Here is a 57,671-nt window from a genome sequence, read left to right as displayed (position 1 = left end):
GCGGACAAAGGCTACAGCTATGCGGAACGCTTAAGGCTGGTACCAGACATATTTGTTGGTGATTTAGACTCTTTCTTTGACGAAAACAAAATTCAAAGCCGGGAAATTGTTCGCCTTCGGCCGGAAAAGGACATGACCGACACCCAGGAAGCCATTCAAATTGCAACCCGCCATGGCGCAGACAGCATTTTGGTTTTAGGTGCGCTGGGAGGGCGGATTGACCACACCCTTGCCAATATTCAACTGTTAAAGTTTGGGCTTGACCGCGGCGTAAAAGTCGCTCTTGCGGACAAGGACAATTACATAACGCTGATCAACACCCCAGTGCGGATTCCGCGGCAGGAAGGCCGGTGCCTTTCTTTAATTCCACTCACCAAATGCGAGCACGTGTTTGCCCGGGGAGTTTACTATCCCTTAAGCGACGCGGTAATGGATTTGGGTAACTCTTTGGGGGTCAGCAACGAATTTATTCAGGAATATGCAGAAATTGACCCGGGAAACGGGCTAATGTTACTGATGGTTTGCAGAAAAAAATAGAGGACGGTGGAACAATGATTGCATTAAATGAAACAGAAAAAAAGTGGGTTGACGAAATGTGGGAAAGGTTAGACAAAAAGCTTTCCAAAACCTGCATTTCCGCCCGGGGCAAGCTGCCCTACACCACGGTGAACGGCGTGTTTGACGACAAGCAGGGTGAGGACATATCCTGGTGGACAAACGGCTTTTGGGGCGGTCTGATGTGGCTAATGTATGTCGGCACAAAAAACGAGGAATACCGCAAAACGGCGGAGGTAACGGAAGAACTGTTAGACAAGGCGCTTGAAAACTTTTTCGGTCTGCATCACGACGTTGGGTTCATGTGGAACTTAACCGCCGGTGTGAACTTCCGGCTCACCGGAAACGAGCGCTCTCACGCGCGGTTTATGACAGCGGCGTCGATTTTAGCGTCCCGCTATAACACCAAAGGCGGCTTTATCCGCGCCTGGAACGGAGACGGCCATGAGGGCTGGGCCATCATCGACTGCATGATGAACATTCCCCTTTTATACCGCGCCGCAGTTGATGCCAAAGACGACCGGTTCCGCTATATTGCCGAGAGCCATGCGGAAAAAACACAAAAATTTCATGTGCGTCCCGACGGGTCGGTGAACCACATTAACGAATATGACCCGGAAACGGGAGAGCTGATAAAAACCTTTGGCGGGCAGGGTTATGGCGAGGGGTCGTCCTGGTCCCGGGGGCAGGCCTGGGCGCTTTATGGGTTTGTGCTGAGCTTTATCCATACAGGAAAGCAGGAATATTTAGACACGGCAAAACGGGTTGCCCACTACTTTATCGCAGCGGTGTGCGACGACTATCTTCCTAAATCCGATTTCAGAAGCCCGGAGGAGCCGGTGATTTACGACTCCACAGCAGGCATGATTGCTGCCTGCGGGCTCATTGAAATTGCCAAGGCTGTTCCGGAGTTTGAAAGCAGGCTTTACCAAAACGCCGCAATGAAGCTTTTACACGCGGCTGAGGAAGCGTTTGCCGACTGGACGGACAAAGAGGAATCTATCCTTCGGTGCGGCTCGGAAAGCTATCATGGGAACAACTTCCCGATTATTTATGCAGACTATTATTTTGCAGAAGCAATTTATAAACTGAAAGGTTTTGACATGCTTTTCTGGTAAAGAACGCAAAGCGAAAGGCGCGTGGAACATACATGAAATCAAAAATAAAAAAGACCTATGGAATTATCGGCTTAGGCCGGTTTGGCACAGCTTTGGCGGTGCATCTGGCGGAATCGGGCAGCGAAATTATGGTGATTGACGCCAGCGAAGACAGCATTCGGAAGCTGCGGGACTATACCCAATATGCCTTTGTAATTAAAAATGGACTGGACAAGGAAACATTAGAGGCCACCGGAATTCAGGACTGCGACGTCGTGGTGGTGGCAATTGGCGAGAACATCGACACCAGCATTTTGGTGACGCTTCATTTGGTGAGCATGGGCGTAAAACGCGTCATTGCCAAGGCAACCAATGCAGACCACGGCGAAATTTTAGAAAAAATCGGGGCCGAGGTGGTTTACCCCGAGCGGGACATGGCGGAACGGCTGGCAAGCCGCCTGCTGTCTGAGCGGATTCAAAACCTGTTTGAGCTGAAGGGTGACATTGATATTGCAGAAATTAGCTTGCCGGATTCTTTCGCGGGAAAAACGGTTTTAGAGTCGGAAATCCGGAAAAAGTATAAGCTGAACATCATCGCGATCAGCCGGGGAAAAGATGTGATTACTGAAATCAGGCCCGACGAAATTTTTGACCGGGAGGATAAACTCATCGTCATTGGCAAGTCTGAAAATATTCGCAAATTTGAGGCGGAAACATAATTTTACGTCGAAAATTCTGAGAAATGCTTGAAAAAAACCTTACAATATATTATAATAGTGAATAACTATGTGATATATTGTGAGGTTTTTTGATTGAACGGCGAGCGTGTCATAAATAAGGAAAAGCTGCTGAGCTACAGCGCCTTTTTAAGCATTCTGGTGATTTTAATCCATACGGAAAATCTCGGAAATTTTTCTGTTTCCCCCAATCAGTCCGTCTTTGAAAAGTTTGTTTACTATTTTGAACGGCTGATTTCCGGTGACATTGCTAAAATCGGCGTTCCATCGTTTTTCATGTTTTCGGGTATTCTGTTTTACCGGGATTTTAATTTCAGCAAATATCCGCAAAAAATGAAAAACCGTTTCTTTTCGCTGATCATTCCATACCTTTTGTGGAACCTGTTCCGCTTTTCGCTTTTTTATCTTTTGGGCAAGTTTCACGTTGTGGAGGACGTTCTACACATCAACCGTGTGGTTTTCACCCCTGAAAACTTTTTAGAGGGCGTGTTTTTATATAAATACAACCTGGGCTATTGGTTCATGTATCAGCTCATTTTATACACACTGCTTTGCCCAGTCATTTATGTGCTTCTAAAAAACAAGCCTGTGGCAATTGTCACTTTAAGCGCGGTGTTTCTGTTGTTTTGCACCGACGCAGCAGGAAACCTTTCCATGAATGTGTTCCACCAAAAATTTATCCAAATCGACGGCCTGTTTTACTATATGCTGGGCGGTTTTGTAGGAATGCACTATTTTGACGCAGTAAATAAAAAAGAGAAACAGATAAAACGCCTGGCGGTATTGGGCGTGGTTTTGGGACAGGCCTTTTTCGTGCTGTTTCAGGTAACCCAGGCCCTTGTGTTTCACATTTTGTTCTGCACCGTGTCAGCCGTTTCGTTCTGGTTTCTGTTCGACAGCGTCATTACAAAGCCGCTGCCCAAAAATATTACGACCATTACATTTTTCATATATTCCGCCCACGGAACGATTTTAGAGTTTTTCCAGGCGGCAAATCAGCTCATTTTTCCCGTCACACCGGTCACTGCGCTGTTTGAGTATCTTCTGCTCCCAGTAATTACGCTGGCGCTGTTAGTGGCCCTGTCGATGCTGCTGAAGCGGTATGCCGGGGGAATTTGGAAACTTATGAACGGCTCCAGATAAACACGGAGTAAAGGAGGGGTTCTGTATGAAAAAATTTATTTGCACCATGCTTTATGTTATCATGTCCTTTGGCATTTGTGCAGGTGTCAGCGCAGGCGCCATGACAAGGATATATTATCCCGACGGCTCGGACAGGCTTGTTGGGCAAAGCGCAGTTGAAGCCGAAACAAAACACGGCGGCAAGCTTGTTCCCATAAAAAAGCAGAACGAGGCGCCTCCGGCGACAGAAAAATCGCCGGTGCCTGAAAACACGAAAGCGCCGGAGCCGACTCCTACGCCTGAACCGGAGCCGGTAGAACTTGTTACCATGTATGCCCCTGACGGCCGCACCATCGACGTTTATGAAAGCGAAATGCAGGATTATAAAGAGGTTGGCTGGTATGAGGAGCCTGTAATGACAGTTTATGCCACCGACAGCCGCACATTGGATATAAAAAAGTCGGAGCTTGACTCGTACCTGGATGCCGGGTGGTATCAAAGTCCGGCCGATTTTCCGAAAAAAGCCCCAACCGGCACCAAAATGGTGGCCCTCACGTTTGACGACGGCCCCAGCAAGTTTACGCCAAAAATTTTAGACTGTTTAGAGGCCAACAACGCAAAAGCCACTTTTTTTGTGGTAGGCTATAACATAAAGCCCCATTCCTCCGTGCTGAAGCGGGTCTATGACCTGGGCATGGAAATTGGAAGCCACACCATGAACCACAAAAATTTAAAAACCCTGGGGGCAGACGGCGTGAAAGCGGAACTAAAAGACGTTTCCGACGCAATTGCTGCCGTCACCGGCGCTAAGCCAACGTTAATCCGTCCGCCATATGGAAATTATAACAGCACCGTTTCTTCTTTGGCTGACGCACCGCTCATCATGTGGTCTGTGGACACGCTGGACTGGAAAACCAGAAACGCAGACAGCACCGTTAACGCCATTTTAAAAAATGTGAAAGACGGTTCTGTAGTTTTAATGCACGACCTCTACAGCCAGTCTGCCGAGGCGGCGGTTCGGGCGATTCCCGAGCTTATCTCCCGGGGCTACAAACTGGTTACCATAAGCGAGCTGGCTGAGTCCAAGGGCGTTTCCTTAGAAAACGGAAAGGCATACAGTTCGTTTCATTGATAAAAACAGCGCCGAGCGCATTTGCTGCGTCCGGCGCTGTTTTTATTTTGTGAAATCGCTGTCAAAAGCAGGCGCGTAGGGCGTAATAAAATCTTCTGCGGAAAGAACAAAAAGTTTCACGCGGTTGCCTCTGTCGGGATAGGAAAAACTGCTTTCAATCAGCGCCACATTTTTATAGGTGACGGAGAGCAGCCTCCCGCCGGGACCATATTCTGCAAACACGCTCACCGTGTGAATTCCCTCCACATTATTCCGCACCCTGACGCGGTAGTTCCCGTTTTGCAGCGTAACCTCCTGTAAAACCCGGGGCACCTCCCCATGAAACGCGAACTGATAATACCGCCCTGAGAACGCGTCCAGCACCAAAATGTCGCATGTTAAAAATCCGTTCTGCGTTTTTGTGGGATAGGCAACGTCATATTGTTTGATTTCAACCTGACCGCCTATAGCCAGATTTTGTTTGATTAACTGCTCCACATATGCCCTGTTAACGCTTTCCGTCGGGTTATAAATCACGTTGGCAAGGGCGCTGAACACACCCCCGAAGGCCGATTTTGTAAATACAACCCGGCAGGTGTCCGTCTTCATTTCTAAGCCGTTTGAACCGGTGAACACAACTAAGAGGGAAACGCCGCCCCCGCCGCCGTCCAAAAAGGGCGTTAAAAACTCCCTGCTTAACCGAACCCTGCCGCCAGCATCTACGCTTAAAAACTGTTCTGCAACCTCCGCCTGCTCACCGGATACAGTTTCATAATAAAGTCTAAATCCTTCCGCCCTTCCCATATACAGGTTCAGCGTAACAAATTCCGCCGGTTCCACGGTTGCCCGGTAGGCAATTTCCTTTACCTTTACATAGGGCATGTCAGATTCAGGCTGCTCCACAAAATCTGTTTGGGATAGCTCAAGGTTTTGGGGCGTAAAACCGTCCGTCACGAACGTCCCCTCTGCAAGGCCCAAAGCCTGTTCCTCTGCAATGTAGCGGTATGTCCCGGCGGCGAGCGCATAGCTTCCGTCGGCTTTCGGGCGAATGAGGCGTCCTCCTTCGTCATAAACTGTGACATACGTTTTTCCCAGTTTTGAAAAACTTACCGCCGATTTCTCACCGCAGTCTTTCGTATAGCCGTAAATTCCCACCACACAGTCAGACAGCGCTGTGTCCTCCCAGGTTTCCCCATCGGGAGAAAGATAGGAACACCCCTGGGAGATTTCAGGGCAGAAAGGCGGAATTGACACCGGCACACTGTAAGAATAGCCCGGCGTGACATATTTGATCACAATTGCAAATTCCGTTCCCGTAAGCAAAACCGGCTCAGGAAGCGTCACTGTCGCAAATCCCATATGGTCCTGGGTGCCCTTTGCCGCCAGAGTAAGGTTTTCCGGCGTTAAATCCTGATTGTTTGCGTTCACATAAATCTCATATTCCGTATATCCGCGGAAACTTAATCCAACGTCTGTCAAAAGCTCCGGCACCGGCTGTTTCGCATAGATGTTTGCGGCATATGCCATATCGCCGTTGTTTTCATACCCCCTCCCATAGGCCCAGGTGCCAGAGGTTACGCTGTATACGTTGTCGTAAGGGATGCTGTCTGCCGCGTCTGTCACAGAAAAGCACATGTTATAGGTGTCAACACTTTCATAGGACAGATAAAAATATCCGCCGTCATGAGCGCTCTCCCCGGCAGAGTCCCGCACAATCCACGCGCCGTTTCCCTCCGGCTTGTCCGCCCCAAAGTTTTCACGTCTGAAATTGTCGTCCCAGCCGATGAGCGTTATGGCGTGGTTTGCCGTGCCCGTCCGTTCGGCGGAATGATACGCCGTGCCGTCTGCATTATATCCGCCGGCGTTGGTGTTCATCACCGCTGAAACGCCTCCGCCGCGGTAAATTTCCTCTTTAATTCCGGTAATCAGCTCATGGTAGTTATAGTCAAAAATATTGCTCGTAAATTTCGGAAAATAGCGCATGGCGCGCACCGCTGCCGCCGGCGCAATTTGAATGTCTGCCCGGCTTAACGTGTCCATTTTGTTTTCAAAGGGCATACCGCTTTCCGGCACCGGCCCCAGTCCGTTTTGAAAATATCCTGCGGCGGAAACCACGTTTCCCCCGGCGTTGGCGCTGCGGCAGGTTGGCGCATAGGGGTTCGTGCCGTCTTGCATAGCAGGATAGGTGGCGTGCTCTAAGTGGCGCTCCGAGAAGTCGTAACCAATAAGCTCACCGCTGCTTTCAAATGTCTTGCGCCTTAAAAACGTTTCCAGACAGGATAGCGAGGTAAACGCCCAACAGGAGTTGGTATTTCCCTGATTTTTCACACTGCTGACAAAAGAAACGCCGCCGGCATTTCGTAAATCAAACGTTTCCGGCAGGCCGGACGCGGCCTTTGCCCTTGATTTTGGGGCTGCCCCGTCGTAATTTTCCGTTACCCAAAATGAATCGGGCGAGCCGCTGTATTCACATAATTCACTTACCGGTTTTGCGGCGGCGCCTACGGGTAAAACCGTGAAGCAAACCAGCGCCGCGGCAAGAGCCAATGTAAACAACTTTTTCATGCTGACACCTCCTTGTCTTTATCTTACCACAAACCGTTTGGTTTTCCAAGTGGGGAATCAAAAAAAAGGTTGACAAAGCATGTCATTTATGATATGAAAAAGATAATATAATATGATTTTCAGGAGGACGATTTTATGAAACCAAAAATCCATCTTTTGTGCAACGCGCACTTAGACCCGGTTTGGCTATGGCAGTGGAAAGAGGGCGTAGCCGAAGCGGTTTCTACCTTTCGCGTGGCAGTGAACTTCTGCGAAAAATATGACGGGTTTGTGTTTAACCACAACGAGGCGGTTTTATATAAATGGGTGGAAGAATATGAGCCGGAGCTTTTCCAAAAAATTCAGGCTTTGGTGGCTGCCGGAAAGTGGAAAATTATGGGCGGCTGGTATTTGCAGCCGGACTGCACCATGCTTTCAGGCGAAAGCTTTTTAAACCAAATTGAGCTTGGCCAGGAATATTTTAAAGAAAAATTCGGCGTAAGTTTTAAAACCGCTATTAATTTCGACCCCTTTGGCCACACCCGGGGCTTGGTGCAAATTCTTGCGAAATGCGGCTATCAAAACTATATTTACATGCGTCCTAACGAGGAGGCCCTGTTTGATTTTAAGTGGGTTGGATTTGACGGCAGCGAAATCTGCGCACACAATATTTTCGGCGGCTATAACACGTTAAAAGGCACTGCGCGTCAAAAAATAGAAGATTATTTGAACAAATACCCCGAGCACGAAACCGGCTTAATTTTGTGGGGCATTGGAAACCACGGCGGCGGCCCGTCGGAAATCGATTTAAACGAAATTAACGCGCTCATAGACGAAAGGAAGGACAAAGCGGAAATCGTCCACTCCGACGCAGACAGCTATTTCAGCGGTTTAAACAAACAAAACCTGCCTGTTAAAAAAACCTCCCTGTGCCACACCATGGTGGGGTGCTATACCTCCCAGGTGCGCATAAAACAGGCCCACAGGTCTTTGGAAAACAAGCTGATGGTAACAGAAAAAATGATGGCCTGTGCCGCCCTGCAAAACGGCACGGAATTTGACGGCGCGCAAATGAAACGTGCAAAAGAAGACCTTGCGTTTTCCCAGTTCCACGACATTCTGCCCGGCTCGGCCATTAAGCAGGCGGAAGAAGACAGTTTAAGACTTATGTCCCATGCTGAGGAAACGTTAGACCGTTTGCAGGCAAAAGCCTTTTTTGCCCTTTGCAGCGGACAGAAAAAGCCAATGGATAAGCAAATTCCAATCATGGCCTTTAACCCCCACCCATATGCGGTGGAGGGCGACTTTGAAATTGAATTTATGCTGGAAAACCAGAACTGGAACGACGGTGAGCAAACCGTGGCCTGTGTGTATGACGAAAATGGGAACGCGTTGGTCTGCCAAAATGAAAAACCCTCCTGCACGTTCCATTTAGACTGGATTCAGAAGGTGTCGTTCCGCGGCACGCTCGCCCCCTCCGGCATCACCCGGTTTAACTGTTCCCTTTCGGTGGTAAAGGATTATAAAATGCTGTCCCAGCCGGAAGAAAACGATGCAATTGTGATAGACGCCGGCAGGCTGAGGGTAGAAATCAGCACCAAAACCGGGCTGATTCAAACATATCAGATAGACGGCAGCGATATGATTGCCGGCGAAACCGGCGTTTTGGAGGTTTTCTCTGACAACGAAGATCCCTGGGGCATGACAGTATCGTCTTTTCAGGATTTTGCCGGTGTCTTTTCCCTAATATCAAATGAGGAAGCGGCAGACTTCATTGGCCACAGGGAAGAAACGCTCCGCAATGTCAGGGTGATTGAAAACGGCAGTCTGCGGACGAAAATTCAGGCCATTTTCCGTTATGACAAAACCTACGCCGTGGTGGAATATACCATACCCAAACACGATATTTACTTAGACGTTGATATTACCCTGTTTTCTGCAAATGCCAATAAAATGATAAAATATAGAATTGACACGGGACACAAACTAGGCACGGCCTATGGGCAAACGGCATTCGGCACACAGGAGCTTGAAAACGGCGGCGCTGAGGTAACATTCCACAAATGGTGCGGAATCAAAGAGGGAAAAGGCGGCCTTTGCGCAATCAACCGCGGAATATATGGCGGCTCCTTTGAAAACGGCGCGATTAAGCTTTCTTTGCTCAGAACCCCGGTTTACTCCGCCCACCCCATTTTAGACCGTGAAATTGCACCGAAAAATCGTTTTCTTTCCCACATCGACATGGGAGAACGGCATTTTTCCCTGCGGCTTGCACCGTTTGAGAACATCGACGCCCAGGCCCAGTGCTTTAACGAACAGCCGCAGATTATGTCCCTTTTCCCTTCAGGCGAAGGAGCACCCTCTGCTTCTTCCATTCTGTGCTCCAGCAAAGACGTGCTTGTGTCCTCCTACAAACAGACGCCGGACGGCTTCGCCCTGCATCTGTTTAACACAACGGAACACGAACAGGACGCCGAAATTTCTATTCCAAGCCTTGGAATTCGCGAAACGCTGCATTTTGGCAAATTTGAGCTGAAATTGTTGAAAACGGACGGCAAAAAATTGTGTGAATAGGTTACAAAACCAAAAAATTTGCCGATTTTTCCATTGCAGAAACCAATTATTAATATTTTATTAATAGTTATTTAATAAACTTATAGTATAATAAAGTGTCTAAATATGCAGGTGTAATGGTATTATACGTGCGTATGAAAATCCTTTATTTGGCAAAACTATAATTTGGTTTCATCTTTTGCTGAAAAAATGCATATAATTTTTTGCCGTGCCTTATCTGCCCGCACGATAAAGGCGCTTGTTGTTTCATATTTGCGGGCAGAAAGGCTTTGGATTTTCACATATGAATATAAAAAAGTTTGTTGTGATATTTGTGACGGCGTTTTTAGCGTTTGCATCTATAAACTTAGGCATCTACTTCGGAAAAATGTCCCATATGACGGCGCTGGACGACGATATTGCAAATCTGCTTGACAAGCCTCCCATGGAAGGGAAGCTGAACATGCTCCTCTTAGGAGTGGACGAGGGCGGCCACCGTTCCGATACCATTATGCTGGTAAATGTAGACAACGTGCAAAAAGAGATTAAGCTCATGTCTATTCCCCGTGACACCAAAATCACGCTGAACAATGGGAAAGTGATGAAAATTAACGCCTGCATGGGCATGAAAAACCGCGAACAATTTATGATTGAAACCATTAAAACCATTACGAAAATGCCCATTCACTACTACTGTGAGATTAATTTTGACGGGTTTAAGGAAATTATTGATATTTTAGGCGGCGTGGATTATAACGTTCCCTTTGACATGGACTATGACGACCCGGCCCAGGATTTGCACATTCATCTAAAGGCCGGCCAACAGCATTTAGACGGGCAGGCGGCTCACGATTTTGTGCGGTTCCGCCATAACAACAAGGGAGCCGAGGTTTACGCCCCCGGTGATTACTACAAGGGCGACATTGGAAGAATTGGCGCACAGCAGGCCTTTTTGTCGGAGCTGTTCCGTCAGAAAATGCAGCCGCAGTATATTTTAAAAGCGCCGGAACTGATTAATGCGGCATATAAATATGTGCATACGAACTTTACGGTAAAAACAGCCCTTGAATTTATCAGTATGTTAAAGTCAGCAGACACAACAGAACTGAAAACATACCTGCTGCCCGGAACCGACCGGTATGAAAATAAAGTTTCTTACTATATCTACAGTCCCTCTGAAACAAAAAAACTGGTTTTAGAGGAGTTTGGCTATCCGGAAGACGAGGCAAAGGCGCTGGAGCAGCGCGCCAAGGCATCTTCTTCCCCGTCTTCAAGCGCACAGCCCAGCGCTGCCGCTGCGCCGAAAACCACAGACGGCTCTGGGTCTGCTTCAAAGGCGCCTGCACAATCAAGGAAGCCGGCTACGGAAATAGACTAAAGACGCCCGCTCTTGGAGGTTTAAAACATGAACAAAAGAAAATTTATTCTGTCGCTGGTCATCACCTTAGCGGTGCTGGCTATCATCTTTGTGGTGTTCCAGCTGTTTTCGTCCAACACCGGCTTTCAAGACGCATTAGACAGTTCCGGCTCCGGAAAAATCAACGTTTTGGTTGTGGGAGTGGACAAAGACGGCACCCGTTCCGACGTGAACATGCTGTTTTCTTTAGACCCCAAAGAAAAAACGGTGAACTTAATGTCTATCCCGCGGGATACCAGAGTTGAGTTTAAAAAAGGTTCCCACGGCAAAATTAACGCCTGCATCGGCAAACAAAACGGCGAGGAGCTTTTAATTGAAACCGTGAAAGACTTAACAGGAATGCCGATACATAACTTCTGCAAGGTAAATTTTGAAGGCCTGCGGAATATTATTGACATATTAGGCGGTGTGGAGTTTGACGTGCCCATGGACATGGATTACGACGACCCGGCCCAGGATTTACATATTCACTTAAAAAAGGGAAAACAAACGTTAAACGGTGCTGACGCAGAAGGACTTTTAAGGTTCCGGAAAGGATATGCCACCGGCGACCTTGGCCGGATTGATATGCAGCAGGCGTTTTTAAAAGAGCTGATTAACCAAAAGCTAAGCCCGAAATATATTTTTAAGGCGGTTCCTGTGGTTAAGGAAATCAGCAAAAATGTGGAAACAGACATGTCTGTTATGTATATGTTAAAATATGCCTGGAAGTTCCGCGACAGCGACAAGGTTGAGTTTAACTCCTACACACTGCCCGGAGCGCCGAAAATGATTGGCGGCGTGTCGTATTATCTTTGCGATGAGGCGGCCACAGAAAATTTGGTTCGCACTCAGTTTGGCTACTCAGACGGTGAAAGCACGTCTTCCGGCAACAACCCAATCAACGAAAAAGTGATTGACTAACGTTGTTTTAAAGATTTTTTAAATCTTAAATACTTTGCGGCCCGGCTTTCCTTGCCCGGCCCGATATCCTTTAAAAGGAGGTGTATTCATTCATGGCTTACATAATTACAGACGACTGCATCAGCTGCGGCGCATGCGCCGGGGAATGTCCCGTGTCTTGCATCAGCGCTGGGGACGACAAATACGTAATTGACGCTGATACCTGCATCGAATGCGGAAACTGCGCAAACGTATGTCCTGTTGACGCTCCGAAACCGGAATAATAAAACAGACGCAAAGGCCGCGGGAACTTCCCTGCGGCCTTTCTTTCTGCCTCTTTTTGGAGTTGTTATTGACTTTTTAAAACTGCTGTGCTAAGATTAAGTAAATAAAAAAAAGGAGCGGTGCCTCTTATGCCTAAACCAGATTTAAGAATCAGCGTCATCAGCGACGTGCATGTAACACAGTTCGGCGCAGGCGAAAATGAATTTAAAAACGCACTGGAGTTCCACACGAAGAAACTGCCTAAAAGCGATTTATTTCTCTTTACAGGCGACATTGCCTATCAGCTGGACAGCTGGGAGGACTCCGTGTGCCGAAACATTTACACGTCTAACTACGACTTTATTTTAAACACGATAGAAAGCACAATTCCAGCAGACACACCAAAAATTTTTGTGCTTGGAAATCACGAATACCCCCAGGGCAACACCGACCCCGCCTTAACCAATAAGGCGCTTAACACCTGGCTTGCAAAAACAGGCCAGCCGGCAATGGAGCACGTTATTTTAAACGGCTTTCATTTTATAAAATACCCCGTTCTGTCCTGGGCAATGGAATCTTCGCCGGAAACCGAAAAATGGGCCATGAACGAATTAAGCATCGCCCTTTCCACCGACCCGGAGAATCCCGTGTTTTTTGTTTCCCACATCCCACTGCACAACACAGTAGCAAATGCAGGGAAAGAACCTTCCTCCTTTTCAGAGGAGTTTCGGAGCTTTCTGACAAAACGTCCTAGAATTATTCACATCTCAGGTCACCGGCATACCCATGTATTAGACGAAAAGGCAATTTTCCAGGAGGGATTTACGTCTGTAAGCGCCCCAGTCTGCGCCGTAGGATACCTTACATTGGAAGGGTGCGACTATGAAACCAAACCCGTTTTTGGCTTCTCCCAAAGCCTGTTCATAGAAGTAACGGGCAAGGTGGTAAAGGTGTTTAAAGTGGATTTGGTTTCCCAAAAAGTAGTTGGACGCCCCTGGGTAATTGATTTAAACGAAGCCGAAAACGGCATTTTCCCCTATGGAAAGAAACGGCGGTTTGAGGCAAAACGTCCGGAATTTTCACCGGAAGCTTCTGTTTGCGTCCGCACGGACGGCGAATGTGTATTTGCCACAATCCGTCAACGGTTTTTAAGCTTTGACGTTTGTGTGGAATATTATAAGCTTATGGTGACGGACGAAAACGGCAACGAGGTGCTGGCCAAAACCGTTGCATCTGATTTTTATAACCTCACCCTCGGTAAAAATTATGCGCCTGAAATCACTTTTGAACTGCCCGGCTTAACGGCAGGTTCCTATCAGCTGCGGGTGTTCCCCATGAACTGCTTTTTTGCGCACGGCGAAACTTCGCTTTCCTGTGCTTTTCAAGTGGATTAAATTTGTTAATTTTGGAATATTTTAGTCCCGCACTGATTATACTGATAACAAGAGGAGGTTATGCACATGGAATCAGTTACGGGACAAGTACGCCGGATTAAAATAACGGAAAAATTAATGGAATATGTAAGAAAAACCAAGGAGGAAAAGGAACAGGAACGGGAAAGGGAAGCCTTTTTATCCGAGCTTTCTGCAGCAAAATCGGAGTTCGATTCCATTCGGCAGAATTTAAACCTGATTACCGACGCAGATGCAAAGGAATATTGCATTTACCGCCTAAAAGCGGCTGAACTGAATTTTAACCGCTATATCAAGCTTGCAAAATCCATTCATCTGACGTCACTGCCATTTTTGGAGGAAACAATATGAGCACGCCTGTTTTGATCGCCTGCATTGTCACCGCCGCGGTGGCCCTGTTTTTAGCGGTTGCATTCATCAAACCTGTTAAGGGGCTTTTTCTTCTGATTTTAAACTCCGCCGCCGGCTGGGCGGGGCTTTACATATTCAACAAACTCTTTGCATTTTGTTCATTTGCCATTGGCATTAACATTGCCAGCGCCTCCATTGCCGGTATTTTGGGCCTGCCCGGCGTGGCACTGATGGCAATTGTGAAACTCATTTATCAGGTTTAAACTTACATAAGAAGAAAGGAAAAGGGAACAAATGATGAAAGTATTGGCAATTGGAAACAGTTTTTCTCAAGACGCTACCAGATATTTAAGAAAAATCGTACAGGCGTCTGGCGAAGATATGAAAGTCGTGAATTTATACATAGGGGGTTGCCCGCTGTCACGGCATTTTAAAAACATGAACAACGACGAACGAGCCTATTCCCTTGAATTCGGCGGGGAAACAACGGGCTTTTCCGTTTCCATTAAAGACGCGCTGCAGAGCGACGAATGGGACTTTGTAACCCTGCAGCAGGTGAGCCACAAAAGTCCCGACTATAAAACCTACCAGCCCTATTTAGACGCGCTGTCTGCCTATGTGACCTTTCATGCGCCCTGCGCAAAACAGGTCATTCACCAAACCTGGGCCTATGAGGACGGAAGCGCAAGACTGACAGAAGAGATGGGCTATGAAACAAGCACCCAAATGTTCTCAGACATTAAAGCCGCCTATGGGAAAGCGGCAAAAGCAATTTCGGCTGACCGGATTATCCCGTCCGGCGAGAGCATGCATCTGGCGGTTAGGCACGGCTTTCACAACACCCACCGCGACACGTTTCACGCGTCTTTAGGGCCGGGCCGGTATCTGCTCGCCGCCACCTGGTTTGAAGCCCTCACAGAAAAAAGCGTGGTGGGAAACTCCTTCTGCGACTTAGACGTTCCAACTGACTTTGACACCATTTCCCTCATGCAGGAAATTGCCCACGAGGCAGTGGAAAGCTACAGATAAGGAGGGAAGCAGCTATGAAGTTTAACGAAATCCATATCCGCGATCCCTTTATCCTGCCCCATAAAGGAACCTATTACCTCTATGGCACCCGGGGTAAAAATGCCTGGGAAACGACAAGCCCACTGGGGTTTGACGTTTACATAAGCTCCGATTTAGAGAATTGGACTGAGCCGATTTCTTGTTTTGAGCCAGACTCTGATTTTTGGGGCACAAAAAACTTTTGGGCGCCGGAGGTTCATTTTTATCGGGGAAAATTTTATATGTTTGCTTCATTTAAAAGCGAAACAGACCACCGGGGCACACAAATTTTGGTGGCCGACAGCCCGAAAGGCCCCTTTCAAGAGCACAGCGACAAGGCCATTACCCCGCACGGCTGGGAGTGCCTTGACGGAACGCTTTATATCACGAAAGACAACACGCCCTACATTGTGTTTTGCCACGAATGGACCCAAGTGACAGACGGCGAGATGTGCGCCTTAAAGCTTACAGAGGATTTAAAACATACCATAGGCGAGCCAATGCTTTTGTTTCACGCCTCCGACCCCTCCTGGTCGAAAAATGTGGCTGAAACAGACGGATATGTTACCGACGGGCCGTTTTTCTACAGAAACAAAAGCGGCAGATTGTTTCTTTTGTGGTCCAGCTTTAATACCAAAGATGCTTATGTGCAGGCCGTCGCCACCTCAGACAATGACGAAATTGACGGAAACTGGACGCACAGCCACCCGCTGCTGCTTGACCGCGACGGCGGCCACGGCATGTTGTTTCAAACCTTTGAAGGCGGGCTGAAGCTCATCCTTCACAGGCCCAACAACAATCCTATGGAACGTCCGGTGCTTTTTGATGTAATAGATTCAGGCAGCGAATTAAAAATTTCTAACTAAAAAACCGCGGGGAAATCGATCAATTGATTTCCCCGCGGTTTTAAATTAAATTTAATTTATTTTGTTCCTGTAGAGCCAAATCCGCCCTGGCCCCTGTCTGTGTCAGACAGGCTGCCGGCTTCAATGAACTCCGCAGAAATGTAAGGGGCAATGACAAGCTGTGCAATCCGCTCGCCGCTTTCAATGGTCTGTGTTTCTGCTGAATGGTTGTGAAGCGCCACCATAATTTCACCGCGGTAGTCGCTGTCGATTACGCCGACACAGTTTGCCGGAGCAAGTCCGCGCTTCGAGGCAAGCCCGCTCCGTGCATATACCAGGCCCACCAGCCCTTCGGGTATTTCCATTGCAAGCCCTGTGTGCACCAGCACCGTTTCATTGGGCCGAATTGTAATGGGCTCGTCACTTACAGCGCGCAAGTCAGCGCCTGCCGCATAGGGCGTGCCGAATTCCGGAGCACTGGCCCGGCTGTCTAACTTCGTAAATTTCACTTGTCTGTGATCCATAAATATCGAATTACCTTTCTATTTTACATAAATTCTTTCGACAAAACTACCTTGCCGGCCTGAAGCGTTGCAGGCACGTCTATAATCCGCTGATTTGAGCTTCCGCGAAACCGCAGGTTTAAATCCTTTTTCTCCGCTACAAACTCGCCGTCTACCAATATGTCAATGTAAGACAGCATTTCATCTGTCGCCTCGCACCTGGCGCGGCTTTTACTTAAAAGCTCCGTGTCCAGCAAATATCCGCTGTAGCACCAGATTGTCTTGTCGGGATAGGCCTGTTTAATTTTTTTCAGCAGCGGTGCCAAAACGTGCTGATTTTGCGGCTCAAAGGGCTCACCGCCCAAGAGCGAAAACCCTTTGATATAGTCAGGCTTTAGAGCCTCTAAAATTTGCTGTACCTGCGCGTCGCCAAACGGGTTGCCAAAGGCAAAATCCCAGGTTTCGGCGTTAAAACAGTCCTTACAGTGGTGGGTGCAGCCGCTGACGAACAGCGAAACCCGAACGCCAATACCGTTTGCCACATCGTGAGTTTTAATGGCTGAATAATTCATTTATTTCAATCCTTTTTATTATTACAGGTGCAGCACCCTTGCTTTAATTTCCTTTGTTTTGCCTACATTCCAGAAATTTTCGCCCAGGTAACCGCAGGTTCTGCGGGTTACGTTCATTTTTGCATGGTCTTTGTTGTGGCAAGCAGGACATTCCCACTCGTTGTCTTCATTGATAATAATTTCCCCGTCAAATCCGCAAACCTGGCAATAGTCGCTCTTGGTGTTGAACTCAGCGTATTGAATGTTGTCGTAAATAAACCGAACTACGTCCTCAATGGCCTCGGTGTTATGGCGCATGTTGGGAATTTCCACATATGAAATTGCGCCGCCGGAGGAGATTTTTTGGAACTGGCTTTCAAACTTGAACTTGGAGAATGCGTCAATATCCTCGCGCACGTCCACATGATAGGAGTTGGTGTAATAGCCCTTGTCGGTAACGTCTGTCACGCTGCCGAATTTCAGCTTGTCTATTCTTGCAAACCGATAGCACAAAGACTCTGCCGGTGTGCCGTAAAGGGCAAATCCAATGCCGGTTTCTTTCTTCCAGGTATCTGTTGCCTTTCTTAATCGGTTCATCACCCTGAGAGCAAATTCCTGTCCCTCCGGCGTTGTATGAGACACGCCTTTCATCAGCTTCGTCACCTCGTACAGGCCGATGTAGCCCAACGAAATGGAGGAGTAGCCGTCTTTTAGATATTTGTCAATCACTTCACCCTTTTTCAGACGGGCAATGGCGCCATACTGCCAATGCACCGGACTCACATCAGACTTTGTGCCCAAAAGCGCACGGTGACGGCACATAAGTGCCTCAAAGCAAAGCTGAAGCCTTTCGTCAAACAGTTTCCAGAACAAATCCTCATCGCCCTTTGCAATTAAGCCCATCTGGGGCAGGTTAATGCTCACAACGCCCTGGTTAAAGCGGCCCTCAAATTTATAGTTGCCGTTTTCGTCTTTCCACGGCGCCAAAAAGCTTCTGCAGCCCATGGGGCCAAACACGTTGCCCTCATAGTTTTCGCGCATCTGTTTTGCAGAAATGTAATCGGGATACATTCTTTTTACCGAACATTGCACCGCCAGCCTGGTTATGTAGTCATACTCGCCGCCCTTTAAGCAATTGTGCTCGTCTAAAACATAAACCAGTTTCGGGAACGCAGGCGTAACATAAACGCCAGCTTCGTTTTTAATGCCCTCGAGCCTCTGGCGGAGAATTTCCTCCACAATCATGGCATTTTCTTTTAAATATTCGTCATCTTTATCTAAATTCAAGAACAGCGTCACAAACGGAGACTGGCCGTTTGTGGTCATGAGCGTGTTAATCTGATACTGAATGGTCTGAACGCCCGAACGAAGCTCGTCCTTTGTGCGGTTCATAGCCAGTTTTTCCAGCATCTCCTCAGAAAGCTCGCCACCGCTGGCTTTTGCAATGCTCTTTTTAAATTTGTCGTGGCTCTTTCTTAAATATTTGCCCAAATGGCGAATGTCCACCGACTGGCCGCCATACTGGCTGCTGGCCACGGCGGCAATAATCTGCGTCACAATGGTGCAGGCCACCTGAAAGCTTTTCGGCGTTTCAATCAGCTTGCCGTTCATTACCGTGCCGTTGTCTAACATGTTTCCAATGTCAATCAAACAGCAGTTAAAAATCGGCTGAATAAAATAGTCCGCGTCGTGGAAATGCAAAATTCCTTCTTCATGCGCCTTGGAAATTTTCTCCGGCAGCAAAATGCGCTTTGTTAAATCCTTCGACACCTCGCCTGCAATCAAATCCCGCTGTGTAGATGCAGCAACTGCGTTTTTGTTGGAGTTTTCCTCCATAACATCTTTATTGGCGTTTTTAATCAGGCTCAGAATCGACTCGTCCGTAGTGTTTGCCTTACGAACCAGCGCACGGGAATACCGATATATAATATAGGTTTTGGAAAGGACAAAATGACCCATTTCCATGAGTTTCTGTTCAATAATATCCTGAATATCCTCAACCAGCATACGTTTACATTTTTTGGATTCAATGTAAGATAAAATCGATTCAATTTCCTGGTCCGTTGCACGCTCGCTTTCCTCCACCTCGGCGTTCGCCTTGCGGATTGCGACCTCAATCTTCACTCTGTCATAATCAACGGTCCTTCCGTCTCTTTTTATTACTAACATTTTACACAGCTCCTCTTAACCAAATTACTTCTCTTGCGTAGCAGTTACAATTATACAATAAAACAACCAAAAAAAAAGTTGCAAATGCAACTTATATCTGCTATAATACAAAATATAGGTGTTGTGCATAGATATGCACACTATATAGGGAGGTTCAAAAGTGTGTTAAAATCGGCTGTTTTCAGTGGTTTGAGCGATTCTGAGGCCCAAAAAATGATGACTTGCCTGGGCGCAAAAGAAGAAAAATTTAATATAACTGAAACAATAATGTCATATAACGGAAATTCCGAAGATATTGGCGTTGTCCTTTCCGGCACGGCGGAACTGGTAACTTACGACTACGACGGCAACAGAATGATTTTGGAACGGTATGACAAGAATTCTGTTTTCGGCCAGCTGTTTGCGCCCTTTTCCGGCATTGACGAACCGGCGGTAATTGCCGCAGAAAACTGCGAGGTAATGTTTTTTAAATATCGGAAAGTCATTTCCCAATGCGTAAACGCCTGCGAAAGCCATACCATTTTTTTAGACAACATGCTTTGCCTGCTCACAGAAAAGCTCCGCGCCCAGGCAAACCACATTGAGGTGCTGAGCAAGCGCAGCCTACGGGGCAAACTCATGGCCTTTTTCGAAATCCAGGCCAGGGAAAAACAATTAAGCAGCTTCACCCTGCCCTTTTCCCTCTACACGCTGGCGGACTATTTGAGTATTGACAGAAGCGCCATGCAGCGGGAAATGAAAAAAATGCGGGAGGAAGGGCTCATAAAATCCAAAGGAAAAAAAATTGAGCTTTGCAAAAAAATCTAACAAAAATGGAAATCTATGCAGAACTATACATTTTTGAAATAGAGCCCGCTGTTAATTTGTTCAGCAACATATTCTCCCACACCTTCTCCAAGCGACAGTATCGTTCTGGTCAGCCGTGCGCTTGCCGCCGCAATATGACTGAACGAGGCGCCTCTTGATGCCACAAAAAGATTGTCAACCTCCCTCGGCATCGTGCATTCAAGAGGGATTTCGTAAGGATATTCCAGTTCCCTGCACATGCCGCTGGTTCCATGAACGTCCAGTGCATGGTCGGCAATTGCAACGGTTCGTCCCCTTTTGGGCTGGCTGAACAGTCCTGCCCTGACGTCATTTTCATTTAACACATATTTTCCAATCAACCGGTAGCTTTCGCGAACCCCGGCAGAAAAAATCTTCGTCAGCGAATAGCCGTTCATGTTTTTTTCCGTTTGGAGATACTTCCAGTACGAATAAACCCTTGCTTTTCCAACTTCATCTGCTGCTTCGCCGAAGTCTATATATTCTGCCCCCTCCATGGTAGGTAGCATATTGACATTAATATCGTGATTTGGGTAAAGGCAAAAGCAGGAAACAGTGCGTTTCATTTTATACGCTTTCCACGCTGAAATATCGACTTTCTGATATCGTACCGGCATTTCATCAATGTGGTTTGGGTTCGCTGCCGGCGATACCCTGAACACATAGGTAACGGCATTCATCTGCCTGCTGTCTTTTTCCCCTGCCGACGGTTCCTGGTAACGATATTTAGACTCACTCCCCATTGCCACCGCACAGCCTGCTTCTCTCGAAAGAATGATGTCGCCGGTTGCATCAATATAGAAATCCGCCACAATCCGAATGCTTTCCCCACCGTTTTTCACTGTCACAGATCGAATGTTTCGCCCAGATTTTTCGCACGCATAAAATTCATATCCAAAAAGGGCCGAAAGCTTATTCTGATACGGAGCAAGAACTTGATGCATGGCCTTGGTCATTGCGGCTCCTTCAAATTGAAACCGTTTCATGCTGCCGTCTTTTCTCAGGCTTCTGCACCTTTTTAACGTATCGGAATAATGAAAGTTCGACGGCATAGACAATCCCCAGGGATATTGCTCAAACGAATGATTTTCCCAGTTCATTCCGTTCTCGGGAAAGAACAAATTACAGTTCGGAACTGCTTCCAGTACAGCCGCGCCCTGGTTCATTTTTTGCAGTTTCTCTTTTAAAAGAAGATGCGCACCGTCTAAACTGACACCCGGCTCCCAGCCGTCGACCCCGCAAAAAACTGCGGTACCGCCAAAGTCCTTGTTTTTTTCAACAACAACGGTGTTGATGCCGTTTTTCAATAATCTGTAAACGCATCCGAACCCGCCTGCACCTGCCCCCACCACGCACACATCTGTTTTAATCGTTTTCATACTCTTTCACCTTGTCCTCCAGCTTCACCGGAATTCTAATCTCCCATTTAAAATTATCTTCCTCCATATTTACGGGAAAAATTTCAAGATTGGGAACTTTCTCATCTCTCTTATAACGGCTAGATTTAAAAAATTCAAAAAGGATATTGTGATAAAAAGCATTGATTTTAGCGTCTTCAGAGCCGAAAACATCAAAGCACAGCCACAACCCTGCCGGAATTTGCACAAAATTAAACTGCCCGCCAATTGCTGATCTGGCGCCGATATGGCAGGTTACAGATTTCTTTCCATTTTGATACACAGCATACAGTTTTTCGCCGCTTTGTTTTAAAATGCTGTCTGCATGCTCGCTCTCATAAAACTTATTCCATACATGTTCACAGCATTCGCTGTCTGAAAGATCTGATTCCCCCACCACGCCGCAAACACAAAATTCGTCATCATGAACGGCGCGGTAAGATAGGTTCGTTCCGCCCGTCATACATAAACTCAGTTCCAGCCTGGTAAACATTTTCAAATTGTTTTCGTTTCTTTTTATATTTTCAGGAGCAAAACCATGAAATTCTTTAAATGCCCTTGTAAAAGAGGACGGCGAATGATAACCATATTTTAATGCAGCATCGGTTATGCTAACCCCTTCTGCCTGCAATTCCTCGGCAGCCTGGGAAAGTCGCCTTTTTCTGATATATTCCCCAATTGGAACTCCTGCAAGAAAGGAAAAAACTCTCCTGAATTCATAAACCGATAAATTTGCCATCCGTGCAAGCGCAGCGGCATTGATGTCCGATAACAGATGTTGTTCAATATATTCTATTATTTCGTGAAACTTATGCAGATTTTGATTCATCATAATTCCTTAAAGCGGCTCAACGCGCTGGGATGTTCCCCACACGGTCATTTCTTCCACAACGGCGCCTTCCGGCTGGTTTGCAGCATAAAATACAGCGTTTGCAATATCCTCTGCGGATAACGATTCCTCTACCGCATCAATTCCCGCACCTTTTTGAAAGCCTGTGCTTGCGGCGGCCGGAATAATACAGGTCGCCCTTACATGATAAGGCTGAAGCTCAACATACAAGCCTTTGGTAAAGTTAAGCACGCCTGCCTTTGCCGCGGCATAAACACTCCATCCGCCCCAGCAATGCCTGGCGCAGACCGAAGAAATATTGATGATCATGCCGCTTCGTTGATGCTTCATTACTGTGCCGAACAATTTAGAGCCATATATAACGCTGTTGAGGTTAAGCTTCAAAATGTGGTCAATTTCTGCCGGTTCAAGCTCCGTTGTTTCCTTAATGGCAACACCGCCGCCAGCGTTGTTTACAAGAAGGTCTATCTTCCCAAATTTGTCAATTACATAATCCTTTAATTCAAGCCACTGGCTGTAGCTCGTAACATCAACGGAAAACCCGCAGTCAAACGAATACTGGTCAACAGTTTGTTTTACTTTTTCCGCATTTCTCGAAGCAACAATAACCGTATCGCCGTTTTCCTTAAACTTTTTTGCCGCGGCCAAACCATAACCGCTTGTGGCGCCTGTTATAACAACAATCCTGCCCATTACAATCACTCCTTTTATTAATGATGTCATTATATAATCTTTTTTAAGACTTAGCAATACATTTCTTGCATTTTTTAGTTACTCTCTTAAGGTCATTTGCCAAACAAACGCCTCCGGTTTTGCCGTAAGCTCCACCCACGCCGGGCGGAAACCGCATTTTATGGCATTGTTCACCGATTTAATATTCGACCACGCGGCGCAGTAAAACGGCACCTTTCCCAATGCAAGAATTTCTAAGGCCAGCTTCGACGTCAGCGCACTGGCCACCCCCTGCCGTCTGTACTTTGGCAGAACGTCAATGCCGATTTGATACATCTCCTCACAGTCTGCCGAACAGCCCGCAAGACCAATCAGTTCCCCATGATAAAATGCGCCTGCCGCCAGCACGTCTAACTGTTTGCGCTTTTCGCACAGCGCGTTGCTCCACTGGGGCAGATAAAGCCCTTCAAAATCCTTCGGCTTTAACATCCGAACCTCATAGGGGCAGGGAAGCTCGCGCAATACATTTACATCCGGCAGAAAATATTCCGCCATGAAGCAAATTTTCATGCCAAAGGGCGCAAGGCTTTTCTCTAAAACGTGCAGACATGGCGTCTCAAAGCACTGTTCAATGGAATATTTGTTGATATAATCGCCTGCAAGCTCTGCGGCACGCTCATCTACCGCGGCCACAATATTATTCCCGTAGGAAACCAGGCTGCAAAAAAACGGCAGCTCTAAATATTTTCTGGCCCGGGGATTTTTCTTTGAAATTACCACTTTGTTTTCCTGTTTTAAAAAATCTTCCGCGCTGCAGCCAATGTCAATGGCCGACTGTTTTCTGGCAATATCATAAATCTCTTTGTTTGTCATGTTGCCCTCCTTTTTAGATAGCAAAAAAGCGGAAGCCATTTGCTTCCGCTTTATCGTTACATTAGTTTGAAACGTCTTCAACATAAAGAATCCTAGCTCCGGTTTCATCCACCTTTGCCGCCTGCTTTGCGTCGGCCGCTTTCGGCTCTGTTTTGCCTTCCGCCTTCGGCTTGCCGCGTTCAGCAAAAAACTTCTGGGCAACCTGCGGGAACAGGGCGTAACTTAACACATCCTCCTCGCACTTTGCAATGCCCTTTGTTTCTTCTTTATATTTTTCAAGCTCCGGCGCAATTAAATCCGCCGGGCGAACTGTAATTACCTCGTCATCGCCAATGGCTTTCTTTCTCACTTCCTCGTTCACAGGAGCAGGAAGCCTGCCATATTCGCCGCGAAGTAAGCCTTTAGACTCTTTCGTAACCATCTTATACCGTTCCCCTGCAAGCACGTTTAAAACGGCCTGAGAGCCAACAATCTGGCTAGTAGGAGTAACCAGCGGGGGATAGCCAAAGTCTTTTCTAACACGAGGAACTTCTTCTAAAACGTCGTAATATTTATCCTCAGCGTTGGCCTGCTTGAGCTGTGAAATCAGATTGGAAAGCATACCGCCGGGCACCTGATACAGCAGCGTGTTGGTGTCTACCCGCAAAACCTTGGGATCTAAAATCCCTTCTGCCTGAAGCCTTGCCGCAACGCCTCTGAAGTGCGCCGCAGCTTTGCTTAACTTGGTTAAGTCAAGGCCTGTATCGCGGTCTGTTCCCTGCAAGGTTGCAACCAGGCTTTCCGTAGCCGGGTTTGAAGTGCCGTTGCCCAAAGGCGACAGGGCGCAGTCCACAATATCAACGCCGGCCTGTGATGCCATGAGATAGGTCATATCTCCCGTGCCGGTGGTGTTATGCGTGTGCAGATGAATGGGAACGCCCACATTTTCCTTGAGCTTTTTCACCAGGCTGTATGCGTTAAAGGGCAGTAAAAGGTTTGCCATGTCTTTAATGCAGATTACGTCTGCGCCCATTTTTTCAAGCTCAATTGCCAGCTTCACAAAATAGTCCTCATTGTGTACCGGACTAACGGTGTAGCTAAGCGCCGCCTCAACCATGCCGCCGTTTGCCTTTACAAACTTTATGGCGGCCTGCATGTTTCTGGTGTCGTTCAGCGCGTCGAAAATTCGAACTACATCAATGCCGTTTTCAATGGATTTTCTGCAAAACGCCTCCACAACATCGTCCGCATAGTGTTTATATCCTAAAATATTCTGTCCGCGGAACAGCATTTGAAGCTTTGTTTTCGGCATTGCTTTTTTTAACGTTCTCAGCCGCTCCCATGGGTCTTCGTTCAAAAACCGCATGCACGCGTCAAACGTTGCGCCGCCCCAGCACTCTAAAGACCAATATCCAATATCGTCTAAAATTGAGCAAGCCGGCAGCATATCTTCAATTCTCATTCTGGTTGCCGCCTGGGACTGATGGGCGTCACGAAGAATGGTGTCAGTGATATATAACTTGTTTTTTGTGTTTGCCATAACGAAATCATGCCTTTCTCCCACAAAATTTACCGTTCCTTACCAGTGGGGCGATAAGGTGCGCCTAAGGCTTCGCTTTATCTCATGAACAGTGTTAAAAATGCACCGGCCGCAATTGCAGAGCCGATAACACCGGCAACATTGGGGCCCATGGCATGCATGAGAAGGAAGTTCCTCGGGTTTTCTTTCTGTCCCACAACCTGCGACACACGGGCCGCCATGGGAACAGCCGAAACACCGGCAGAGCCAATGAGCGGATTGATTTTATTCTTTAAGAACAGGTTCATAATCTTCGCGAGCAGCACACCGCCGGCAGTTCCAAATCCAAATGCGACAACTCCCATGATAATAATCTGAATGGTCTTCATTGTCAGGAAAATGTCAGCCGTAGCAGTTGCGCCAACAGAAATACCCAAGAAAACAGTAACAATGTTCATCAGCTCGTTCTGAACGGTTTTACTCAAACGCTCGGCCACGCCGCATTCCCGCAGAAGGTTGCCAAGCATTAAGCTTCCGATTAATGCTGCGGCAGAGGGAAGAAGCAGCGAAACAAACGCTGTAACCACAATGGGGAATATAATTTTCTCCGTTTTGGAAACCTCGCGAAGCTGTTTCATTTCAATCATACGTTCCTTTTTCGTCGTTAACAGCTTCATAATCGGCGGCTGAATAACCGGAACCAGCGCCATGTAAGAATATGCTGCAACGGCTATCGGACCAAGCAGTTCCGGCGCCAGCTTCGACGTAACAAAAATTGCCGTCGGGCCGTCTGCACCGCCGATGATGCCGGTTGACGCCGCTTCAAAAGGTGTAAATCCAAACAATATTCTTGTGCCAAAAAAGGTTAAGAAAATACCCAGCTGTGCAGCTGCGCCCAAAAGCAGGCTCTTGGGGTTTGCAATTAAAGGACCAAAATCCGTCATTGCGCCGACACCAATGAATATCAGACAGGGATAAATTCCCAGCTTTACGCCTAAGTATAAATAATCCAAAAGCCCCGGCGTAATGTTGCCCTTTCCGCCGAACATCTCCCAATGAACATGCCCGTCTGCAAATAATTCCGCATTATACATTCCTGCGCCGGGCAGGTTGGTAAGCAGCATACCAAATGCAATGGGTAGGAGCAGCAAGGGTTCAAACTTTTTCACGATTGCAAGATACATTAAAACAAAGGAAATTAAAATCATAATCAAAACTTTCCAGTTGTTTGCAATCAGTGCAAAGCCCGTGTCGCCTAAAAATCCCCCAATGGCCTTCATCAGCGACACTCCGCCGGCAGACTCCGTGTCTGCAAAAATGTTCTGCACTGTAACCATTTTAACGCTGGAAGCTGACTCCTGCGACAAATCAATGGTGCCGCCAGTTGCCGTTATGTACTGAAATACAAATCCCATCTGCGGCAAATTGCCGGTAAAATTTGTAACTTCTGCAGAAAGAATAATATCAACAGCGGCGCCTGCGGCAATTTCGCCGGTCATAATGCCGCCCTGATAGTTGTTAATTTTAATTTCAGACTCGTTGTAATCAAACTGCAAAACAGAGTCTGCAATGTCTTCTTTGCCTGTATTTTCGATTGTTAAAGTAATTTTCTTATCCAAATCATTATAGTCTGCGGATTTCACAGCGATAATAGAAGACTCCGAATTATCTGCGCAAAATGCAGTGAGTGAACAGGAAAGAACAACTAAAACCAAAAGACAAGCAGAAAATATTTTTTTGCTCATGTTTTTAGCCCCTTCCCAATTATTCGATTGTGCAAAGCAGTGCGCCGCTTTCAACGGTCGCGCCTTTTGTAACGCCAACAGATGTAATTTTTCCGCTGCACGGTGCCATAATTTCATTTTCCATTTTCATTGCTTCTAAAACCATAAGAACCTGGCCCTCTTTTACGCTGTCGCCCACGTTCACGTTCACAGCTAAAATGTTGCCCGGCATCGGACATGTAACCTTTTCACCAGCGCCGGCTGCAGCAGGTGCCTTTGGCGCTTCAGGTGCTGCTTTGGGAGCAGATTTTAATTCCTCTGCTTTAGCATTGCCGTCCATCAGTTCAATTGCAATTTCATAATCGGTTCCGTTTACATTTACTTTATACTTTTTCATCGTTTCAGTCATTTCCTTTCATTCCATAAATTGTTATTATGATAATTTTTTAATAGAAAGTACCCGAATTCCGGTTACGTCTGTGCCAAGTTCCTCCGCAATCACTGCAGAAACCGCCGCCACAAATTCGCCTTTATCCTGATAGCCGCCGCTTACAGCTGCAGGCGCCAAATTTCCTGCATCTTGCACTACAGCAGTATCTGCGCCGTTGCCCTTGTCTTTAATCAGGCTTTTACACAGAGCGCCAACAATGCTGCAAATTAAAATGATGCATATAAGACCTACAAAAACAAGACCAAAACCGAAACCAAACACTGTAAAATCTCCAATTTGTTCCGCTGCCTTCAATGAAATTGTCATTACATGCCAACCTCCCTTCATAGATTTCGCCTTTACCGTCTGCATAAAACAAGCAGTTTCCACAACCTCTCCAGAAAAAGCCAATCCTATGCGCTTATATATCATTTTATCAAAATGACAAGAAAATATCAATATGAATTTACAAATTTTTATATTTTTGAATAAAAAAGCAAAAAAGTAAAAAAAAATAGGCCGTTCCTATTGTAATTTTACTAAAAAACCGATATGATATTATATGAAAATGGATAAAGAAAGGCAAACGGCATGGATATTCTTACACAAATTGACAAGGACTTTTCATCAATGAGCAAACGGCACAAGCTAATCGCCGAATACATACGAAAAAATTACGATAAGGCTGCGTTTATGAACGTTGAACAGCTCTCTTTGGCGGCTGGAGTCAGCGAGGCCACGGTGGTGCGGTTTTCTTCAGAGCTTGGCTACGGAAAATATCAGCACTTTCAGCAGGCCCTGAAGGACTATGCAAAGTCCCGGCTGACCAGTGTTCAGCGCATGGACCGGGCCTATGACTTATACCGTGACACAGACATTTTAACGTCTGTTCTAAACGCCGATATTGATAAAATTAAAACCACCCTTGCACAAATCGACCGCCAGGCGTTTCTCGGTGCCATCGACAAAATTTTAAACGCCGAAAACATTTATATTATCGGTCTGCGCAGCGCCTCCTCCCTGGCCGGGTTTTTAGGATACTATTTAAATCATATGTTTTCAAACATTCACCTGGTGAACACTGCCAGCGCAGGGGAAATTTTTGAGCAAATGTTCCGCGTGCAAAGCGGCGATGTAGTTATCGGCATCAGCTTCCCGCGGTATTCCCTTAGAACCGTGCGGGCACTGCGCTACGCAAAAAAAATGGGCGCGGCGGTAGTTGGCGTTACCGACGGGGAAAACTCCCCTATTTTAGAGCTTTCCGACCATACATTGCTTGCCAAAAGCGACATGGAGTCCTTTGTGGACTCTCTGGTTGCGCCGCTTTCTGTTTTAAATGCGCTGGTTGTGGCAATCGGCATGAAACGAAAGGACGAAGCCAGCAAAACATTAAAAAAACTGGAAAGCATTTGGCAGGATAACGAGGTGTATGACAATGGAGAAAAATGAGATGTTGGTAACAGATTTTGATTATAACCTGCCGGAGGAACTGATTGCGCAAACCCCGCTTGCAGACCGGCCTGCCTCGCGTCTTTTGGTTTTGGACAAGGTCACAGGAAAAACTGAGCACAAGCATTTTCGCGATATTCTTTCCTATTTAAATCCAGGCGACTGCCTGGTGCTTAACGACACAAAGGTTATTCCGGCCCGCCTGTTTGGTCAGCGGGAGGATACAAAGGCCCCGGTTGAGTTCCTTCTGCTGGCGCAAAAGGATAATGATGTGTGGGATGTAATTTTAAAACCCGGAAAAAAATGCAGACCGGGCCATATTATTTCTTTTGGAGACGGACGGCTGAAAGCTGAAATTTTAGAAATTACCGAAGGCGGAAACCGGCTGGTAAAGTTTTATTATAACGGTATTTTTAACGAAATCCTATCAGAACTGGGCGAAACGCCCCTGCCGCCTTATATTCATGAAAAACTTGCCGACCGCAACCGTTACCAAACGGTTTATGCCAAGCATGACGGTTCCGCCGCAGCCCCAACCGCCGGCCTGCACTTTAACGAAGAAATGCTGGAGGCGGTTAAGGCAAAGGGCATAAAGCTGGCGTTTGTTACGCTTCATGTTGGGCTGGGCACCTTTCGGCCTGTAAAGGCAGACAAAGTGACCGACCATTTAATGCATTCTGAATACTACCATGTAACAAATGAAACCGCGGAAATCATTAACAGCACCAAACGCAGCGGAGGGAAAGTGATTTGCGTCGGCACAACGTCAACCCGTGTGGTCGAGTCCATAGCGGATGAAAACGGTTTTCTCGCGCCCGCCTCAGGATATACAAACATTTTTATTTATCCCGGTTATCGGTTTAAATGCCTAGACGGATTGATTACAAATTTTCATCTACCGAAGTCCACGTTAATCATGCTTGTGTCCGCCCTGGCAGGCAAAGAGCATGTTTTGGCCGCTTACCGCGAAGCAGTTCAGGAACAATACCGCTTCTTTAGCTTTGGCGACGCAATGCTTATTTTATAAATATTCAGAAAAAACGCACCGCGGAATTCGCGGTGCGTTTTGCTTTTTATTTTGAAATATAACCAAGCTCCAACAGCTTCTGATAAACCTGTTTTGCCAAAAGCGTATAGCCAACATCGCTTAAATGCGTTGTGTCCTCTGGTGAGCAGTTGAGTGACAAAGGTATTTTTCCTTCCCCTAAAAACTGCAAATCTGTTTCAGTGGGCACAATGCCTGCGTCATTTAGCGCCTGCATCGAAGCCAAATAAGCTTTTGCGTCTAAAAATCGGTTCCCAAACGCCTGGGCCAGCGCGGCGTTCAGACTGTCCCATGCATAAGTTCCACCGTTGGTCAGGCCAATAACTACATACTTATCAGACTTTGTATTGGCAATTTGCTTCTGAATCAGCGCAACCAAAGCCGCAACATCTTCAGTCGAATTGTCGTTTGCGTTGGTGTTCGCAGGCGTCCAGCCGCCGTTTGTGCCGGTAAAAAAGATATTGATGTCGCCATTGACAGACTGCGCCTGGGGCACCAGTTTTGTACCAGCAGAAACAGATACTGCCGTACCGGGCGTTGTTCTTGTGAACTTGGCCCAGTTTAACACACGGGGCCACACCTCCGTATTAATACTGATTGACAATATTCCCTCCACACCGTTAATGGTGCAGGGATTCCAGCCGCCAGCGCTTGTATTTCTAGGAGTTACTACGCCGCCGTCGGAGGACTTAAATGTAATTTCAACCGGGGTTTTGTCTGCCGGAATCGTAAAGGCCTTGTCAATGACAATGTCCAAAGCACCCTGCCTTGCGGCAATTGTTGTGGCCGTTTCACCGCCCACGCCCATGTTATAAACCTCAAGGCCCGTTAGCTCTGCAAGCACTTTCGGATAGGAACAGTCGGTGCCCTGGTTCCGTCCATAAGTCAGGCTATCGCCCCAGCACGCAATTGTTTTCACTTCATCAAGGTCTGATTTTGCCGGAGCCGCAAGGGGAATCATTGTTTCCGTTGAATCCCAGACAAACACCTTTAAATACTTTGCTCCATCTGGATATTGCGTTGTAATGCGGTCTGACGATTGAAATGTATTCGATAGATCCTTCACCGGAGTAGACTCCACCAAAAGCAATTTATTGCTTTCATCATAATAGGAAGCAATAACTACATATGTAGAGTTTTCAACTTGTAAATCGTTTGTAAAATTCACTAAAATGTCCGCTGCCGTAACACCGCGCGTTATATCGACCTGCGCAGATATCAGCTTGTTGTTTGTGGTAGCAGAAATTACACTCTTTGTAATGTTTTCACCGGCAAGATACATCACCAGCTTATACCGCTCAATTGCCTTGTTGAGTGTAAACGAAAACTGATAGCCGCCGTCCTCACTCACAATTATTTGGTCAAGAAATCCGACATCATCTGACTGATAATTCTGCGGGTCTGCTTCTTTATCCAACAGTATAACCGTCACCGGCTCTCCTGCTTTTGCACTGTCAACAGCTCCTTTAATTACTACCCGCGCTGTCGGCTCCCAAATGATAACTTCTGGTTCCGCTGTAACCGCTTGAATTCCAAAAATCATGTAAATGCACATAAAAATACATATCGTACCTTTTAAACTCCTTGCCATTTTACTCCTCCTGCAATTTTAATACAAAAGAATTATATCACATAAATGATGTAAAGTTCAACTGGAATATACAGATTTTCTTTTGAAATTGCGTAAAAAAAAGAGGATACCGAAGTATCCTCTTTCTCAGATTATAAAATCTAATTAAACTTATTTGTGCAAAATCTGTACACAGTCTTCATATCGTGTTGTTTCACCAATAAGTGCTACAACAAAGTATTCATTGCTTCCATAAGAAGATTTGATATTTGCAGAGCTACCCAAAGCTTTAACAGCTGCAGATTTGTTTGTGCTGGTCAATCTGCTTTCGTCAACTAAAGCATAGGTGTTACCATCTGTTTCATTCAACGTAAGTTTCAGGCCGCCTTCAACGTCTACACCTACAGCATCAACAGTCATCTTATTGCTTCTGATGTCTGTTACTTCACCGTAAACAATTGCAACATCATTTTCATCATACTTAGCATAAGTGAAATCGCCAGCATCAAAGCTTCTTGTTGATGCATCATAGATGAAGTTTGTCTTCTTGATTTCACCATCACCATTCTTGGTGTAACGGAAAACGTCACCTGTATCCATTGTTTTAACTGCGTCCATCTCGTCATAATCAACGCCCATTGTAATGGTTTCGCCGCTCTGAACGAATGTGTATTTATCAATGTCTGAACCGTCAGCATCAAGACCTGTAGATCTTGTCTTAACAACAGCTAAGTGAGACTTCTTCAGTGTACCATCAATTTCTTCACTAACAAGTGCCGCACCAAGGTACTCGTCTCTATCAAAGGTGTATAAGAATGCAGAATATCCACCATTCTTATCTTCGTCTAAAGAAGAGAATGAAGCAATTTCAAGATCATCTTCATCTACATTGTAAGCATTGGTAGCAATATCTGATACCGGAGCAACAAAGAGTTTGGAATCATCATTTAAATCCCAGCTACCAAATACCTGTGTGTCCTCATTATATTTATAGCTGTCAGAAGATGCTACATTAAAATTAGCACCTTGCTTTGCAAATCTAAGCTCTGTAATTTCATTACTGTCATTGGTCCTAAATGTAACAATTCTCTCACCAAGCTTAGCTATTGCAGCTTCTTTCGTTGTTTCATCAGCAACTAAATCTTCAATCGTTTCGAAGAACGCATCCTGAGTTTTGTCATTTCTCTTATAGGTTTTAAATTCATCCCCATCATAAACCTTTAAAGTGGGAGCTACTGTGTAGGTCTCAAGAGCACCGTCAGCAGTAAACAGCTTGAGCATATGTGTTTTAACACTGAAAACTATATCATTACCATATGTAACGATAAAGGAATAATTCTTGTTTACTACAGAAGCAGCGTCAGAATCAAATACAAGGCCGTCAATTGTGATATAGAAGATACCTTCATCACCAACCTTGAGGGTTGCGTTTCTATCAATGATATATTCTTCGCCTGCAATCATGTATTTGTAATCTTTCTCTACTTCTTCATCAACTGTTCCTGTTACAGTTTCATTTGTTACATAGATATCCATATAAGGAACATTGTCATCTAACGGCTTTCTCTCACCACCAACTAACGGAGCGACAATATTAAAGATATCATCTTCCTGAACATCTTCTAATGTAATTGTATTGCCATCAGCGTCATAGAGGTTATAAACAAATGTATCATTGCCTCTGTCATCGGGGTCTAAAGATAAACCGCCTGAAGTAAACTTAACAAAGCTTTCATCAACTCTTACTGTATCAACCTGCGCATAAGAATAGTCTGTAACAAAGATTTTGTCATAGTCATCATTCTTCGGACCCATGAACGTAATAGAATTTGCTTCATCGACTAATAATTTTTCTAAAGAACCAAATTCTTTCTCAATCTCTTTCATACTAATTTTAGAACCATTATAGTATACAGAGAGATCATCGCCTGTCTTCGTATCAATCTTAACGGTTTTTGAATCGTTAAGATCTTCATAGTACTCGAATGTACCCTCTTGTTCATCATATGCTTCAAAGTTAGCAGAAACAGTTTCTGAGTCTGTCGACTTAGAGTCAACAACAACTGCTAAGAGTTCCCATTCTTCATTGTCATTCTCAGCGATATAGGCTTCAACTGTGTAACCCAGGTAGTCGCCAACTTCGGTTTCGCCTGCATACGGTTTAATTGTTGAATTTTTAGAAGAGAACTGATTGTCTAAAATTTCGTCCCAATAATAATCATATGTACCGATTATATCAAGCTCTGCTTTCGGGTTGTCAACATCTTTACGGAGATTTTCGTCCGTTTTAGCAGTGTTTTCTACAACAGCTTTTACCTTATAAATTTCATTTGTGTAGGTAAGAAGTGTTCTTAAGTCTGTGCCGTTTTTACCGTCGTAAACAACATATTCGTCATCTTTCGGGTTCGGCGCATAGTAAGAAACGTCTACCAATGGTGTGGTTAATGCATTGTAGATAACCTGAGCAACTACTTCTCTTGTAGCAGCTGTAGCACCGTCAAAGTTTGTGCTTGCAAGAACGCCTCTCTGAGAAGCAACTTTCAGATAACCTGTGGGATAACCGCCGTTTTCGCTTCTCTGAGCAATTCTTTCATAACCTAACGCTCTGAGAACCATAACAACTGCATCCTGGAATTTAACATTTGCATCGGGGTCAAATTTGTTGTCGCCAACACCATAAATGATGTCGCCTGCAACGCCCCATGCAATGTAGCCTGCTGCCCAATGATCTGCAGCTACATCGTCAAATGAGCTTCCGCCAGATGCTTTTGCAACATCTTCTTGGCCCATTGCTCTACAAACCATAGCGACCATTTCTGATCTTTTGATATTGCTTGTGGGGTTGAAGTTGCCTTCATCATCACCCTCTACAATACCAAGACCGGAAAGAACTTTAATAGCTTTGTAGTAGCTATTTGATTCTTGTACGTCTCCATACTGTCCTGTTGCAGCGCCAACGCTTAATGCAGCCAATGAGCTGATAAGCATAGCAACCGTAACAATTACGGAGACTAACTTTTTGAGATTTTTCATAACGTCTCAAATCCTCCCTTATAATAAATTTAATTTAAAATCGAAAGAGATGTGGTTTTCGCCAAAGCTGTTCCTCTTTCAAAAACAGCAAAGGCGATGCGACAAGCTATACGCCCATCATTACTATACACTGATTATACCACTAGTTTTCGGCATAGTCAATGCAAAATTTACAGTTGTAATAAAAATGTAAAAAATCTTACAAATATTACATATTTATTGCAACTTTTTTATGCAAACGCACAATGTGCGGTATTGCTAAACCTAACATTCCCGGTCTTTTTCCTTATTTAACAGGCTGAATTTAATAAAGTCACGAAACAACGGATGAGGCCTGTTCGGTCTGGATTTAAATTCCGGATGGAACTGAACGCCCACAAACCAGCTGTTGGCCGGAACCTCTGTAATTTCACAGAGCAAACCGTCAGGCGATTTCCCTGAAAACGTCATGCCTTTGGACTCAAGCCTGTCGCGGTATGCATTGTTGACTTCATACCTGTGTCTGTGGCGCTCTGAAATTTCAGTTTCGCCGTAAGCCCTATACGCAGCCGATTCCCCGTCTAAAACACACGGATATTTTCCCAGTCGCATGGTGCCCCCGAGCTTATCAATGTCTTTCTGTCCAGGCATAATGTCAATCACCGGCGAGGTCGTTCCCGGGTCAAACTCCGTTGAGTTCGCCGTTTTTAAGCCTAACACATTTCTGGCATATTCAATGACAGCGACCTGCATTCCGAGACAAATTCCAAAGTACGGAATGTCGTTTTCCCGCGCGTAGCGGCAGGACAGTACCATTCCTTCAATTCCCCTGTCACCGAAACCGCCGGGAATGATAATCCCGTCCACATTTCCAAGACATTCTTCTATATTCTCCTCGGTGATAAACTCCGAGTTCACCCACTTGATATGCACATCGGCGTTATTTGCCACGCCGCCGTGTTTTAAGGATTCAACAACGCTGATATAAGCATCCCTCAAAACAACATATTTTCCAACCAGTGCGATTGTGACATTTTTTTTCAGGTTTTTTGACCGTTCCACGAACTTTTCCCAGTCGTATAGGTTTGGTTTTGGATCCCTTAGCCCCAATTTCTTTAACGCAACCCTTGCCAGGCCTTCCCGTTCCAGCATAAGCGGAACTTCATAGAGCACGTCGGCGTCCATATTCGGAATCACTGCTTCCGGCGAAATGTTGCAAAACAAAGATAATTTATTAATAATTTCGTCGTCTAGCGTACGCTCTGCACGGCAGACCACAATGTCTGGCTGAATTCCAATTCCCAACAGCTCTTTTACGCTGTGCTGGGCCGGTTTTGACTTTAATTCACCATTTTTACCCAGGAACGGAATGAGCGCAACGTGTATGTAAAGCACGTTTTCTCTGCCGACCTCTGTTGCCACCTGCCGGATAGACTCTAAAAACGGAAGGCTTTCAATGTCGCCGACGGTGCCGCCGATTTCAGTAATCACCACATCGGTGCCGCCGTGGGCACCTGCGCGGTAAATCCGCTCTTTAATCTCGTTTGTGATATGGGGGATAACCTGAACCGTTCCGCCCAGATAATCGCCGGTTCTTTCTTTATTAATAACGCTCCAATAAACCTTTCCGGTTGTAACGTTGCTGTTTTCGTTTAAATTCTCATCAATAAACCGTTCGTAATGTCCCAGATCAAGGTCTGTTTCTGCACCATCGTCTGTTACGAAAACTTCGCCGTGCTGGATAGGGCTCATGGTTCCGGGATCAATATTAATATAGGGGTCGAACTTCTGAATGGTAACCCGGTATCCGCGCGCCTTAAGAAGTCTTCCCAGCGACGCAGCCGTAATTCCCTTGCCCAAACCTGACACAACACCGCCGGTAACAAATATGTACTTCAGCATAAACACACCTCCATCTAAAAATATATTTACCTTATCTATTTTAAACTGTTCCGCCCCCAATGTCAAGAATTTTTTTCGCTTTCTCGCCAAAATAATTGTTTTTTTATTGATTTCGCGGGTTCCCTGTGTTATGCTAATGACAGAGAATTTAACGTTTCAGAATAGGGGCGATAAAATGTATTACAAATTAAAACTGATTCATGGTCCGAATTTGAATATGCTGGGCGTCCGCCAGCCTGAAATATATGGGCATGACACGCTGTCGGACATTGAACAGCTGGTTGTTTCCGAGGCAAAGAAAAAGGGCTTTGCGGCAGACTGTTTCCAGTCCAACTCGGAAGGGGCGATTATCGACGCAATCCAGTCCTGTTATCAGGCCTGCGACGGCATTATTTTAAACGCCGGTGCCTACACCCATTACAGCTACGCCATCCGCGACGCGATTTCTTCCGTTATGGTGCCCTGTGTGGAGGTACACCTTTCAGACATTCATGCCAGGGAGCCGTTCCGCAGCGTATCGGTGCTGGAGCCCGTTTGCGTGAAACAAATCTGCGGATTGGGCAAACAGGGATATGTGCTGGCTGTTGAGGAACTGATAAAAAACCATGTTCGATAAAATTCTTTCCTTTTTATTTCCAAGTCCCTGTGTAGTGTGCCAAAAACCTGCCGGAAGAAACCGGTTTGTCTGCAATTCCTGCAAAGAACATTTAACTCTTTTAAAACCGGGCGCTTTTTGCAAGACCTGTTTTGCACCCCTGCCTTCCGGCGCTGAACTTTGCGGAAAGTGCCTAAGCAACAGTCCCGCTTACGGCCAGTTAGTTGCCTGTGTCTCCTATCAGGGAATCCTGCGCAACTCGCTGCACCGCTATAAATTCGGCGGCCGTTCTGACCTGCACACTTCTTTTGCAATGATGATGTGCGCTCAACTTCTTTCCTTCGGCTGCACGGATTTTGATGTTGTGGTTCCTACTCCGCTGTCGAATGAGCGCCTTCGGGAAAGAGGCTTCAATCAAGCGGAATTAATTGCAAAGGACATTGCCAAACAATTTCACGCCCCTTGCGTTTCCAACGCGCTTAAAAAGTGCCGGGATACCGAACGGCAGTCGGAGCTTGACATGCACCAAAGGGATCGCAATGTTCGCGGGGCGTTTGCTTTAAGCAGCCCCGATGCTGTCCGCGAGAAAAAAGTGCTTCTTGTAGACGACATTTTCACCACCGGCGCAACCATGCGGGAAGCCGCCAAAACCCTCTCGGCTGTTTCAAAGAGCGTTACTGCCTGCGTTTTAGCGAAAACGGATATCAGGCAGCGTTCTTAAATAAAAGTATACTTACGAAAAATGAAAGGAACATTAAAACTTTTTGGCTTTTGCTGTTTTGTTGCTAAAATCTTTTATTGTTTCATGTTCCTCCAAGTTAATTTTTTTATATTTTTTGTCTTTTTATTAGGGTTTACAGCAGTTCCCTTACTTGCCTTTCTGTTTAATTAGACGCGAAATGTTGCTAAAAAGTTCCCTCGCTTTGTACGTTTTGTATATAAATTTTAAAAAAATTTTCAAACTCCCACATTTACGGCTGTTTTTTTCGCGGAACAGAAAAATTTTTTGTTTGAAATTTATCATTGTTTGTGCTATAATAAATAAGGTATATATTCATATGTTTATCACTATGAATGATAAATAAATAATTTATTCTTTTAAGGAGGATAAAAATGGCTAAAAAAATGAAAACCATGGACGGTAACTGCGCCGCTGCACATTGCGCCTATGCATTTACAGAAGTCGCAGCTATCTATCCCATCACACCATCGTCTACAATGGCAGAATATGTAGACCAGTGGAGTGCGAACGGACTCAAGAACATCTTCGGCGAAACGGTTGAAGTTGTTGAAATGCAGTCTGAAGCAGGCGCTGCAGGCGCTGTTCACGGCTCCCTTCAGGGTGGTGCTCTGACAACTACGTTCACTGCATCACAGGGACTTTTATTGATGATTCCGAATATGTATAAGATTGCGGGCGAATTGCTCCCCACCGTGTTCCACGTAAGCGCCCGCGCACTTGCCGCTCACGCGCTGAACATTTTCGGCGACCATCAGGACGTTATGGCCTGCCGCCAGACCGGCTTTGCAATGCTGGCTTCCGGCAGCGTTCAGGAAACAATGGATTTAGGCGGCGTTGCTCACTTAGCTTCCATTAAGGGCAGAGTTCCGTTCCTCCACTTCTTCGACGGATTCAGAACATCTCACGAAATCCAGAAAATTGAAGTGATGGACTATGAAGACTTAAAAAGCTTAGTTGACTGGGATGCTTTAAAGGCATTTAAAGACAACGCACTGAACCCGGAACACCCGGTTCTCCGCGGTACCGCACAGAACTCAGATATTTACTTCCAGGGCAGAGAAGCCTCCAACACCTTCTACGAGAAAATTCCGGACATTGTTGCCGACTACATGAAGGAAATTACAAAGATTACAGGAAGAGAATATAAGCCGTTTAACTACTACGGTGCACCGGACGCAACAAAGGTGATTGTCGCAATGGGTTCTGTTTGTGAAGCAATTGAAGAAACCGTTGACTACTTAAACGCAAGAGGCGAAAAGGTGGGCGTTGTGAAGGTTCATCTTTACAGACCGTTCTCTTCCAAATATTTCTTCGACGTTCTGCCGAAAACCGTTCAGAAAATTGCAGTTCTGGACAGAACAAAAGAGCCCGGCTCTTTGGGCGAACCGCTCTACTTAGACATCTGCAACCTGTTCACAGGCAAAAAAGACGCACCTGAAATTTTAGGCGGACGTTACGGTTTGGGTTCAAAAGACACCACACCCACACAGATTGCCGCAGTGTTTGCAAACTTAGATGCTGCAAAGCCGATTAACGGCTTCACCATCGGCATTGTGGATGACGTTACAAACCTTTCACTGCCCCTGGGAGAAAAAATCAACGCTGCTCCCGAAGGCGCAACACGCTGCAAATTCTGGGGCTTCGGTTCCGACGGTACGGTTGGTGCGAACAAAGACGCCATCAAAATCATCGGCGACCATACAGACCTTTACGCACAGGCATATTTCGATTACGACTCGAAAAAATCCGGCGGCGTAACCATGTCCCACCTGCGGTTTGGTAAAAAGCCCATCAAATCTACATACCTGCTGGACGAAGCAGACTATATCGCCTGCCACAAACCGGCTTATATTTATCAGTATGACGTGCTGGAGGGCCTGAAAAAGGGCGGCACCTTCCTCTTAAACTGCGTTTGGTCCCCTGAGGAATTGGATGAAAAGCTTCCGGGCCACATGAAGAGATATATTGCTGAAAACGACATTCACTTCTATATTATAAACGCTGTAGACATTGCTTCCTCCATTGGTCTGGGCGGAAGAATTAACATGGTAACACAGTCTGCGTTCTTTAAGCTTGCAAACGTTATTCCGATTGAGGAAGCCGTTCCGCTGTTAAAAGACGCAATTAAAAAGACCTATGGCAAAAAGGGCGACAAGATTGTTGCCATGAACTGCGAAGCAGTTGACAAGGCGTTAACCGCCATTGTAAAAATTGACGTTCCCGCTTCCTGGAAAGACGCAAAAGACGAAGCGAAAGAAGCCGACGCAAACGTTCCCGATTTCATTAAGAACATTGTTGAGCCGGTGAACGCACAGCAGGGCAACAAGCTTCCTGTCAGCACATTTGTGGGTATGGAAGACGGTACGTTTATGCAGGGTACGTCAAAATATGAAAAACGTACGGTTGCTGTCAGCGTTCCGGAATGGAACATTGATAAATGTATCCAGTGTAACATGTGCTCTCTAGTTTGTCCCCACGCGGCAATCCGCCCGACGCTGATGACGGAGGAAGAGGCTGCGAACGCTCCTGAATCCTTCCACGCAAAAGATGCAACCGGTCCGCAGCTGAAAGGTCTTAAGTTCCGCGTTCAGGTTTCCCCGAGAGACTGCCTGGGATGCGGCGTTTGCCCGAACACCTGCCCGGTAGGCGCACTCACCATGGTTCCTGTTGATAAGGCTGTTGAAGACGAAGCACACAACTGGGAATTTGCCATGACAGTTCCTGTAAAGGACGATTTAATGAACAAGGGCACCGTGAAAGGTTCGCAGTTCTGCCAGCCCATGCTGGAGTTCTCCGGCGCTTGCGCTGGCTGCGGCGAAACACCTTACATCAAGCTCATCACCCAGCTTTTCGGCGACAGAATGATGATTGCAAACGCAACCGGATGTACGTCAATCTGGGGTGGTTCCGCACCTTCTATGCCGTATGCAACAAATGCAGAGGGCAAAGGCCCGGCTTGGGCAAACTCGCTGTTTGAAGACAACGCAGAGTATGGCTTGGGTATGGCAATTGCCGTTAGAAAAATCAGAGCTACATTAAAGGCTAAAATGGAAGAAGCCATTGAAGCAGGCGTTGACGGCAAGCTTGCCGATGCATTTAAGACATGGATTGAAGGTATGAACGATGCAGACGCATCGAAAGCCGCTGCAAAAGAAATTGAAGCGCTGATAAAAGACGCAGACATGTCTGTTCCCGGCGTGAAAGACATTGCCGACAGAACTGATTTCTTAGTAAAACGTTCCAACTGGGCCTTCGGCGGCGACGGCTGGGCATATGACATTGGTTACGGCGGTTTAGACCACGTAATTGCTTCCGGTGAAGATATCAACATCTTTGTTGTAGACACCGAAGTTTACTCCAACACAGGCGGCCAGTCTTCCAAAGCCACACCGACGGCAGCAGTTGCAAAATTTGCGGCTTCCGGTAAGAAAGTGAAAAAGAAAGACTTGGGCATGATTGCCACAACCTATGGCTATGTATATGTTGCACAGATTGCCCTGGGCGCAAACCCGGCACAGACCATTAAGGCTATTAAAGAAGCGGAAGCTTATCCGGGCCCATCTTTGGTTATTGCATATGCACCGTGTATCAACCACGGAATTAAGTCTAAGGGTAACATGGCAAACTCCATCGCCGAAGAGAAAAAGGCGGTTGAAACCGGTTACTGGCACTTGTGGAGATTTAATCCTGAGCTGAAAGAAGAGGGCAAAAATCCGTTTGTTCTTGACTCGAAAGAGCCCAAGGGCACCGTTCGTGAATTCATGGAGGGTGAAAACAGATACCTCATGCTCAAGCAGGCATATCCTGATGTTGCAGAGGAACTCTTCACAAAAGCTGAAAAAGACTTGCTGGAAAGATACGAAACCTACAAAAAAATGGCTGAATAAACAGACATATGGAAAGCCCCGCGTAAATTACGCGGGGCTTTTTTGTTTTTCTACTGCATGGAAAACATCATTCTGTCGTTGGTAAGCTGCTTTTTCCGCTCAGCCGAGAATAGCTCAACCAATCCCTCCGGCGTCATGCTGGCGCGTTCCTCGCCTTTGATGTCTAAAATAATCTGCCCTTCGTCCATCATAATGGTGCGGTTGCCGCAGGAAAGGGCATAATTCATGTCGTGAGTAATCATCATGGTGGTTATTTTATTTTTCGTAACAATCTCCGTTGTAATTTTTAAAACCTTTTTGGCGGTTGCAGGATCTAAGGCCGCCGTGTGCTCATCCAACAGCAAAAGCTTTGGCCCGGCAATGGTAGACATCAAAAGCGATACCGCCTGGCGCTGCCCGCCGGAAAGCAGGCCAATCTGGGTTTTCATACGGTTCTCCAACCCTAAATCCAGCGTTGCCAGCAATTCTTTGAAATAGGCGCTGTCGTGCTTATTCACCGCAAAGAACGAGCGTTTCGCTTTTCTGGTGTAAGCCAGGGACAAGTTTTCTTCAATGGTCATGTGGGGACTGGTGCCGCGCATGGGATCCTGATAAATACAGCCAATGTCTAACGCGCGCTTATAATCCTTTTTAAACGTAATGTCCTCGCCGTCTAAAAAAATGTTTCCCTCCTCCACCGGATATGCTCCCAAAATAGCGTTGAACATGGTGGACTTTCCTGCGCCGTTGGAGCCCAAAATGGTGACAAAGTCGCCGGGGGCAACGTTTAGGTTTAAATTTTCAAGGGCTACTTTTTCGTTAACCGTCCCTTTAAAAAATATTTTCTTGATATTGTTTAACACCAGCATGTCGTTCATTGCACGTTCCTCCTCTGGGATTTCATCCTTGCGTTGCCAATTGCCTTTTTCGCTGTGGGAATTGCAATGGAAAGCGCAACAATCACTGCAGAAATGAGCTTTAAGGCATAGGATGGGAAAATTTCAAACCGCAGGGCAAGAGCAATGATAATACGGTAAACCGCTGAACCCACACACGCCGAGAGAATTCCAACGCCTACGCCGCGCCGGCCGCAGATAGACTCGCCGATGATGATGGACGCCAGGCCGATTACGACCATGCCGGTGCCATATCCCACATCGGAAAACATTTGATACTGGCAGATTAAGGACCCGGAAAGCCCAACGCAGGCATTTGCAATTACAATTCCCAAACATTTTGAAACGTCTGCATTAATTGAAGACGAGCGCACCATTTCCTCATTGTCTCCGGTGGCGCGGATTGCCATGCCCGGGCGGGTTTTAAAAAACACCGCCAAAATCGCTGCCACCGCGGCAATGATAAGGGCCGATAAAATCAGCTTATCAATCTCATCATTTAAGGGCGAAGCTTTGCAAACCCAGGTAAAAACAGTTTCTTGCCCCACTAAGGAAAGGTTCGACTTTTCACCCATAATAAACATGTTAATGCTGTAAAGTCCCGTCATAGTAATAATGCCTGCCAAAATCGGCGGCACCTTCACCTTAGTTAAAAGCAAGCCGGTAATCAGCCCCGCCAGTCCGCCGGCCGCGGTGCCTGCCAAAATTCCTAAAACCGGATTGTTTGCCGCAATGGTCACCACCGCCGCCGTTGCCATGCCTGTGACAAAGCTTCCGTCAACAGTCAGGTCGGCAATGTCTAAAATGCGGAACGTAACAAACACCCCCATTGCCATGGCGGCGTATAAAAGCCCCAGCTGAAGGGATCCAATGATTTGAATGAACATAATTTTTCCTCCAAAACAACAAAAGTCTGCCACAGGCAGACTTTAAACAACACTGATATAAATTATTTCTAGGCTATCAAATCTCATCTCATCTGCGCTATGCTCAATCTTTATCATAGCACGAAGCGGCAGAATTGTCAAGATGAAATTATTCTCCCTTAACCTTCAGCAGTAAGCTTGTCGAGCACCAGAGAATATCCGCCAGAACCATAGTGGAGGCACCGGTTAATCCGCGCAATGGTCGCGCTGGAAGCTCCCGTTTCCTCTTCAATTTCCGTAAACGTTTTCCCCTGCTTTAGCAGCCTAGCCACAGAAAGCCGCTGGGCCATGGCCGACAGCTCCCGCACTGTGCACAAATCGCTGAACAGCTGCTTGCATTCTTCCCTGTTTTTCAGCGACAGCATCACATCATACAAAAAATTTAATTCCTCTTCGCTTAAATGCTCCATTACAACACCGAGCCCCTCTGGGAAGCAAAGCTTGCAATAAACTCCCGGGTACGCGCGTTTCTCGGCTCCTCAAAAATCTGTTTCGGCGTTCCCTCTTCTGCAATTACGCCGTTATCCATAAAAATAATCCGGTCTGAAATATTTTTTGCAAAATACATTTCGTGGGTCACAATAATCATGGTCATGCCATCGTCTGCCAACGATTTGATTACCTTTAACACCTCATTGGTAATTTCAGGGTCTAAGGCAGACGTAGGCTCGTCAAACAGCATAATTTCAGGGTTTAACGCCAGCGCCCGGCAGATGGCTACCCGCTGCTGCTGTCCGCCGGACAGCTCACATGGATAGTTGTCATATTTTGCCGACAGGCCTGCCCTGTCCATTAACGACTTTGCCTTTTGCTCAATTTCTTCATAAATGGCCTTTTTGTTTTCTTTAAAATCAGGACGCTCCTTTGCCAAAAGCTTCGGCGCAAGCACCACGTTTTCTAAGGCGCTGTATTGCGGAAACAGGTGAAAGGACTGAAAGACAAACCCAAACTTAAGCTGCTTTTTCCGGATTTCATCATTTGACATGCGCTTTTTTTCCGCCCCGTCAAAAATAACCTCGCCGTTTAAAACAATCTGGCCTTTATCTGCCTTTTCCAAAAAGTTGATGCACCGCAAAAGTGTGGTTTTTCCGCTTCCCGACGAGCCAATCACCGACACAACCTCGCCCGGCTCCATGGAAAAGGAAACGTCCTTTAAAACTTCGGTTTTGTCAAAGCTTTTCATTAAATTTTTAATTTCTAAAATTGCCATAGCCAAACATTCCTCCGACTTTTAACCCTTGTAATAATCCAGTTTCTTTTCCAGCTTGCCAAACAAAATGGTGAGCAGGCCGCAGAACAGCAAATAAAATGCGCCTGTGTAAAACAGGGGCCACAAAAGGCCTGCCGACTTTATGTAAACCTGTGCCGACCAGATAATTTCATACACCGCAATAATTCTTGCTAAAGAGGTGTCCTTCACTAGGGTAATAATTTCGTTGCTCATGGGCGGTACAATCCGCTTGATTACCTGAAACAGCACCACGCGGAAAAAAATCTGCGGTTTTGTCATGCCCAAAACCTGGCCCGCTTCATACTGGCCCTTCGCAATCGACTCAATTCCGCCCCGGTAAATCTCAGAAAAATAACAGGCATAGTTGATAACGAACGCAATCATAACCGCCACGAATCGGTCGAAAACCTTCCATGAGGCAATGAACTCCACCAAAAAATTGGAGTAGTCCAAACCCTGAGCCCAGTTTCCAATCATGCCCGGGCCGTAATAAATCACAATAAGCTGAAGCATCAGCGGCGTGCCGCGAATGATCCAAACAAAGGTTTTAACAAGCCATTTAATGGGCCTGATTTTGCTCATGGAACCAAAGCTGATAATGAGTCCCAGCGGCAGCGCAAAAACAAGCGTTAAAAAAAAGATTTTAAACGTCGTGGAAAATCCCTCTAAAAGGGACATGGTAACCGTTAAAAACATAAGTTTATTCCCTCATTTTAAAAAATGATAAAAGCAGAGCAGACAAAACACTGTCTGCTCTGCAAATTCTGTAACTGCTTATTTTGCAAGCGTCAGCTCATATTTTGAAGCCAAAGCTTCCAATGTACCGTCTGCCTTCATTTCAGCCATCAGCTCGTTTACTTTCTTCGCAGCATCTGAGCCTTTTCTAAAGCCGATAACATATTCTTCTGTTGTCAGGGCAATGCCGCCTTTTAAGTTTGCATAGCTTGTGCCTTCTCCTGTCATTGCATTTGCCATAGTAATGTCGATTACGCAGGCATCGGAGGAACCGGAAGCAACTTCCATTAAAGCGTCGGTCTGTGTTCCAACAGCTGTATAAGCCGCGTCAAGCCCAGCTTCTTTAATTGCCTTCTCGCCGGCAGAGCCAGCTTCTGCAACAAATTTCAGTTCTTTCATGCTGTCAGCATCTTGAAACGAATCAACCTTGTCCTTTGCCATTACAACAACCTGTGAATTTTCAACATATGCGTCTGTGCATTCCATTGCTTTCTCAACTTCTTCTGTCAGTGTCATGCCGTTCCATACGCAGTCGATTGACTTCGCGTCCAGCTCCAGGGCTTTGTTATCCCAGTCAATTTCAATAAATTCCGGCTCAACGCCAAGCTTTTCACAAACAGCCTTTGCAAATTCAGCGTCAAACCCGGTCCACTCGCCGTTAGCGTCTCTATAGTCCATAGGCTCATAATCGGTAATACCAATAATCATTTTGCCCTTATCTGTGATATAGCTAAGGTCAGATTCTCCAGAGGGAGCAGAAGACGCTGGCGCGTTTGCCGGTTTTGACCCACAGCCGGCAAATAAGGCACCTGCCATAAGTACTGATAACGTAAGTGCTGCTAATTTTTTTAATTTCATTTTACATTCTCCTTGCATAAATTTAATCTCAACACCTATTACTTTACCACTTTAGCGCAATAAAGTCAAGAGTAATTTAAAAAAAGACATCAATTTTGACTTATTGCACAAATTTAACATATATTTAGCCCATCATTTTATTCAATTTCTATAACACTTGACGAATGAAATAAAATTTGATATAGTTATAATATAGGAAAGGGGCGCGAATTGTGGGAGAGAGCAAACGCTTTGCAAAAAATATGGCCGCCAAAGCTTTCAGTCTGGGATTAAACCTGCTGATAAGCTTTTTTCTTACGCCCTACATCATTCAGCATGTGGGCAGCGAGGCATATGGCTTCGTAGGCCTGGCCAACGATTTTGTAGACTGCGCAAGAATTGCCACGGTGGCCCTGAACTCCATGGCCCTGCGGTTTATTGCCATCAGTCTGCACAAGGGGGACGAAGAAAAAGCGAACCAATACTTTTCCTCTGTTATGATTGTCAATTTTCTCATGTGCCTGATTTTGCTCCTGCCCTTTGGCGGTGTTGTTATTTTTCTGGACAAGCTATTGCACATCTCGAAAGAGATTTTAACAGACGTGCGGCTGCTGTGGTCTTTTGTGTTCATCAACTTTTTAATCAGCGTTCAAAGCTCCTCTTTTTCTGTTGCCCTGTTTGCGAAAAACAGAATTGACAAAGAATCCTTTCGCAGTGCGGAATCTGTTGGGTTAAGGGCGCTGTTTTTGGTGGCGTGCTACGCACTCTTTCCGCCAAAAGTCTATTATGTCGGCGTTTCTTATTGTATTTTAACGCTATATGTGTTCATCACCAATTTTTATTATACAAAAAAATATCTTCCAAATCTTACGGTTTCAAAAAAATATTTTGACAAAGGCGCAGTAAAAACCCTGTTTGCCTCGGGAAGCTGGAACTGCCTGACAAAAATTGCAACTATTTTATCCACCGGATTAGACCTGGTGCTGGTGAATCTGTTTGTAGGAAAGTCGGAAATGGGCGTGGTGTCTGTTTCCAAAGCCATGCCCAACACATGTTTTTCTGTTTTTGTTATTCTATCCAGCGTATTTTTACCGCGAATTACGGAAGAATATGCAAAGGGCGATATGAAAAAAATTGCAGAAAACGGTGTTTTCTCCATTAAACTGCTTGGAATTCTCGCCGCAATTCCCATTGTCATTCTGGGGGTTTTCGGCGACGCATTTTACAGGCTCTGGACGCCCACGGAAGACGCAAACCTGTTGTGGCTTCTTTCCGCTGTCGCCGGCGCGGCGTTTGTATTTTCCCTTTCCACGCAAAATCTTTGGAATGTCTTCACCGTAACCAACCGCGTAAAAACTTCTGCTCTGGGGCTTTTCATTACTGCTGCCCTTTCCATTATCACCGTTTTCATCTCTATGGCTGTGGTGCAGGATAGGACCACCCGCATGTTCATCATTGTGGGAACGAGCGTGCTGTATAATGTGTTAATGTCTGTGTTCTTCCTGCCCCAAGCTGCGGCAAAGTGTTTAAAGCTTGCAAAGAGCACATTTTATAAACCAATTTTTAAAACTGTGTTGCTGATTGTTACCATGACGGTTTTGTTTTTCGCCATAAAACAACTGTTTTACATAACCGGCTGGATGAATTTTATTATCATGTTCCTCGCTGTATCCATTGTATCGGTGTTTTTGGGAATATTTCTTGTGCTAAACAAAGGGGAACGCCGGTGGCTGATAAATATTTTAACCAGACACAGATAAAGTGGTGAAAAAATGAAACTGTTAAAGGATTTTTATTTGCAGACGGCGCTGACTGCCGCACCTGCGCTGTTGGGAAAGGTGCTATATCATCAAACAGAAGAGGGCCGCGTGACGTTCGGGCGCATTACAGAAACTGAAGCCTATTTCGGAGAATCTGATACGGCTTGCCACGCCAGGAGCGGCAGAACCAAACGGACAAACGTCCTGTATGAAGAAGGCGGCATCGCCTATATTTACTTGTGCTACGGCATCCATAATCTTTTAAACGTGGTTACAGGACCGCGTGATTTCCCCCAGGCGGTTTTAATTCGCGCCGTTGAAGGCTTTAACGGGCCGGGCAGGCTTACAAGGGCAATGAAAATCGACCATTCGCTGAATGGTGTAAGCTTCTTAAGCTCAAACCGCATTTGGATTGAAGACGACGGCGCAAAGCCGAAGTTCAAAGCAACAAAACGCATTGGAATAGATTATGCCACGGCGGAATACCGAAACAAGCTGTGGCGGTTTGTTATAAAATAAACGCTTTGGAGGGAGCAATGAACATTTTAAACCCAAAAGTTCCATTGGCTTTACAAGAGCTTGCAGATTTTGCGTCTGCCGCAGCAAGCTGCATGACAGAGGAATCCCCGATCACCGGAATTTATGTGGCGGATCAAACAGAGAATGAACAAGACTTTTTTAAATTAGAGGTTAGCGGCGCCGTTTTTGAACGTTGTACCTTTGAACGCTGCATCTTTGAGAAGACAAGCTTTTACGACTGCAAATTTCAAAACTGTAATTTTTCAAACAGCAATTTGCAAGACGCCTATTTCGAACGCTGCCAGTTTCAGTTCTGCAAATGCATTGGCACCAACTTTCACGGTTCTGTTTTAAAGCATGTTGCAGCTTTACAGTCTAACATTCAGTTTGCAGATTTTGGCGGCACGAAGCTGACCAACGTTTTGTTTCGCGAAACAGACCTAACGGAAAGCTCTTTTGCCGAATCCAGTTTAAAACAGACGGAATTTCAAAATTCCAGGCTGATTAAAATAAATTTTTTTAAAACGCCCCTTGCAGGAGTTGACTTTGCAAAAAATGAGTTTGCCGGGCCGGTTTTATCAAGCCCTCCTTTTGAGCTGCAAGGCGCAAAGGTAAACGCGGCGCAGGCGGTAGATTTGGCGCGGCTGTTAGGCGTCATTGTGGAAGATTTATAAAAAGGAGAGAGTTAACATGCGAAAAAGCCAACGGGAAATTCAATCATTTGAAGAAATTACAGACGTTTTAAACCGGTGCGACACCATTCGATTAGGGCTTTTCGGGCAGGAATACCCCTATGTTGTTCCGCTGTCCTTCGGGTATGAAACGGCGAACGGAAAAATTGTCATTTACATACACGGCGCACAGGAGGGGAAAAAGCATGACCTGATTGCACAAAGCAATAAGGTCTGTGTGGAAGCAGACATTTGCCACGGCTTTGCTGAAACAGAGCGAAGCGTTACCACCGTCTACGAGAGCATCATTGGCTATGGCACGGCGGAAAAGGTTTATGGAGACGAAATGATGCACGGGCTCAGGCTTCTTCTTGCTCACTGTGGCTATGAAGGATTTCCTTTTGACCAGTCTGTCACAAACATTTTAACGGTGTATAAAATCACGTTGGATTCCGTAACAGGCAAACGAAGAACGGTTTAAAAATTTTATAATGAACAAAGGCGAACCGTATTATCGGAATTAATTCCGATAATACGGTTCGCCTTTTCATATATTTAATAGTCTGGCAAAATAATAAAATAAATTTATTGTCAAAATAATAATCGTATAATAATGAAAACATTTTTTATATTTCCCATAACATGTATTCCATATCTGTCCTACAAACGCAATGGCAATCGGAAGCGCCATTACATTATACGTGGCATATGCACGGATATCACCCTTTAATAAAGATAATAACGCGCGTGTCATCTTGCAGGTTGGGCAGGGAATTGCAGTAATTTTATAAAAAATACATGGAAACTGAAACCATATGCATAAGCCCATTAATAACAAGATTAATAAACATTGTTTTAATGCTGGCAGGACAACGGTAATATTCTTTTTATTAAATAAGTGACATAACATTATTAAAATTTAAATCTTTTACTTTTTTTGAAATAGAAAACCAGTCTACAATTGTCAAAATTCCACAAACACCAAGCGTTAATAATTTTAAAATTCCCATGCCGGTATCCCCAATCATAAATCTGTCAATCCCAAGGCTCCCTAAAAATATGGATACAAGAAGGATGGTGGTAGGGTCTTTAAAATCAATGGTGGAAATCAATGAAAATTTTTCTTCATCCATTGTTCTTAATTTGTCTTTTAAATACATAATTTTTTCTGCAGGAAAAAATTTCTGATTGGTCATAATAAACATATCGACTTTTTGTTGATCCATAATATACACCTCATTCATCATTTGACATTTAGTGAATGTCATTATCTATATCATATCATGTTAAGATATTTTTGTCAAGCACTAAATGTCAAAAGGAGGCAGTTTATGTTTAAAAATAAATCATCAAAGGGAAAAAATAACATTTGCGGCGAAAAAATATACGTATTACGAAAGCAGCATACCCCAAAAATGTCACAGCGAATTCTTGCCGAATGTTTGCAGATGAAAGGGATTGATGTAGATAAAAACGCTGTTCAGAGGATTGAAAGCGGAGAGCGGTTTGTAACGGACATTGAACTGAAGGCGCTTGCTGAAACCTTCAAAACCTCATGTGACGAGTTGCTGGAAGAATAAAATGCCGCTCCCAAACAGATGTTATCGTATCACAATAGGAAACAGCAACAAAAAAGGCTATGCACACATTGCATAGCCTTTTATCGTTCAAAACTGCATTTTTTGTTTTTATTTTTTCAATTCAATATAGTCCGTTGTTCTGCAAAGACCGTTTGCGTCTTTCACTTCAAAATAAATGCCAACCGCATCGTCCGGCACAGTATAAGTAATATTGCCATCTGCTGTCTGCGTTATATTTACAGACGTCCAAGCTGTTGTGCCCGGCTTGCCAATTCCATTCCCATATACAATCCCAGTAGTATTATACCACAGTTTTACCGACGTGATGGAAATCGGCGACTCATATGAGAAGCTTGCCGCACGGCCGTTCATGGTAAGCTTGCTGACAGTCGGCAGGGCCGTACCGTCCTTGAGCATGTAGTCGGCATATGCGAACAGCTCAGGAATATCTCCAGTCGATCCCGAACCATGCTGCTGTGAGTGGGACCCATTGTTGTTCTTGATACATAGCTGTGACAGCGTTTCATATGAGCACTGTGATGTGGCGTGCAGCGAGAAGAACGTGTCGTTGGAACCGTTAATCCAGAATACCGGCATACCGGCTTTCACTGTGTTTGCAAAGGTGTATTTCCCGTCGTAAATGCTGTCCGGATGGATAGAACCAGTAGAGAGCGTTAAGTTGCCGCACCCATAAACAGGCATTGCAAATTTAAACCGTGTGTCCTCGCCAATGCCGCGGCTGGAGATAATGCCGCCCCAAGATATGCCTGTAATTCCCGTTTCGCCCTTTTTCACTTCAGGCAGGGAGTTGATTAAGTTATATGCAAGGGAAATATCAGACGTTGCATGCACCATGAAATGGTCTGCCTTGTCGCCGGTTAAAACAGATGTGCTGATATCCGACCTTCTGGGGCCTGCGTAATAGTCCACCGGTGTAACCCCGTCCGCAAGCTTATGATCATAGTCGGAGCTTGGCTCTCTCCAATAGAAGGAGATCGCCGCATAGCCCTTGCTGCACCAAAGCTCAACCCAATCTTTATAGGCGTGGCCGGCAGCACCGTGAACAAGCACCATAGATGGCACAGGGTTCGTCTCTGACGCACCGGCAGGAACGCCAACATACGCAAATACTTCAGACTCAGAGCCATGATATGGCATTCCGTAAAATAATACTGCCTTAATTTCGGATCCTTTCGAATCTGTGTAAGAAAGCTGTGGGATTTCGCGGTAACGAACCGGCTTTGCTTTGGCATCTGTGAAATCGACTAAATAACCGGTTAACGATGTTGTACAGGACGCAAGCCCCTGGGCAAATTTATCTGCAACAAGCTTTGCACCGCGTTCATTCAAAATAGCAGTGTCGCCCGCAGAAAGCAGCGCCTCTACCTTTGCCGACAACCCTTTAAACTGTGTATAATGGGTTTTGGCCGCCGGTGAAATATAATATAAATCATAGGGCTGATATCCCAATTCCGGGTTGCTAAACTGTTTTTTCACCAGACCATTCACATCAACACAAACCGCATGTGTTTTTTCTGCAACCGATTGAATGGCTTCGCTGTAAACTGTCAGATTACTGTTCTCATCAGCGGTTCCCGCTGTGGGAACAGGTGTTGTAAAGATTACTTCGGCACCTTTTGTCTCTGCATCTGACTGTAAAGTTTCAAGCGCCGTTTCCATTTCAATCACCGGCGTGTTGCTCATTGCATCTTCATATCCAAGTGCAGCCACAACATAGTCGCCCTCTGCAAGTTCTGCTTTTACAGCATCCCATTTCTCGGAGGAAATAAAGCTTGCAGCAGTTGCGCCTTCTGCAGAATGATCATACACTGTAATGTTACTGTTAAATATTTCATCTAAAAAATAGCTCCAGCCCTGAACCGGGAAACTGTCCTCTTCGGCATGTGTCATGCCGCGGCTGTCGCCAATAAAATGCACTGCAGCCGGCTCGTTTCCTGCAACAGACACCGTTGCCAGGTCTCCATATGGCAGCGCACGTGCATAATCGCTCCACACAAATATTTTTACCTTTGCGGCATTTTCGGGAATACTAATTTGTGCATCTTCAGAGGATACTCCGTTTGCAATCATACCGGATTGAACCGATTCGGTGGAGATAAGTGCTCCCGCTTCGCTGTAAGCCGCGGCAATAATCACATACGGCTTGTCTGCCAAACCAAAATAGTTTTCCATTTCAACCGCAATGTCTACCGTTGAAAAGTTATACTTCGCCGAAACCGTAGCGCTGATAATTTCGCTTTCCACGGATGCCGAGGTAATGGACTTATCAACATTTTTACCGTTCATGTTCAGTCTTGCCGTATACTGCGATGCATCTCCCTGAAATTTAAACGAAAATGCGTAAGAACCGTCTTCTGCAATCGTCTGCTGGCCGATATAGCCAATGGAGGATTGCGACACAGAGTCCTCTCCGTTTTTAAAAAGCACAAGCGTCACTTCTTCGCCGGCATTGTTTGCCGACAACTTCCCTCTGACAACTACCTTTTGGGTTGCCTCCCACTGGTTGGCTTCAACTTCCTCAGCAGATACCACACTGCATAAGGAAAAAATCATCAACAAGGAAAGCAACAAACACAACATAGATTTTGATTTCTTCATTTTCTCGTCTCCTTTTGTATCTAAGAATAAATCATTATTTATCTTACATCATTTAACGATTTTGCTTCTAAATGGTAAATCGGTTTCCAAGAAACATTTTTCGTGAACAGTGCTACAATTGTAATCGGGATATACGTCAGCATAAAAAACGGGAATGTAAACGTATATAAAATCTTTTTCCGCATTGGAGCAAAAATTTTTGTCCACTCGCTGATGGTTGTAACCGCGCCAATTCCCAAAAGCATAAAATAGGAGTTAACAAAGGTTTCCAAAAGCGAACGTAGAATTACGTCAACATTCAGTCTAAAAATCAGGCCCAGCGTAATAAATACCACATAAACCGCGAATGCCAAAACTGTTAGAATAAGCGGAATCATTGTTGCAACAGCTAAGTCAAAGCATGCAAAGCCCTTGCCGGTAAAAATACCTTTTACCATTTTGAAAAAATATTTCTGCGTAACCTGCATGGAACCCTTTGTCCAACGCATTCGCTGACGCCAAGACTGTTTGAACTTCACCGGCTGTTCATCATAAAGAACTGCTTTGTCGCAATAGGAAATACATTCGCCCTCCAATACATGGTGCAGGGTAAATTCAATGTCTTCTGTTAATAAGAAAAACTTCCAGCCCCCAACCTTTTCCAAAACCTCACGGTGCACTAAAAAACCCGTACCAGAGATGGCACAGCTGGTATTCAAAAGTGTGCGAGGGTGGTTTAAAAATCTGGACTCGCGCAGATACCACAAAGAGCATCCGGCTGAAACCCAGCTGGTTCCATAATTTTTTGTGTTGCGGTAACTAGTGATGATGCGTTTTCCATTGGAAAACATTTTGTTCATTTCTTCAATATAGCGTTCATCTAAAAGATTATCCGCATCAAAAACAAAATAACCTGCATAGTCATTGTCGGGATAATCCTCACGGATTTTGGCCAATGCAAAATCAAGGGCATAGCCTTTCCCCACCAACTCTTTGTTATCCCGCTGATAAACGCAGAAAGCTCCGGCCTCCAGTGCGGCTTTCGCCGTGTTGTCCGTGCAGTTGTCGGCAATTACAAAAATGTCAATCATGTCAGACGGGTAGGTTTGTCCCTTAATACTGGCAATTAAATGCGGAATAACCTTTTCTTCGTTGCGGGCAGGAATCAGAACAGCATAATGATACATTTTCTTTGTCTTAAGCTTTCTGCCGCCTTTCATAAAGGGGACAAAGATGTAAATGAACTGATATCCAACGCATAAAATAAAAATTACCGCAAAAATATAGTTAATATAAGGAACGATTTCTAAATTTAAATTCATGATAAATAATTTCTCCTGTTTAGAATAACACACAACTTATCATTATTATAATACTATATTCATCGGTGTTTGTCAATGGATTGTATTACATATTAAAATAAAAAATAAGCCGACCTTAATTGTCAGGCCGACTTATTAAAAGCTTAATATTAGTTTTTTTAATTATTTGTTGATATCTGCAAAGTCAACGGTTTTGTCTGTGTGAGCAATAGTTAATACAACTGCACCAAGATCACTTGCTGTAATAGTACCGTTTGCGTCAAAGTCAGCAGCTTCTTTATATCCTGCCTGACCTGTGGACTTCGCAATACCTAAAACAACATCACCAATATCACTTCCTGTAACAGAACCATTTCCATCAACGTCACCTGCTTCTAATTCAAATGAACCGAGTTCAAAAGATTCTGAAATTACAACGTTTGTTATTGTATATTTCAAATAACCAACACGTGAAACAATTACATCATATGTTCCAGGAGCTACATTTACAGTAAATACGTCCTCTATTGTTTCTGCGGAAACAATAGATTCTGTTGTGCCTGGCTGGCAGAAGCTAACTGTAGCTGTTGCCGCTTTGTTTTGTGTTTTTATTGTACCAGTAATTGGAACTTCCGATACTGCAATTTGCTCAATTATACCAGCATCGACTGCACTGTCCCGGGCCTCGCTGCCAACTTTTACAGTGTAATCACCTGCCGTTGGTAAAACTTTTGGCATGTAGCTGTCAAAAGAATATGCTCCAGAAGCATCTGCCGTGGTCTGGTCAATGTACTGAATGCTGTCAACTGTAATTTCCCCGTTTTCGTTAGGAGCATAAGCAATCATGGTCATCATTTTGTCTTTAAAATCATCATGCTTACCGGATGTTGTCCATGTTTTAGCATTTTCCCCATCCCTTACTGTGTCTGCTTCAGGTGCTGCAGCAAACGCAGGTACTGCTACCATAGCCGACATAGCTGCGGCTAAAATAAAGCTAATCATTTTTTTCATTTTCGTTTTCCCCTTTCATTTTTAAATAAATAAATTTATATTTTTACTTTAATAATGAACCAGTTAGTTTTTCAAATGGGAATATGCCTCATCGCCAAGCCATTTCAGTGCTAGAAGTGTCTGTGTCATAAGCTCCTGAGAAAGGCTGTCCGTATCGTCCCACGGATTGTTCAGCGGCGCTACGACAACAACGCCGGTGGTGCCATTCCAGTAAACCGCTTTTTCCAAAGCCTCTGATACAAACCGGATAGGAACAAACGTTCTGTCCTCCCGAATAACCGGAACAGTATCCATTGCCTTGGTTTCACCGTTGATTTGATAATCCCTGTTATCAAGCTGCATCGTAATTTTTGTATCCTCAAGTGCAATTTCAATTGTCCTTGTTTCAGGAATCCATTCAACATCTGCGCCGAAAGTTTCGCTGATAAATCTTAAGGGAACCATTGTTCTGTCATTCTCTATATATGGTACCACATTCTTATTATCTTTGTCAACCCATTTTATTATGCCTTCAACGGAGACAGCATAATTGTTTACCTGCAATACCACTGTTCCCTTACGTCTTTCCCTTTTAAGTTCTTCCGGTGTAGCTACATGATTCGTGTCCGGGACATCAGGATAATAATTTGAACTACTCTGTTCCTTGCTTTCTTCAGGATAAATAAATTCAAATGTAAAGGATAGGTCTCGGCCATCATAAACAATGGCATCCTTTCCATTTCCCGTTACCGGATTATCTGCTAATGCAAATCCAAAATTATTTCCTTCCCCAACTTTTTTAAATCGAAACTCATACAAAACACAACCATTTTCATCTACATGTATCAAACGGTCTTCTGTATCGACCTTTATATAAGAAATAATACCAAAGACACCGATTGCATTTGAAACTGTCGTTTTGACCTGGGTTAGTTCTTGATTAGTTCCTTCTACTTTAGCTGGATTACAAACAGCAAACTCATTAAAATCATCTGTTGGATTTCCTTCAGCATCAACTGCCTTAATTACATCCTTATTAAAATTAAACGAAAACTGCAACGATACAAACTTTAAATTATGTAAAGACAGCTTTGCTGTAAAAATACCGTTTTCATCCGGTTCGCCGATTGTGAACTTCACTTTTGCTTCGTTTTTCACTTCGTCCGCTGCCGGTGCAATGTCTTGTGTGTCCTCCGCCAAAACTGTTATGCAGGATGCTGTAACCAGCATTGTAGCCGCCATGCACACGGAAAGAGCTTTCTTTAGTAAGTTTGTCATACGTCTCCTCCTTTACAACAAACCAAAATTGTAAAATAAACATCCTTTTGTTTATAACTACATCTATTTTAACATAACTTTCACAAAAAATCTACTGTTTTTTGAAAAAAAATTATTAAATTTTATATCTGTAACAATCTGCCAAAAAGAAAACATATAATTTGTGCAAAATTACAACGTTTATTTATGAAACAACGAATTTTTTTATTTTTTTCTATAGACAAACCCTTATTAAATATATTATAATAAGGTATGTAGTTTTTTGCATTAAGAAATTACAAAAAGCAGAGTAGGAACTGACGCGTTAAGTGGCAGGCGAACGGGAAGTTGTCGCCCGCACGAAAAGCAATTTTGTTTTGCTTGCGGTGTCTTTTCCGCATTCCGCTGCTGCAATATAAAAATTTTGGCGTTTCGCCTCTTTTTTTGCAGCGAAAAATTTTATGTGAAAAGGAGGTTCAGCCAAATGAAAAAGCATTTTACGGTAAGCACTTTGGCAGGTGCAGCTGCGCTGGTTGCGTTAAACATTGTCATTACGCGGTTTTTGTCAGTTACAGTCGGGCCCGTGCGCATTGGATTTGGATTTCTTCCCATTGCCTTTGGCTCCATGCTGTATGGCCCGGTTGTTGGCACCATCAGTGCCTTGGTTGCAGACGTTTTGGGCGCGGTAATCCAGGGCGCCGGCTATTGGCCCGGGTTTGGGCTTTCCGCCGCGCTTTACGGCCTTACCTACGGGCTGTTT

The 57,671-nt window shown here is 45.3% G+C and carries 53 protein-coding genes and 1 riboswitch (2 of these 54 cut by a window edge); of the genes, 26 read left to right on the top strand and 27 right to left on the bottom strand.

Features of this window, described 5'->3' with window-relative positions:
* The 5 genes from H8698_RS11045 to H8698_RS11025 form a co-directional block, all read left to right on the top strand.
* Positions 1-537 carry the 3' portion of a thiamine diphosphokinase gene (locus H8698_RS11045; protein WP_249313539.1) on the top strand. It extends 84 nt beyond the left edge of the window, so the window shows 537 of its 621 coding nt (coding positions 85-621); its start codon lies beyond the left edge, outside the window; its stop codon occupies positions 535-537.
* Positions 538-551: 14 nt separating this feature from the next.
* Positions 552-1,673 (top strand): glycoside hydrolase family 88 protein, encoded by a 1,122-nt coding sequence (locus H8698_RS11040; protein WP_249313538.1) that lies wholly within the window; start codon positions 552-554, stop codon positions 1,671-1,673.
* 32 nt (positions 1,674-1,705) lie between these two features.
* Positions 1,706-2,371 (top strand): potassium channel family protein, encoded by a 666-nt coding sequence (locus H8698_RS11035; protein WP_249313537.1) that lies wholly within the window; start codon positions 1,706-1,708, stop codon positions 2,369-2,371.
* Positions 2,372-2,464: 93 nt separating this feature from the next.
* A complete protein-coding gene (locus H8698_RS11030; RefSeq protein ID WP_249313536.1) occupies positions 2,465-3,532 on the top strand; it encodes an acyltransferase family protein in 1,068 nt (355 codons plus the stop codon).
* Between the two features lie 25 nt (positions 3,533-3,557).
* Positions 3,558-4,643 (top strand): polysaccharide deacetylase family protein, encoded by a 1,086-nt coding sequence (locus H8698_RS11025; RefSeq protein WP_249313535.1) that lies wholly within the window; start codon positions 3,558-3,560, stop codon positions 4,641-4,643.
* Between the two features lie 42 nt (positions 4,644-4,685).
* On the opposite strand, the gene H8698_RS11020 is transcribed toward H8698_RS11025, so the two are convergent.
* Complete coding sequence (locus H8698_RS11020) at positions 4,686-7,187, bottom strand: C1 family peptidase (protein WP_249313534.1); 2,502 nt, start codon at positions 7,185-7,187, stop codon at positions 4,686-4,688.
* A 135-nt stretch (positions 7,188-7,322) separates the two neighbouring features.
* On the opposite strand from H8698_RS11020, the gene H8698_RS11015 reads away from it, so the two are divergent.
* From H8698_RS11015 to H8698_RS10975, 9 genes are all read left to right on the top strand, one after another.
* The gene (locus H8698_RS11015) at positions 7,323-9,740 is read left to right on the top strand and encodes a glycoside hydrolase family 38 N-terminal domain-containing protein (protein WP_249313533.1); all 2,418 of its coding nucleotides are present in this window, start codon (positions 7,323-7,325) and stop codon (positions 9,738-9,740) included.
* A gap of 283 nt (positions 9,741-10,023) precedes the next feature.
* Positions 10,024-11,097, top strand: coding sequence for an LCP family protein (locus H8698_RS11010; protein ID WP_249313532.1), 1,074 nt, complete (start codon positions 10,024-10,026; stop codon positions 11,095-11,097).
* Positions 11,098-11,124: 27 nt separating this feature from the next.
* Positions 11,125-12,039, top strand: a complete 915-nt coding sequence (locus tag H8698_RS11005) for an LCP family protein (protein ID WP_249313530.1) — start codon at positions 11,125-11,127, stop codon at positions 12,037-12,039.
* Between the two features lie 92 nt (positions 12,040-12,131).
* A complete protein-coding gene (locus H8698_RS11000) occupies positions 12,132-12,302 on the top strand; it encodes a DUF362 domain-containing protein (RefSeq protein WP_177680284.1) in 171 nt (56 codons plus the stop codon).
* A 129-nt stretch (positions 12,303-12,431) separates the two neighbouring features.
* Positions 12,432-13,676: a metallophosphoesterase family protein gene (locus H8698_RS10995; RefSeq protein ID WP_249313528.1), complete on the top strand. Its 1,245-nt coding sequence runs from the start codon at positions 12,432-12,434 to the stop codon at positions 13,674-13,676.
* A gap of 66 nt (positions 13,677-13,742) precedes the next feature.
* A complete protein-coding gene (locus H8698_RS10990) occupies positions 13,743-14,045 on the top strand; it encodes a DUF2508 family protein (protein ID WP_249313526.1) in 303 nt (100 codons plus the stop codon).
* On the top strand, positions 14,042-14,308 hold the full coding sequence (locus tag H8698_RS10985; protein WP_177680281.1) for a pro-sigmaK processing inhibitor BofA family protein: 267 nt from the start codon (positions 14,042-14,044) through the stop codon (positions 14,306-14,308). Before H8698_RS10990 ends, H8698_RS10985 begins: the two co-directional genes overlap by 4 nt.
* A 31-nt stretch (positions 14,309-14,339) precedes the next feature.
* Complete coding sequence (locus H8698_RS10980) at positions 14,340-15,074, top strand: DUF4886 domain-containing protein (RefSeq protein ID WP_249313525.1); 735 nt, start codon at positions 14,340-14,342, stop codon at positions 15,072-15,074.
* Between the two features lie 14 nt (positions 15,075-15,088).
* A complete protein-coding gene (locus H8698_RS10975) occupies positions 15,089-15,958 on the top strand; it encodes a glycoside hydrolase family 43 protein (RefSeq protein ID WP_249313524.1) in 870 nt (289 codons plus the stop codon).
* 56 nt (positions 15,959-16,014) lie between these two features.
* Here the strand turns inward: H8698_RS10975 and dut are convergent, their stop codons facing one another.
* Genes dut through nrdD form a run of 3 tightly spaced genes read right to left on the bottom strand, consistent with a single transcriptional unit; the run spans position 16,015 to position 19,160 of the window.
* The gene (gene dut / locus H8698_RS10970) at positions 16,015-16,461 is read right to left on the bottom strand and encodes a dUTP diphosphatase (protein WP_249313523.1); all 447 of its coding nucleotides are present in this window, start codon (positions 16,459-16,461) and stop codon (positions 16,015-16,017) included.
* 23 nt (positions 16,462-16,484) lie between these two features.
* Complete coding sequence (nrdG, locus tag H8698_RS10965; protein WP_249313522.1) at positions 16,485-17,012, bottom strand: anaerobic ribonucleoside-triphosphate reductase activating protein; 528 nt, start codon at positions 17,010-17,012, stop codon at positions 16,485-16,487.
* Positions 17,013-17,033: 21 nt separating this feature from the next.
* Entirely contained in the window at positions 17,034-19,160 is a 2,127-nt protein-coding gene (gene nrdD, locus H8698_RS10960; RefSeq protein ID WP_249313521.1) for an anaerobic ribonucleoside-triphosphate reductase, read from the bottom strand.
* Between the two features lie 162 nt (positions 19,161-19,322).
* Here nrdD and H8698_RS13435 point away from each other — a divergent pair, with 162 nt between their 5' ends.
* A complete protein-coding gene (locus H8698_RS13435; protein WP_249313520.1) occupies positions 19,323-19,967 on the top strand; it encodes a helix-turn-helix domain-containing protein in 645 nt (214 codons plus the stop codon).
* A gap of 23 nt (positions 19,968-19,990) precedes the next feature.
* On the opposite strand, the gene H8698_RS10950 is transcribed toward H8698_RS13435, so the two are convergent.
* The 8 genes from H8698_RS10950 to H8698_RS10915 form a co-directional block, all read right to left on the bottom strand.
* Positions 19,991-21,364: an FAD-dependent oxidoreductase gene (locus H8698_RS10950; protein ID WP_249313519.1), complete on the bottom strand. Its 1,374-nt coding sequence runs from the start codon at positions 21,362-21,364 to the stop codon at positions 19,991-19,993.
* Positions 21,351-22,214, bottom strand: a complete 864-nt coding sequence (locus H8698_RS10945) for an AraC family transcriptional regulator (RefSeq protein WP_249313518.1) — start codon at positions 22,212-22,214, stop codon at positions 21,351-21,353. Before H8698_RS10945 ends, H8698_RS10950 begins: the two co-directional genes overlap by 14 nt.
* A 6-nt stretch (positions 22,215-22,220) precedes the next feature.
* Positions 22,221-22,925 (bottom strand): SDR family oxidoreductase, encoded by a 705-nt coding sequence (locus tag H8698_RS10940; RefSeq protein ID WP_249313517.1) that lies wholly within the window; start codon positions 22,923-22,925, stop codon positions 22,221-22,223.
* Between the two features lie 78 nt (positions 22,926-23,003).
* Positions 23,004-23,777: a GNAT family N-acetyltransferase gene (locus H8698_RS10935; RefSeq protein ID WP_249313516.1), complete on the bottom strand. Its 774-nt coding sequence runs from the start codon at positions 23,775-23,777 to the stop codon at positions 23,004-23,006.
* A gap of 61 nt (positions 23,778-23,838) precedes the next feature.
* Entirely contained in the window at positions 23,839-25,296 is a 1,458-nt protein-coding gene (locus H8698_RS10930) for an oxaloacetate decarboxylase subunit alpha (RefSeq protein ID WP_249313515.1), read from the bottom strand.
* Between the two features lie 77 nt (positions 25,297-25,373).
* Positions 25,374-26,483 (bottom strand): sodium ion-translocating decarboxylase subunit beta, encoded by a 1,110-nt coding sequence (locus tag H8698_RS10925; RefSeq protein WP_430393580.1) that lies wholly within the window; start codon positions 26,481-26,483, stop codon positions 25,374-25,376.
* 556 nt (positions 26,484-27,039) lie between these two features.
* On the bottom strand, positions 27,040-27,408 hold the full coding sequence (locus H8698_RS10920; RefSeq protein ID WP_346726845.1) for a biotin/lipoyl-containing protein: 369 nt from the start codon (positions 27,406-27,408) through the stop codon (positions 27,040-27,042).
* A gap of 24 nt (positions 27,409-27,432) precedes the next feature.
* Entirely contained in the window at positions 27,433-27,756 is a 324-nt protein-coding gene (locus H8698_RS10915; protein WP_249313514.1) for an OadG family transporter subunit, read from the bottom strand.
* A gap of 264 nt (positions 27,757-28,020) precedes the next feature.
* Here H8698_RS10915 and H8698_RS10910 point away from each other — a divergent pair, with 264 nt between their 5' ends.
* Positions 28,021-28,878 carry a MurR/RpiR family transcriptional regulator gene (locus H8698_RS10910; RefSeq protein ID WP_249313513.1) on the top strand — a complete coding sequence of 286 codons (858 nt, stop codon included), beginning with the start codon at positions 28,021-28,023 and terminating at the stop codon, positions 28,876-28,878.
* A gap of 1 nt (position 28,879) precedes the next feature.
* Positions 28,880-29,905: a tRNA preQ1(34) S-adenosylmethionine ribosyltransferase-isomerase QueA gene (queA, locus tag H8698_RS10905; RefSeq protein ID WP_249313649.1), complete on the top strand. Its 1,026-nt coding sequence runs from the start codon at positions 28,880-28,882 to the stop codon at positions 29,903-29,905.
* A 46-nt stretch (positions 29,906-29,951) separates the two neighbouring features.
* Here queA and H8698_RS10900 read toward each other — a convergent pair whose 3' ends face one another.
* The 3 genes from H8698_RS10900 to pyrG all read right to left on the bottom strand — a co-directional run bounded on the left by H8698_RS10900 (position 29,952) and on the right by pyrG (position 36,407).
* Positions 29,952-31,514, bottom strand: coding sequence for an SGNH/GDSL hydrolase family protein (locus H8698_RS10900; RefSeq protein ID WP_249313512.1), 1,563 nt, complete (start codon positions 31,512-31,514; stop codon positions 29,952-29,954).
* 150 nt (positions 31,515-31,664) lie between these two features.
* Positions 31,665-34,526, bottom strand: a complete 2,862-nt coding sequence (locus H8698_RS10895; protein WP_249313511.1) for an S-layer homology domain-containing protein — start codon at positions 34,524-34,526, stop codon at positions 31,665-31,667.
* Positions 34,527-34,790: 264 nt separating this feature from the next.
* A complete protein-coding gene (gene pyrG, locus H8698_RS10890) occupies positions 34,791-36,407 on the bottom strand; it encodes a CTP synthase (protein ID WP_177680265.1) in 1,617 nt (538 codons plus the stop codon).
* Positions 36,408-36,582: 175 nt separating this feature from the next.
* Between pyrG and aroQ the strand changes: the two genes are divergently transcribed.
* The 3 genes from aroQ to nifJ all read left to right on the top strand — a co-directional run bounded on the left by aroQ (position 36,583) and on the right by nifJ (position 41,631).
* Positions 36,583-37,023 (top strand): type II 3-dehydroquinate dehydratase, encoded by a 441-nt coding sequence (aroQ, locus tag H8698_RS10885; protein WP_249313510.1) that lies wholly within the window; start codon positions 36,583-36,585, stop codon positions 37,021-37,023.
* On the top strand, positions 37,013-37,723 hold the full coding sequence (locus H8698_RS10880) for a ComF family protein (protein ID WP_249313509.1): 711 nt from the start codon (positions 37,013-37,015) through the stop codon (positions 37,721-37,723). The genes aroQ and H8698_RS10880 overlap by 11 nt, the downstream gene beginning before the upstream one ends.
* Before the next feature lie 392 nt (positions 37,724-38,115).
* Positions 38,116-41,631 carry a pyruvate:ferredoxin (flavodoxin) oxidoreductase gene (nifJ, locus tag H8698_RS10875; protein ID WP_249313508.1) on the top strand — a complete coding sequence of 1,172 codons (3,516 nt, stop codon included), beginning with the start codon at positions 38,116-38,118 and terminating at the stop codon, positions 41,629-41,631.
* Positions 41,632-41,681: 50 nt separating this feature from the next.
* Here the strand turns inward: nifJ and H8698_RS10870 are convergent, their stop codons facing one another.
* The 6 genes from H8698_RS10870 to H8698_RS10845 form a co-directional block, all read right to left on the bottom strand.
* On the bottom strand, positions 41,682-42,479 hold the full coding sequence (locus tag H8698_RS10870) for an ABC transporter ATP-binding protein (protein ID WP_177680194.1): 798 nt from the start codon (positions 42,477-42,479) through the stop codon (positions 41,682-41,684).
* A 5-nt stretch (positions 42,480-42,484) separates the two neighbouring features.
* Entirely contained in the window at positions 42,485-43,393 is a 909-nt protein-coding gene (locus H8698_RS10865; RefSeq protein WP_177680186.1) for an ABC transporter permease, read from the bottom strand.
* 158 nt (positions 43,394-43,551) lie between these two features.
* The gene (locus H8698_RS10860) at positions 43,552-43,842 is read right to left on the bottom strand and encodes a YerC/YecD family TrpR-related protein (RefSeq protein WP_249313507.1); all 291 of its coding nucleotides are present in this window, start codon (positions 43,840-43,842) and stop codon (positions 43,552-43,554) included.
* Entirely contained in the window at positions 43,842-44,642 is an 801-nt protein-coding gene (locus H8698_RS10855; RefSeq protein WP_283245458.1) for an amino acid ABC transporter ATP-binding protein, read from the bottom strand. Before H8698_RS10855 ends, H8698_RS10860 begins: the two co-directional genes overlap by 1 nt.
* 21 nt (positions 44,643-44,663) lie before the next feature.
* On the bottom strand, positions 44,664-45,359 hold the full coding sequence (locus H8698_RS10850) for an amino acid ABC transporter permease (protein WP_177680188.1): 696 nt from the start codon (positions 45,357-45,359) through the stop codon (positions 44,664-44,666).
* A 78-nt stretch (positions 45,360-45,437) separates the two neighbouring features.
* Positions 45,438-46,256 carry a transporter substrate-binding domain-containing protein gene (locus H8698_RS10845; protein ID WP_177680189.1) on the bottom strand — a complete coding sequence of 273 codons (819 nt, stop codon included), beginning with the start codon at positions 46,254-46,256 and terminating at the stop codon, positions 45,438-45,440.
* Between the two features lie 212 nt (positions 46,257-46,468).
* Between H8698_RS10845 and H8698_RS10840 the strand changes: the two genes are divergently transcribed.
* Genes H8698_RS10840 through H8698_RS10825 form a run of 4 tightly spaced genes read left to right on the top strand, consistent with a single transcriptional unit; the run spans position 46,469 to position 49,666 of the window.
* Entirely contained in the window at positions 46,469-47,995 is a 1,527-nt protein-coding gene (locus H8698_RS10840) for a lipopolysaccharide biosynthesis protein (protein ID WP_249313506.1), read from the top strand.
* A 12-nt stretch (positions 47,996-48,007) separates the two neighbouring features.
* Positions 48,008-48,514 carry a DNA-3-methyladenine glycosylase gene (locus H8698_RS10835; protein WP_249313505.1) on the top strand — a complete coding sequence of 169 codons (507 nt, stop codon included), beginning with the start codon at positions 48,008-48,010 and terminating at the stop codon, positions 48,512-48,514.
* 17 nt (positions 48,515-48,531) lie between these two features.
* Complete coding sequence (locus tag H8698_RS10830; RefSeq protein ID WP_249313504.1) at positions 48,532-49,188, top strand: pentapeptide repeat-containing protein; 657 nt, start codon at positions 48,532-48,534, stop codon at positions 49,186-49,188.
* A gap of 16 nt (positions 49,189-49,204) precedes the next feature.
* Positions 49,205-49,666 carry a pyridoxamine 5'-phosphate oxidase family protein gene (locus H8698_RS10825; protein ID WP_249313503.1) on the top strand — a complete coding sequence of 154 codons (462 nt, stop codon included), beginning with the start codon at positions 49,205-49,207 and terminating at the stop codon, positions 49,664-49,666.
* A gap of 66 nt (positions 49,667-49,732) precedes the next feature.
* Here the strand turns inward: H8698_RS10825 and H8698_RS13525 are convergent, their stop codons facing one another.
* Together H8698_RS13525 and H8698_RS10820 are read right to left on the bottom strand one after the other, a co-directional pair.
* On the bottom strand, positions 49,733-50,014 hold the full coding sequence (locus tag H8698_RS13525; protein ID WP_430393579.1) for a DUF2752 domain-containing protein: 282 nt from the start codon (positions 50,012-50,014) through the stop codon (positions 49,733-49,735).
* A gap of 61 nt (positions 50,015-50,075) precedes the next feature.
* Complete coding sequence (locus H8698_RS10820; RefSeq protein WP_249313502.1) at positions 50,076-50,411, bottom strand: TM2 domain-containing protein; 336 nt, start codon at positions 50,409-50,411, stop codon at positions 50,076-50,078.
* A 105-nt stretch (positions 50,412-50,516) separates the two neighbouring features.
* Between H8698_RS10820 and H8698_RS10815 the strand changes: the two genes are divergently transcribed.
* A complete protein-coding gene (locus H8698_RS10815) occupies positions 50,517-50,765 on the top strand; it encodes a helix-turn-helix domain-containing protein (RefSeq protein ID WP_177679033.1) in 249 nt (82 codons plus the stop codon).
* Positions 50,766-50,873: 108 nt separating this feature from the next.
* On the opposite strand, the gene H8698_RS10810 is transcribed toward H8698_RS10815, so the two are convergent.
* From H8698_RS10810 to H8698_RS10795, 4 genes are all read right to left on the bottom strand, one after another.
* Complete coding sequence (locus H8698_RS10810; protein WP_249313501.1) at positions 50,874-53,384, bottom strand: GDSL-type esterase/lipase family protein; 2,511 nt, start codon at positions 53,382-53,384, stop codon at positions 50,874-50,876.
* Between the two features lie 38 nt (positions 53,385-53,422).
* Positions 53,423-54,685, bottom strand: a complete 1,263-nt coding sequence (locus H8698_RS10805) for a glycosyltransferase family 2 protein (protein ID WP_249313500.1) — start codon at positions 54,683-54,685, stop codon at positions 53,423-53,425.
* Between the two features lie 162 nt (positions 54,686-54,847).
* Positions 54,848-55,675, bottom strand: a complete 828-nt coding sequence (locus H8698_RS10800; protein ID WP_249313499.1) for a dockerin type I domain-containing protein — start codon at positions 55,673-55,675, stop codon at positions 54,848-54,850.
* Between the two features lie 63 nt (positions 55,676-55,738).
* Positions 55,739-56,932: a copper amine oxidase N-terminal domain-containing protein gene (locus H8698_RS10795; RefSeq protein ID WP_249313498.1), complete on the bottom strand. Its 1,194-nt coding sequence runs from the start codon at positions 56,930-56,932 to the stop codon at positions 55,739-55,741.
* A 283-nt stretch (positions 56,933-57,215) separates the two neighbouring features.
* A riboswitch (THF riboswitch) is annotated at positions 57,216-57,321 on the top strand.
* Between the two features lie 74 nt (positions 57,322-57,395).
* Between H8698_RS10795 and H8698_RS10790 the strand changes: the two genes are divergently transcribed.
* Positions 57,396-57,671, top strand: partial view of a folate family ECF transporter S component gene (locus H8698_RS10790; RefSeq protein ID WP_249313497.1) — the 5' portion only. Its footprint extends 234 nt past the window's final position; only the first 276 of its 510 coding nucleotides appear in the window; it begins with the start codon at positions 57,396-57,398; its stop codon lies beyond the right edge, outside the window.

This window comes from Congzhengia minquanensis (assembly GCF_014384785.1).
GTDB classification, from domain to species: Bacteria; Bacillota; Clostridia; order UBA1381; family UBA9506; genus Congzhengia; species Congzhengia minquanensis.
This window is presented reverse-complemented; position numbering and strand designations above follow the sequence as displayed.

Coding starts and splice junctions, on each gene's coding strand:
- H8698_RS11040 (WP_249313538.1), top strand. CDS start 552: ATGATTGCATTAAATGAAACAGAAAAAAAGTGGGTTGACGAAATGTGG.
- H8698_RS11035 (WP_249313537.1), top strand. CDS start 1,706: ATGAAATCAAAAATAAAAAAGACCTATGGAATTATCGGCTTAGGCCGG.
- H8698_RS11025 (WP_249313535.1), top strand. CDS start 3,558: ATGAAAAAATTTATTTGCACCATGCTTTATGTTATCATGTCCTTTGGC.
- H8698_RS11020 (WP_249313534.1), bottom strand. CDS start 7,187: ATGAAAAAGTTGTTTACATTGGCTCTTGCCGCGGCGCTGGTTTGCTTC.
- H8698_RS11015 (WP_249313533.1), top strand. CDS start 7,323: ATGAAACCAAAAATCCATCTTTTGTGCAACGCGCACTTAGACCCGGTT.
- H8698_RS11010 (WP_249313532.1), top strand. CDS start 10,024: ATGAATATAAAAAAGTTTGTTGTGATATTTGTGACGGCGTTTTTAGCG.
- H8698_RS11005 (WP_249313530.1), top strand. CDS start 11,125: ATGAACAAAAGAAAATTTATTCTGTCGCTGGTCATCACCTTAGCGGTG.
- H8698_RS11000 (WP_177680284.1), top strand. CDS start 12,132: ATGGCTTACATAATTACAGACGACTGCATCAGCTGCGGCGCATGCGCC.
- H8698_RS10995 (WP_249313528.1), top strand. CDS start 12,432: ATGCCTAAACCAGATTTAAGAATCAGCGTCATCAGCGACGTGCATGTA.
- H8698_RS10990 (WP_249313526.1), top strand. CDS start 13,743: ATGGAATCAGTTACGGGACAAGTACGCCGGATTAAAATAACGGAAAAA.
- H8698_RS10985 (WP_177680281.1), top strand. CDS start 14,042: ATGAGCACGCCTGTTTTGATCGCCTGCATTGTCACCGCCGCGGTGGCC.
- H8698_RS10980 (WP_249313525.1), top strand. CDS start 14,340: ATGATGAAAGTATTGGCAATTGGAAACAGTTTTTCTCAAGACGCTACC.
- H8698_RS10975 (WP_249313524.1), top strand. CDS start 15,089: ATGAAGTTTAACGAAATCCATATCCGCGATCCCTTTATCCTGCCCCAT.
- dut (WP_249313523.1), bottom strand. CDS start 16,461: ATGGATCACAGACAAGTGAAATTTACGAAGTTAGACAGCCGGGCCAGT.
- nrdG (WP_249313522.1), bottom strand. CDS start 17,012: ATGAATTATTCAGCCATTAAAACTCACGATGTGGCAAACGGTATTGGC.
- nrdD (WP_249313521.1), bottom strand. CDS start 19,160: ATGTTAGTAATAAAAAGAGACGGAAGGACCGTTGATTATGACAGAGTG.
- H8698_RS10950 (WP_249313519.1), bottom strand. CDS start 21,364: ATGAAAACGATTAAAACAGATGTGTGCGTGGTGGGGGCAGGTGCAGGC.
- H8698_RS10945 (WP_249313518.1), bottom strand. CDS start 22,214: ATGATGAATCAAAATCTGCATAAGTTTCACGAAATAATAGAATATATT.
- H8698_RS10940 (WP_249313517.1), bottom strand. CDS start 22,925: ATGGGCAGGATTGTTGTTATAACAGGCGCCACAAGCGGTTATGGTTTG.
- H8698_RS10935 (WP_249313516.1), bottom strand. CDS start 23,777: ATGACAAACAAAGAGATTTATGATATTGCCAGAAAACAGTCGGCCATT.
- H8698_RS10930 (WP_249313515.1), bottom strand. CDS start 25,296: ATGGCAAACACAAAAAACAAGTTATATATCACTGACACCATTCTTCGT.
- H8698_RS10925 (WP_430393580.1), bottom strand. CDS start 26,483: ATGATTTTAATTTCCTTTGTTTTAATGTATCTTGCAATCGTGAAAAAG.
- H8698_RS10920 (WP_346726845.1), bottom strand. CDS start 27,408: ATGACTGAAACGATGAAAAAGTATAAAGTAAATGTAAACGGAACCGAT.
- H8698_RS10915 (WP_249313514.1), bottom strand. CDS start 27,756: ATGACAATTTCATTGAAGGCAGCGGAACAAATTGGAGATTTTACAGTG.
- H8698_RS10910 (WP_249313513.1), top strand. CDS start 28,021: ATGGATATTCTTACACAAATTGACAAGGACTTTTCATCAATGAGCAAA.
- queA (WP_249313649.1), top strand. CDS start 28,880: ATGTTGGTAACAGATTTTGATTATAACCTGCCGGAGGAACTGATTGCG.
- H8698_RS10900 (WP_249313512.1), bottom strand. CDS start 31,514: ATGGCAAGGAGTTTAAAAGGTACGATATGTATTTTTATGTGCATTTAC.
- H8698_RS10895 (WP_249313511.1), bottom strand. CDS start 34,526: ATGAAAAATCTCAAAAAGTTAGTCTCCGTAATTGTTACGGTTGCTATG.
- pyrG (WP_177680265.1), bottom strand. CDS start 36,407: ATGCTGAAGTACATATTTGTTACCGGCGGTGTTGTGTCAGGTTTGGGC.
- aroQ (WP_249313510.1), top strand. CDS start 36,583: ATGTATTACAAATTAAAACTGATTCATGGTCCGAATTTGAATATGCTG.
- H8698_RS10880 (WP_249313509.1), top strand. CDS start 37,013: ATGTTCGATAAAATTCTTTCCTTTTTATTTCCAAGTCCCTGTGTAGTG.
- nifJ (WP_249313508.1), top strand. CDS start 38,116: ATGGCTAAAAAAATGAAAACCATGGACGGTAACTGCGCCGCTGCACAT.
- H8698_RS10870 (WP_177680194.1), bottom strand. CDS start 42,479: ATGCTGGTGTTAAACAATATCAAGAAAATATTTTTTAAAGGGACGGTT.
- H8698_RS10865 (WP_177680186.1), bottom strand. CDS start 43,393: ATGTTCATTCAAATCATTGGATCCCTTCAGCTGGGGCTTTTATACGCC.
- H8698_RS10860 (WP_249313507.1), bottom strand. CDS start 43,842: ATGGAGCATTTAAGCGAAGAGGAATTAAATTTTTTGTATGATGTGATG.
- H8698_RS10855 (WP_283245458.1), bottom strand. CDS start 44,642: ATGGCAATTTTAGAAATTAAAAATTTAATGAAAAGCTTTGACAAAACC.
- H8698_RS10850 (WP_177680188.1), bottom strand. CDS start 45,359: ATGTTTTTAACGGTTACCATGTCCCTTTTAGAGGGATTTTCCACGACG.
- H8698_RS10845 (WP_177680189.1), bottom strand. CDS start 46,256: ATGAAATTAAAAAAATTAGCAGCACTTACGTTATCAGTACTTATGGCA.
- H8698_RS10835 (WP_249313505.1), top strand. CDS start 48,008: ATGAAACTGTTAAAGGATTTTTATTTGCAGACGGCGCTGACTGCCGCA.
- H8698_RS10830 (WP_249313504.1), top strand. CDS start 48,532: ATGAACATTTTAAACCCAAAAGTTCCATTGGCTTTACAAGAGCTTGCA.
- H8698_RS10825 (WP_249313503.1), top strand. CDS start 49,205: ATGCGAAAAAGCCAACGGGAAATTCAATCATTTGAAGAAATTACAGAC.
- H8698_RS13525 (WP_430393579.1), bottom strand. CDS start 50,014: ATGGGCTTATGCATATGGTTTCAGTTTCCATGTATTTTTTATAAAATT.
- H8698_RS10820 (WP_249313502.1), bottom strand. CDS start 50,411: ATGGATCAACAAAAAGTCGATATGTTTATTATGACCAATCAGAAATTT.
- H8698_RS10815 (WP_177679033.1), top strand. CDS start 50,517: ATGTTTAAAAATAAATCATCAAAGGGAAAAAATAACATTTGCGGCGAA.
- H8698_RS10810 (WP_249313501.1), bottom strand. CDS start 53,384: ATGAAGAAATCAAAATCTATGTTGTGTTTGTTGCTTTCCTTGTTGATG.
- H8698_RS10805 (WP_249313500.1), bottom strand. CDS start 54,685: ATGAATTTAAATTTAGAAATCGTTCCTTATATTAACTATATTTTTGCG.
- H8698_RS10800 (WP_249313499.1), bottom strand. CDS start 55,675: ATGAAAAAAATGATTAGCTTTATTTTAGCCGCAGCTATGTCGGCTATG.
- H8698_RS10795 (WP_249313498.1), bottom strand. CDS start 56,932: ATGACAAACTTACTAAAGAAAGCTCTTTCCGTGTGCATGGCGGCTACA.